Origin of the sequence: Iodobacter violaceini (assembly GCF_011601265.1) — a bacterium.
Taxonomy (GTDB): Bacteria; Pseudomonadota; Gammaproteobacteria; order Burkholderiales; family Chitinibacteraceae; genus Iodobacter; species Iodobacter violaceini.
In genome coordinates this window covers 1-57,406 of sequence record NZ_JAAOLX010000005.1, presented here as the reverse complement: position 1 = coordinate 57,406, position 57,406 = coordinate 1, and the positions used below count along the sequence as shown (strand labels likewise).

The window sequence follows — 57,406 nt, the reverse complement described above, 5'->3', positions numbered from 1 at the left end:
ATACCCGCGATGAAAAAACCAACGAACGTCTGGATAATCTGGAAGATCCATATCGTTTGTTCCGTTGCCACAGCATTATGAATTGCGTTGATGTTTGCCCTAAGGAACTCAACCCAACCAAAGCCATTGGCAAGATTAAAGATTTAATGATTAAGCGCATGAGCTAATCAACAGAGGGGCAGCTTTGCCCCTTTTGAAGTGTCAGAGGTAAGGAAGAGTTTGATGGATGCAATTGAATTAAAACGGATAATCTGGCGCTCACGCCGAGGTCTTTTAGAAGTAGATCTTCAGCTGGAGCGTTTTGTAAAAGAAGTGCTTCCCACTTTATCCGGGACAGATTTGATTCTTTTTCAGGATCTTCTTTTACTCGCTGATAACGATCTGCTTGATTACCTGAATTGCAAAGCAGAATGTCCGGACGAGCGGCTCAGACCGATGCTGGAACAAGTACGAAGCGCACAACGACAAGCGGTACAAACCGAAACCCCAGGAGCTATTTGATATGGAAAAGAAAGTCACACTGACTTACAACGACGGCAAAGATTCGCTTGAGTTGCCAGTTTTACCGAGCACGCTTGGGCCGGATGTGGTGGATATCCGCTCATTCTCCAAGACCGGTATGTTTACTTTCGATCCTGGCTTTTTGGCGACATCCAGCTGTGAATCCAAGATCACTTATATCGATGGTGATCTGGGCCAGCTGTACTACCGTGGATACCCGATTGAGCAGCTTGCTGAGCAAAGCGATTATCTGGAAGTGTGTTACCTGCTGATTAACGGCGAGTTGCCAACACCAGAGCAAAGCGCTGAATTTAATAAAACGGTCATGAGCCACACCATGGTGCATGAGCAACTGACCCGTTTCTTTAACGGCTTCCGCCGCGATGCGCATCCAATGGCGATGATGGTGGGTGTGGTGGGTGCATTATCCGCGTTCTATCAGGACAGCCTGGATATCAATAACGAAGAGCACCGTAAAGTGGCGATGTTCCGTCTGATCTCTAAGATCCCGACCATCGCTGCAATGTGCTACCGCTATAACCAGGGTCTGCCATTTGTTTATCCGCGCAATAACCTTGGTTATACCGCCAACTTTATGCACATGATGTTTTCTACGCCTTGCGAAGAATATGTGCCTAACCCGGTATTGGTGCGTGCGCTGGATGTGATCTTTACCCTGCACGCCGATCACGAACAAAATGCTTCAACATCAACAGTTCGTCTGGCTGGCTCGTCTGGTGCTAATCCGTTTGCATGTATCGCTGCCGGTATTGCCTGCCTGTGGGGCCCGTCGCACGGTGGTGCGAACGAAGCGGTTCTGTTGATGCTGGACGAAATTGGTTCAGTAGAAAACGTACCGGCCTTTATGGAAGGTGTAAAGGCTAAAACCCATAAACTGATGGGCTTTGGCCACCGTGTTTACAAAAACATGGACCCGCGTGCCAGCGTGATGCGCCGTATTTGCCATGAAGTACTGAATGAAATGGGTCTGCAGGATGATCCTAAATTTAAGCTGGCCATGGAGCTGGAAAGAATCGCGCTGGAAGACAGCTACTTTATTGAGCGGAAGCTGTATCCAAATGTCGATTTCTACTCAGGTATTGTTCAGTCTGCACTGGGTATCCCTGTACCAATGTTTACCGTGATTTTTGCCCTGGCGCGTACTGTGGGCTGGATCAGCCACTGGAATGAAATGATTGCCGATCCTGGCATGAAGATTGGCCGCCCTCGTCAGCAATACACTGGCGCGACCAAGCGCGATTACGTACCCGCAGATCAGCGCGGTTAACAAACAGCGGCGAACCCAATGGTGATGTTAAAAATCTTTCAAAATCATCATTTACAAAAGTAAATCCTGGTTTTTGAGATGGAGGTTAAAGGCCTCCGGTGCCTTACCCCAGGGGTTTCCGCTTAGTTTGTGAATTGTTTGAAAGGTGGGCAGAAAAAAGCCTCTTGCCCACCCTGAAGATGGATTGGTTTTGAGCCGCTTCGCTAAGGGGCGGCGGTCTTGCATGGTGTTAAGCCTGCTAAATTACTGGATTTGATTACGGCGATGATGAGAGAGTTGAGGTCTAATTCCCACCTTTTTGGCGGGAATGCTCCTTTCGTTGAGGAGCTTTACGAGCAGTACCTGAGTGACCCGCAACTGGTTGATCAGGAATGGCGCTCCTACTTCGATAAGATGCAGCAAAGCCCGGGTGTGGTTGATCGTGATATTCCACGAGCGCCGATTGAAGAATCCTTCCGCCAGCTGACTCGCAAACCCCGCTATGTACAGCAAGGTGGCGCAGTTGACGAAGAGGCTACGCGTAAGCAGGTCAATCTGCTTCGTTTAATCTCTGCTTACCGCATTATGGGTTCGCGTCAGGCAAGTCTTGATCCTTTGCAGCGTATGGACCAGGCGCGTTTGCCTGAGCTTGATGCAAAGCACCATGGTTTTACCGATGCCGATATGGCAACCACCTTTGGTACTAATATTGCGGGGATGGAGCGTGCCACTCTTGCTGAAGTTATTGCGTTTTTAAAGCAAACTTACAGCGGCAATATTGGTCTGGAATATATGCACATCACCAATGCAGAACAACGCAAGTGGGTGCAGCAATGGTTTGAATCCCGCCGCTCAACGCCATCCTATGGTGCAGAGCAAAAAAAACGCACTCTGCAAAAAGTAACAGCCGCAGAAACACTCGAACAATACCTTCATAAAAAATACGTCGGCCAGAAGCGCTTCTCGCTGGAAGGCGGCGATTCCATGATCCCGGCTCTGGATTATTTAGTTCAGGGCGCAGGCGCCGTGGGTGTGCAGGAATTGATTATTGGTATGGCGCACCGTGGCCGTCTGAATGTACTGGTGAACACGCTGGGTAAGCAGCCGCGTGATTTATTCAGTGAATTTGAAGGCCGCTCGGTCAGCGACTTGTCTTCTGGTGACGTGAAATACCATATGGGTTTCTCGGCCGATATCCCGACACCGGGCGGCCCGATTCACTTAAGCCTTGCGTTTAACCCGTCCCACCTTGAAATCGTCAACCCTGTGGTTGAAGGCTCGGTGCGTGCGCGTCAGCAACGTCGTGGCGATAAGCTGGGTGAGCAAGTCTTGCCGGTGCTGATCCACGGTGACTCGGCCTTTATTGGCCTTGGTACAAACCAGGGTACGTTTAACCTGGCCAATACCCGTGGCTACGGTACAGGCGGTACGGTGCATCTGGTGGTGAATAACCAAGTTGGTTTTACTACGTCTGACACCCGCGATACCCGCTCGACAATTTACTGTACTGATATCGCCAAGATGGTTGAAGCGCCGATTTTCCACGTGAATGGCGATGATCCTGAAAGCGTGATTCTGGTGATGCAGGCTGCACTGGAATTCCGTATGAAATTCCACCGCGATGTGGTGGTGGATTTGGTGTGCTTCCGTAAGTTTGGTCACAATGAAGCGGATGATCCGTTTGTGACTCAGCCTATGATGTACAAAAAAATTGGCCAGCACCCTGGCGCGCGTAAAAAATACGCCGATCGCCTGATTGCTGAAGGCGTAGTGACCAGCGATGAAGCGGATAGCCTGATCCAGGAATATCGTGCAGCGCTGGATCGCGGTGAGCACGTAGAGCAAACCACGCTGACTGATTACAAACGCTCGCACGCGATTGATTTCTCGCGTTATATGGGCGTGCACTGGCGTCATCCGGTAGCCACTGCGGTTCCGCAGGCAGATTTAATCCGCTTAACCGAGAAATTCACTAAAGTGCCTGATGATTTCAAACTGCGTTCGAACGTAGACAAAATCATTAAGGAACGTATCGCCATGGTTAACGGCGAGCAGCCGGTTGACTTCGGTATGGCTGAGCACCTGGCCTACGCCACACTCTTAACCGAAGGCTACGCGGTGCGTATCTCTGGTGAGGATTGTGGTCGTGGTACGTTTAATCACCGCCACGCGGTATTGCACGATCAGAACCGTGAGAAGTGGGATCAGGGTGTTCATATTCCGCTGCAGCACCTGGCTGAGAAACAAGCCAACTTTACCGTCATTGATTCGATTCTGAATGAAGAAGCGGTGCTGGCTTTTGAATACGGCTACGCATGTTCGGCGCCTGATGAGCTGACTATCTGGGAAGCGCAGTTCGGTGATTTTGCCAACGGCGCGCAAGTGGTGATTGATCAGTTTATTACCTCGGGCGAAACAAAATGGGGCCGTCTGTGTGGCCTGACCATGATGTTGCCGCACGGCTACGATGGCCAGGGCCCGGAGCACTCATCTGCCCGCGTTGAGCGCTATCTGCAACTTTGTGCAGAGCACAATGTGCAGGTGCTGATGATGTCTGAAGCCGCGCAAATGTTCCATGCGCTGCGCCGTCAGATGCTGCGCCCAAGCCGTAAGCCGCTGATTATCATCATGAGCAAAAAGCTCCTGAAAGCGAAAATGGCATCCAGCCCGGTTGAAGACTTCACTAAGGGTGAATTCCGCCCGGTGATTGGCGATCAGGGCAATCTGGACGCGAAGAAAGTGAAGCGTGTTGTGATGTGTGCCGGTCAGGTGTATTACGACCTGCTGGCAGGCCGCTCAGAGCGCGATATCAAAGACATCGCAATTGTGCGTATCGAGCAGCTTTATCCATTCCCGACGGAAGAGCTAAAAGCTGAGATCGAAAAATACCCGAACGCGCGTGAAGTGATGTGGGTACAGGAAGAACCACGCAACCAGGGCGCATGGCATCAGATCCGCCATCGCCTTGAAGCGTGCATGCATCCTAAGCAAACCCTGCTGTACGCAGGCCGTACCTCGTCGGCGTCTCCTGCTGTGGGTTATATGAGCAAGCACACTGCACAGCTTAAATCCTTCGTTGAAGAAGCAATGACACTGTAAACCAGAGGCGGCGCCCGGTGCGCCGCTTTGACCCGCCAGATTCGCTTGGAGTGAAAAATGATTATCGAAATTTTAGTACCACAATTGCCTGAATCCGTTTCTGAAGCTTCGCTTTTACAGTGGAAGAAAAAAGTAGGCGAAGCGGTTGCCCGTGATGAGCAGCTGATTGATATCGAAACCGATAAAGTTGTATTAGAAATCACCGCTCCGCAAGCCGGTGTTCTGGCTTCTGTTGTTCAGCAGGAAGGCGCTACCGTTGGTAGCCTGCAGCTGATTGCAACGATTGATACCGAAGCCACCGTTGCTGCACCGGCCAATGTTGTGCCTGAAACTGTAAAGACCGAGCAAGACGTTCGCGTTGCAGCTGCGGCTAAAGAAGCCGGTGTTTCAGCTGGCGCAATTGGTTTTGGCACAGCAGTGATGCCAGCCGCTAAAAAACTGGCTGCAGATGCGGGCATCAATGCCGCAGATGTAGGCGGCACTGGCCGTGGTGGCCGTGTGCTGAAAGAAGATGTACAGAATCATCTGGCAAAACCTGCTGCAGCTCCGGTATCTGCGCCTGTACCGCAAGGCGACCGCGCCGAGCAACGCGTGCCGATGAGCCGCTTGCGTGCGCGCGTGGCCGAGCGTCTGCTTGAATCGCAACAAACTAATGCGATCCTGACTACCTTCAATGAAATCAATATGAAGCCGGTAATGGATCTGCGTAATAAATACAAAGATAAATTCGAAAAAGACCACGGCGTGAAGCTGGGCTTTATGGGCTTCTTTGTTAAAGCTGCGGTTCACGCACTGAAGAAATACCCGATCCTGAATGCATCTGTTGATGGTAACGATATCGTTTACCACGGCTACTTTGATATCGGCGTGGCCGTAGGCAGCCCGCGTGGCCTCGTGGTGCCGGTGATTCGTAATGCAGACCAGCTGAGCCTGGCTGAAATCGAAAAAACCATCGCTGATTTTGGTAAACGTGCACAAGCCGGCAAGCTGGGTATTGAAGAGCTGACAGGCGGTACTTACACCATCTCTAATGGTGGTACTTTTGGCTCGATGATGTCTACTCCGATTATCAACCCGCCACAATCTGCGATTCTGGGTATGCACGCAACGAAAGAGCGTGTGGTGGTAGAAAACGGTGAAATGGTGATTCGCCCGATGATGTATCTGGCTCAGTCTTACGATCACCGCATCATTGATGGCCGCGAAGCCGTATTGTCGCTGGTTGCCATCAAAGAAGTGATCGAAGACCCGGCACGTTTGCTGCTTGATATCTAATTAATGTGAATTGTGCGGGGCGGGTTAGTGGCTTTATCGCTTAACCCGCCATGGCATATCGTTAAATATTGAATCACAGAGCCGGGGCGTTGATCACGCCCTTGCTCTTTCTCAAAGGTTTCCAAACCATGAGCAAAGAATTTGACGTTGTTGTAATCGGCGGTGGCCCCGGTGGCTATGTGGCTGCGATTCGCGCCTCGCAACTGGGCTTTAATACTGCATGTATCGATGCAACCTCAGACAAAGACGGCAAGGCGAGCCTGGGAGGTACGTGTCTGAATGTGGGGTGTATCCCTTCCAAAGCACTGCTGCAATCGTCAGAAAACTACTTTAATGCTGCGCATCATTTTGGCGATCACGGTATCTCTACCGGCACGCTGAAAATTGACGTGGCCAAGATGCTTGAGCGCAAGCAAGACATCATCACAAAAAACACCGGCGGCATTGCTTATCTCTTTAAAAAGAACAAAGTCACATCTTTCCATGGTGTTGGCGCGTTTAAAGCGAAAGCAGGCGATGCTTATTTGCTGGAAGCCAAGCTGGCTGACGGTACGGTTGAAGAAATCACCGCCAAGCATGTGATTATTGCGACGGGCTCCAGCGTTCGCCAATTGCCAGGCGTGACCATTGATAATCATCTGGTGCTGGATAACGAAGGCGCGCTGGCGATTCCAAGTGTTCCAAAACGCCTTGGTGTGATTGGCGCTGGCGTGATCGGCTTGGAAATGGGCTCGGTCTGGAAGCGTCTGGGAAGTGACGTGACGGTGCTGGAAGCGATGCCTACTTTCCTTGGTGCTGCGGATGAGCAAGTGGCCCGCGAAGCCAAGAAATTCCTGACTAAAGAAACCGGCCTCGTGATCAATACCGGCGTTAAAATCGGCGAGATTAAGGCCGGTAAAAAAGACGTCACCGTGCACTGGACCGATACAGCAGGCGCAGAGCAAGTCAGCGTATTTGATAAGCTGGTGGTGGCGATTGGACGTGTGCCAAATACATCAGGCCTGAATGCAGATGCCGTTGGCCTGAAGCTGACAGATCGCGGTCAGATTGATGTGAACGACGATTGCCAGAGCAATTTGCCAAATGTTTGGGCGATTGGTGATGTGGTTCGCGGGCCGATGCTGGCGCACAAAGCGTCTGATGAAGGCGTGGCCGTGGCTGAGCGTATCGCTGGCCAGCATCCGCATATCGACTTTAACAATATCCCTTGGGTCATTTATACCAGCCCGGAAATTGCGTGGGTGGGTAAAACCGAAGAGCAGCTTAAAGCCGCTGGCGTTGAATACAAGAAAGGCCAATTCTTGTTCTCCGCAAATGGCCGTGCTTTAGCGCTGGGCGAGGGTAAAGGTTTTGTTAAAATGCTGGCGGATAAGACTACCGATCGCATTTTAGGTGTTCATATCGTCGGCCCGTTTGCTTCAGAGCTGATTGCTGAAGCTGTTGTCGCGATGGAATTTAACGCATCGTCAGAAGATATTGCCCGTATTGTTCATGCTCATCCGTCTTTGTCTGAAGCACTGCACGAAGCGGCTTTAGCATGCGATAAGCGTGGTTTGCACAGCTAAGAAAGGCATAAAAAACGGCAGACACAGAGCAAAAGAGAGCACGGGATACACAGAGAAAACAGGATGATGTGAGTATTGTTTACCGCTTTCTCAGTGTGCTCCTGGTTGTGTCTGCAGAAGTTTTAAAAGTTTAGATTGTTTTCATCACTCAATATGTTTCACGGTATGCGGCCGATTTGCATATCCTCTTTCCTTAAAAGGGTCTCAGATGAATCTTCATGAATATCAAGCCAAGGCATTATTGGCTAAATACGGTCTTCCAGTACAACGCGGTATTCTGGCGCATACGCCTGAAGAAGCTGCTGCTGCATACGACACTTTAGGTGGCAAATTTGCGGTAGTTAAAGCGCAAGTTCACGCCGGTGGCCGTGGTAAAGCGGGTGGCGTTAAAGTGGTTAAATCCCGTGAAGAAGCCGCAGAAATTGCTAAAGGCCTGATTGGCACTAACTTAGTAACATACCAGACAGATGCAGCGGGTCAGCCTGTGCATTCAGTATTGGTTTGTGAAGATATGTACCCGGTTCAGCGCGAGCTGTACCTTGGCGCGGTTGTAGATCGCTCCAGCCAGCGCGTGGTATTTATGGTTTCCACCGAAGGCGGTGTTGAGATTGAGAAAGTCGCTGAAGAAACACCAGAAAAAATCATCAAAGTAACAGTTGATCCATTGGTAGGCATGCAGCCATTCCAGGCGCGTGATTGTGCGTTTGCTTTGGGTCTGGAAGGCAAGCAAGTTGCACACTTCACCAAGATGATGCTGGGCGCGGCTGAAGCGTTTATTGCTAACGACTTTGCATTGTTTGAAATTAACCCGCTGGCTCTGCGTGAAAACGGCGAGCTGTGCTGCGTGGATGCCAAGATTGGTCTGGATTCAAATGCGCTGTATCGCCTGCCAGAGCTGTTAGCTCAGCGCGATAAATCGCAAGAAAACGAGCGCGAAGTAAAAGCTTCCGAGTTTGAGCTGAACTACGTAGCGCTGGAAGGCAATATCGGTTGTATGGTAAACGGCGCTGGCCTTGCAATGGCCACAATGGACATCATCAAACTGAAGGGCGGCCAGCCAGCCAACTTCCTGGATGTAGGCGGTGGTGCAACTAAAGATCGCGTGATCGAAGCCTTCAAGCTGATCCTGGCTGATGATTCGGTGAAGGGCGTACTGATCAACATCTTCGGCGGTATTGTTCGTTGCGACATGATTGCTGAAGCGATTATTGCTGCAGTGAAAGAAGTGAATGTAACTGTGCCGGTTGTGGTACGTCTGGAAGGCAATAACGCAGAATTGGGCGCTAAGCTTCTGAACGAATCCGGTCTGAAGCTGACTTCGGCTCAAGGCCTGAACGACGCAGCCGAGAAAATTGTCGCTGCTGTTGCTGCGCTTTAATCCGACATCCGCTGAAAGGAAAAAATAATGAGCGTTTTAGTAAATAAAGACACCAAAGTATTGGTGCAAGGTTTCACCGGTAAAAACGGTACATTCCACGCAGAACAAGCACTGAAGTGTGGCACTAAGGTAGTTGGTGGTGTAACACCAGGTAAAGGCGGCTCCACCCACCTTGATCTGCCCGTGTTCAACACTATGAAAGATGCGATGCGCGAAACACAAGCAGACGCATCGGTGATCTATGTGCCGGCTCCGTTCGCTAAAGATTCGATTCTTGAAGCCATTGATGCAGGCGTTAAGCTGATCGTATGTATCACCGAAGGCGTGCCAACACTGGATATGCTGTATGTGAAAAAAGCGGTGGATGAAGCCGGCATCCGCCTGATCGGCCCTAACTGCCCAGGTATTATCACTCCGGGTGAATGCAAGATCGGTATTATGCCTTGGCATATCCATCAGCCAGGCCGTATTGGTATTGTAAGCCGTTCCGGTACTTTGACTTACGAAGCAGTTGCACAAACCACTGCACTGGGTCTGGGCCAGTCTACATGTATCGGTATCGGTGGCGATCCAATTCCGGGTACCAGCCATATCGACGCACTGCGCTTATTCCAGGACGATCCTGATACCGATGCCATCATCATGATTGGTGAGATCGGCGGCTCGGCTGAAGAAGAAGCGGCTGAATTTGCTCAGTCTTACGTGACTAAGCCTGTGGTTGGTTATATCGCGGGTGTCACTGCGCCTAAGGGCAAACGCATGGGTCATGCTGGTGCGATTATCTCTGGCGGTAAAGGCACTGCAGAAGAAAAATTCGCAGCGTTTGAGCGTGCGGGCATTGCCTACACACGCAGCCCGGCTGAGCTTGGCTCGACCATGCTTGAGCTGCTGAAATCTAAAGGCATGATTTAATTCTCTTTTTGAATTAAATGCCTGAAAAACCCCGGAAGAAATTCCGGGGTTTTTTTATTGGGCGTAAGACACGGCGAGCCGGTTTTTAATGATCTAGTCTGGTATTAGTTCGGTTTTGCTAAGGAGCACAGAGCATGCGATGCTGGCTTGGGGTTTGTCTATGTGTATGGATTTTTGGCTGCTCTGCGCTTTGGGCGGAAGAAGTGACTATTTTTGCCAGCGATGATTACCGGCCTGTCACTTTTCGCAATGATCAGGGGCAGGAAGATGGAATCGGCTATACCGTGATTAAGCATTACGAGCAATTAAGTGGTAATAAAGTTATCTTAGATATGGCCTCCTGGAAACGGTCCTATTTGCTGGCAGAAAAAGGCAAGGGAGGCATTATTGGCCTGTCTAAAACCAAAGCAAGGCTGGAGATATTTGATTATTCCGAGCCCTTTTATGAATCTATCGTGGGGCTGGTGGTAAAAAAGGGAAAAGAGTTTCCTTTTAACTCGGTGGCCGATCTGAAAGGAAAAATAATCAGCGTAACAAACACGGCCAGTTACGGTGAAGAATTTGATCATGCGCTGGCTGCGAAATTGTTTCAGGTTGATGTGAATTACACATCTGATGTGCGCTTAAAAAAACTGCTTTATGACCGGGTTGATTGTGCAGTCGTTAATAATGCAGAAAATAGCCTGGATTCCATGCTGAAAAAAGATCCTGATTTATTGACTAAGCGTGATCAGTTTGTTTATCTGAGTAAACCGCTGGTTCGTGATCCTATTCATTTGGCATTTCATAAATCAATGAAGATGCAGGCATTTTTAACTGAGTTTAATCGTGCGATTAAGGATGCAAAGCAAAAAGGAATGATTCCTTAATCACTGGCTTGCTATCAATTTGAAGCAGTATCCCGGATCGGGATGGTCTTTGCATGAGGTATGGGCATGAAATATTCAATTCCATTTTTATGCATGGCTCTGATTGCATCAGTATGTGCAGCGGTGGAGCTTACTATTTTTGCCAATGAAGAATACCGGCCAGTTAGCTACAAAGATCAGCATGGCATGGCTTCTGGTGTGGCATCTGAAATCATTAAACGGCATGAATTGCGTACGGGCGACAAAATTAAACTTGAAATGAGCTCATGGCGGCGTGCTTATGAGCTGGCATTAAAGGGGCAGGGTGGGATTATCGGGCTTTCAAAAACCAAAGAGCGCTTATCTTTGTTTGATTATTCAGAGCCTGTTTATGATGTGCTTGTGACTGTAGTCGTTAAGAAAGGAAAAGAATTTCCTTTTCGATCAGTTAATGATTTAAAAGGCAAGCTGGTTGGGATGACCAATGGTGCCAGCTATGGTGCAGAGTTTAACGCAGCACTTGAGGCGCACCTTTTTACTGCTGATTTTAATTACCTGTCTGCTGCAAGGTTTAAAAAATTACTACATGAGCGCGTGGATTGCGTGGTCTTTGGCGGAGGGCAGCAGGGGCTGCTGCAAGCGCTGAGTTCAGATCCTGAGCTGCAGGCTAATCAGGATCAGTTTGTTATATTAGAGCACCCCCTGATTTATGATCCCGTTTATCTGGGCTTTCATAAGTCAATGAATATGAAGCCTTTTTTAAATGCGTTTAATAAAACAATTAAAGAGGCTAAAAACACGGGTATCTTGCCTAAGACTAAAAATTAGACCGTTGTTTTTAAAGTGTATTCAGCCCCGTGCTCCGCTTATTCTTCGCCTGGTGCGTACTGAGCAAAGACTTCGGCTTCAGTCATATTATGGGTTGCATTAGCAAAATCATAAAAAGCAGGTTTTTTATCAATAAAAATCTGGTGATCAAAAATAAACTCGTCCTGTTGCTCAAATAAACCAGCAGACACAATATATTGCTGTGCTTCTTTTAAATAATAAAATAAATGGCTGCCACATTGTTTGCAAAAACCCCGCTCCGCCCATTCAGAAGAGGCATAGCGGCTGATCATATCCCCTGCCGAAAACGTGACATCTGTGCCACAGTCTGTGGCCAGAAAAGGGCCCCCGGTCCATTTTCTGCACATATTGCAATGACAAGCCCCAATTTTGGGGTTCCTTGCCTTTGCACTTAATTGCACTGCACCGCATAAACATGCACCTTTATATTCCTGAGTCATGATCATCTCTTAAGTGGGGGAATAACGCTGATCTTATCTGATTACGTTAATGTCATGTATGAATTTGGCATGATATAAATGAGATCTGTTTTTCTAAAGGGTATGACCGTGTAATTCGCAATAGCCAGCAGTGATCAATCGTTGTTAGTCTTGGTGCAATTGATAAGGAGGATTTGTTTTGACGCAACAGCAACGTGCTTATGCCTGTGGTTTATCTGCCGTATTGGCGTGGTCTACTGTGGCCACTGCATTTAAATTAAGCCTCGCTCATTTAAGCCCGGCGCAATTGCTCCTGTATGCCAGTGCAGCATCATTGCTGGCATTAATGTCTATTTTAATTTATCAGGGGCGCTTGCATGCAGTGTGGCCTGCTTTTCGTAAAAACTGGCGCGTTTCACTATTGTTTGGCGCAATTAATCCTTTTGCATATTATCTGGTTTTGTTTAAAGCCTATGATTTATTGCCAGCACAAGAAGCGCAGGCTATTAATTACACATGGGCATTAACGATGACTTTGCTGGCTGTGCCTCTTTTAAAACAGCCATTAAAACGAAATGATATGCTGGCAGCTTTGCTTTGCTATTTTGGTGTCTTACTTATTGCAACCAAGGGAGACTTGTTGCATTTAAATTTTTCAAATTTAAATGGTCTGGGGCTGGCACTAATTTCTACCCTGCTGTGGGCTGCTTATTGGATATTAAATACAAAAGATAAAAGAGAGCCAGTACTGGGATTAACCCTTAATTTTGCTGTTTCTTTGCCCCTTTCTTTTTTATGGTGCCTTTTTCATGGTGAGCTGGTCAGTGTCAGCTGGCAGGGTATTGCCGGAGCTGTTTATGTGGGCGCTTTTGAGATGGGGTTTACCTTTGTATTGTGGTTGTTTGCTATGAAGCTGAGCCAAAGCACCGCAAGGATTGCAAACCTTATCTTTTTATCGCCTATTATTTCTTTGTTTTTTATTTGGCTGTTCATTGGCGAGACAATTCAAGTATCCACTTTGCTGGGCCTGGGGTTTATTTTGCTGGGTTTGTTGGCGCAAAAGCTGCAGGGGGCCAGACTTTGCTGATATCTGTAATCCGGCACAGCCTTATCCTGAATCAAACGTCAGCAGCCTGAGGTGGGCTTGCTGGCGCAGAAATCTGCTTTAGTGATCTGTTACAGGGTGAGCAGGAGCAGGGTACTCATGGGCTGCCAGGTACTCCAGTGCTGCATTTACTGTAAAAAATATTTTTTAAGCACTAAATGTGTGTCTTTTGCATCTTGCTGCCGGGGCGATTAATATTTTTTTGATTGCCATGCCGCCAATAAGGGGCATTCGTTAGTGTTTTATAGATTTTTTAGCGATATAGCTCAGGCTATATCGCTATTTTTGTGTGCGTTGTTTATGTGGTGAAAAATTTAAATTGGTATTTGTTAATTAAATTCATTTTAATGACGTATGAATTTTTATTGTGTTTTTTGATTATTTTGTGTGATTAATATCACATTGATTTTGTGCGTGTTTAAAGTCAATTCATTTTTTTATTCTGGTTTTTCATTGTCCGGCTTGTTTTTAAATATCAGCAAATGATTATTTATGATTTTACTGGTATTGCTGATTAATTGTTCCTAAGTTTTTCAAGCAAGCACAGGTTTTTGTTTTTTGTTTTTTGCAGCGTGTACAGGGTAATTTTTAATTTTTTAGTTTATGGGCTTTTTGCTACATTAGCGGTCATATATTTAATTGCTTTAATTGGCTGTTTGAATATTAAATAATTGTTTGCTTTGGATTGATTTTATTTAAATGAATTGGTGCGGAGTAAAGGATAGCGTCATGTTTTTTTGTGTCTAATATGCGGGAATAAATGTCATGGTTCGTACCGCGCTTATTTTGCCTGTTCGTAATGCCGGGCCTTATTTGGATCAGTTATTACCTGCACTGGCTGAGCAAACACTAAAAGTGGATGAGTGGCTGGTTGTTGATAGTGAATCTTCTGATGATTCGGTGGCCAGGTTTGCTGCTGCGGGCGCTATGGTAAAAATAATTGATGCAAAATATTTTAATCACGGCGGCACACGTGAATGGGCGCGTCAGCAAATTAAAGCCGATATTGTTATTTACATGACCCAGGATGCTATACCGGCTAATCCGCAGGCATTGCAAAATTTGCGGGATGCCATTCTGGCCAATGACTCCATTGCCGCAGCATATGGCCGCCAATTGCCCCGCTCAGGCGCGGGTGTTTTGGAGGGGCATTCCCGCAGCTTTAATTATCCGGAGCAAAGCCGGACCAAGCGCTTTAGTGATGCGCCAGAATTAGGGATTAAAACGTGTTTTAGTTCAGATGCCTTTGCCGCATACCGCAATACGGCGCTGGATGCCGTTGGTGGCTTTCCTGCAGACATTATTGGCACCGAAGACGCTTATGTGGCGGGGAAAATGCTATTACAGAATTGGTGTATTCGTTATGAGGCCTCTGCCGAGGTCTTCCATTCCCACCACTACACCTTATTGCAGGAATTTCGGCGCTATTTTGATATTGGCGTTTTTTATGGCCGCGAATCATGGATAGGCGATCTGTTTGGCAAAGCGGGCAGTGAAGGGCGGCGTTTTCTTGCTTCAGAGCTGCAGGCTTTATCCCGTGCCGGTCAGCGCTGGCGCCATCCTGAAGTGATGCTCCGTGTGGTGTGCAAGCTGGCGGGGTATCGCTTAGGGCATCTGGAAAAATATCTGCCCCGTTTTGTAAAACGCCACATTGGCATGTTTGCGGCTTACTGGAAATAACGAGCGATGAAAAATAGCGCCGTACTCTGCCTGCTTATATTTTGCCTGAGCGCTTGTTCCACACCCGGCAGCTTGCTGTTGCCTGAGCAAAGTGTGCTGGACGAGCGCAGGATTGAGTTGCATAACATCAGCCAATTACCTGCGCCAATGACCCGAATTATGAATGGGGATACCCTCAGAATTGTGAGGGATGCACAAACGCCTGCTGAAAAAGATGAAATGGTTTTATTTTTTGTCCGGCCGGATGGCTCTTTTTCTTATCCTTTTGTGGGCTTAGTTCAAGCCGCACAGCGCAGCCCTGAAGAAGTGGCTACAGAGATCAGTGAAAAACTGGCTGCAATTTATCGCTACCCGAAAGTCACCGTGAATATCGCGATTGCTCCGGGAAATCGTGTCTTTGTTGGCGGAGCAGTGCGTAATCCTTCTGCTTTTGAATTAACTGCAGCCGCGAGTATTGAGCAGGCCATTATTGGCGCAGGCGGTGTATTACCCACCGCAGACAGTGAGCATATTGCTTTACTCAGGATGGATGCTGCGGGGCTTTACCAGGTTTATTTCACTGATTTCAGCCAGTTTTTACAGGCTAAGTCCCAGCACCGTGGCGTGATGCTGCAAAGAGGGGATATTGTCTTTGTGCCTAAATCTGCACTTGGCAATGCGATTGAGGGCGTGGATTTATATTTCAATCAGTTAATTCCTTTTTCCAAGGGGATTGGGATTGGGTTTAGTTACGATTTGAATAAAACCACGGGCTCATCCACCACAGTGACTTTGCCATGATAGAAATTCGCACATTCCGGGATATTCTCCGGCTTTTCTTTATTTTTAAAAGAGAGTTTCGCTGGGCGCTGATTGCAACGGTTATTTTAATTGTACTGGGGGCTTTTCTTTTACCTTCACGCTATGTTTCGGAATCCAGATTGCTTGTAAAGCCTGGCAGGGTAATGAGTACGGTGCCTATTGAGTACAGCGACAGGCAAACCATGCCCGCCCCAGGCACGCAGCGTGATCCTGTTCTTGATGAAGAAAAAATGCTCACCGGCCGGCCGGTTATCCGGCAGGTGGCTGAATATTATTTAAATGAAGTCAGTGATTATTCTGAAAAAAACGGCTGGAAGCTGATTAAGTTTTATATCAAAAAAGGTGTGACCGGCATTCTTGATGGTGTGCGCTCTGTTTTAGTTTTTATCGGGCTATCAGAGGCGCAAACGCCTTTGGATCGTTTAGCCAGTAAATTAGAAAAACAATTTGTGGTTACGCATGAAGCGGGCTCTTCGGTGATGGAAATCAGCATTACCTGGGATGATCCGCTGATTGCGCAGCGGGTAGTCAATAAATGGATAGAGGTTTATCAGACAGAGCGTGGAAAAAAACTGGCTAATGACAGCCTTTACGGTTTTTATGAGCGGGAAAGCCAGCGTATTGCCGGGCAAATTGCGGCGAATAAGGCAAAAATTGCAGAAAAATTAAAAGATATTGATGGCATGAGCAGCAAGGAAAAGCTGGAAAGCCTGAGTGATCGTATTAATAAGGTTGCTGCGCAGCGGGCAGAGGCCTATGCCCAGCAGCAGGGGCTGGCAAGCGGTATTCTGAGTGCGGGCCGTAATGCGGGTGATTTACCGCAGGAGGTGAGTAAAGAGCGTGAATTAAGTTTAAACCCCACTCAGCAGGATTTAAAACTTAAATTAAGTGGCCTGATGATAGAGCGCCTGGATAAATTAAAAAATTATCAGGATCAGGCTCCTCCGATTCTGGAGCTTAATCGCAGCATCAGCGCGCTTAAAGAGCGTATTGCCGAAGAAAAAGAAACGATTCAGCGATCCGAAAATCGGGTTCCTAATGAATTAGTCACCATGCTCAAGCGCTCCGCATTGGAGCGTGATACGCGGGTGAGCGAATTAAAAGCGCAAATGATTGCTTATGACGGCGAGTTGGCTAAGCTTAAAAATGAAAGACAGCGGATTTTATCTATAGACCCGGCCTTATCAGATTTAGAGCGTGATTTATCTGTGGCAGAGAAAAATTACCGGCTTTATATCGACAGCCTTGAAAAAGCACGTATTGACAGAGCATTAGATAATAGCCGGATTAGTAATATTGCCGTAATTGAACAAGCTACTTTTTCATCCGCCCGGGTTTTTCCTAAAAGCTTAATGATGCTTTTAATGGCGTTGCCAGCGGGTTGTGCGGTGGGTTTATTTGTTATTTATATCTGTTATTTATCAGATCAGCGTATTCATGATGGCGGCAGGGTAAAACATCATTTTGGCGTGCCATTATGGACTACGGTGATGGAGCAGAAAGCAGGCGCTTCCGCTGCTTTATCCGCCTCTTTTGAAGCAAGTATTTACCGGCTGTACAGCCAGCTGCCCTTAGCTGTACTGAAAGAAAAAGGACTGAATATTGGAATCACGTCTTCCCGGCACGGGGAAGGGGTGGGTTATCTGATCGGCCAGTTTCAGCGCATTCTGAGCGAGCGGGGTATTCCAAATCGCCTTGCAGATGATGAATGTGCCTGCCCTGGTGAGATTGTTTTGATTGATGCATCGGCTTTATTAAGTAATCAGGCGGCTTTTGTGCGGCTTAAACAGGCCGATATAATTTTACTGGTGGTTGAGGCAAGGCAATCTACCGTGCCTGTGGTTGAAAACACCCTGTCTATTTTGAATACGGCATTTAAAAAAGTAGACGGCATTATTATTAATCGCCGGCAGTTTGAGATTTCTTCCGGATTACTCAGCCGCATTTCTCGTTAAGAGGGCTTTATGCGAATAGCTCTGATTGCCCCCTTGCCGCCAGAGCAAAGTGGGATTGCAGATTATGCCGATGCATTCCAAAACGCTTTAAGCCAGGAAGGCTTAGAGATGAGTTTGCCATTTAAAAATAAACGCCTCGGGCACACGGCTCAGCTAGTTGATTTGCAAATGAAAAAAATAAACTGGCGGGATGTGGATTTAGTCCACGCCGAGCTGGGTGGCGGGCGAAATGGTGAGTTTTTAGCGCTGGAATGGCTGGCCCGGCATCACCCGCTATTGCCTTTAAGTGCAACGGTGCATGATCCGGAGCGCTTAATCTGGCGACCGCCTGGCTGGCCCAATGCCCTGAGTAAGCATCTGCCGCGTCGTGCTTATCAGATGCTGGTTCTTTTATGTGATCCGTGGACGCTGGCGCGCGAGCGCCGCCTTGCTGCAAAGTTAGCATCCTTAATTACACTCACTGATTTGGGTGCGCGTTGTTTAGCGCAAAGAATGCGTTTGCCTGAAGGCAAGGTGCTGAAAATTGCTCATGGTAATCAGATTGTGCCTGCATGGCCCTTGCCGCCTTTGCCTGCGAAAGGCGCTTTAAAACTGCTGTATTTCGGGTTTATTTATCGGGGGAAAGGCATTGAAGATTTAATCGCCGCGCTGGCCATACTTATTGCCAAGCGCCCTGAGGCCAGGCTGGAGCTGACTCTTGCCGGGGGCACTGCGCCTGAAATGACTTTTGCAAATGGGTCTTCTTATCTGGATGAATTAAAAACGCGGTTAAAAGCGGCCGGATTACCAGCGCATATGGTGCGCTGGCAGCCTGATGTGCCAACAGCAGAAATCGTTCCCTTAATTCAAGCGCACCATGTCTTGATTTTGCCTTACCAGGAATCAAAAAAGCTGACTTTTCTGGGGCAGATGCGTGGCACAAGCGGCGTGTTATCCTGGGCGGCGGCTTGTGGGCGCAGTGTTATCAGCTCTGATGCGCGCGCCTTTGCTGAAGAAGTCTCTTTTGGTAACGGGGCTGTTTATCCTCAGGGCAATCAGGCTGCTTTGGCGGCACAGCTCTTGCAACTATTGGATCAGCCTGCTTTGTTGCAGGAAAGAGGCAAGGGCGCTGAGGCGCTGGGCATGGCGCGCCGCTGGCCTAATATTGCAAAGCAATTCAGAAAACTATTTGCAAGCCTGATTCAGGGTAAACCCAATGCGCTTCATTAATTGCTGCTTGTTTGCGGCCTTACTTGCTGGCCCGGCTTTTGGGGCAGAGACAAAGCTGGTGGCCTCAAAACCCCTGGTCTGGCGTGACTTTTTAGGGGTTAATGCACATTTTTTATGGTTCAGCCCGCAGCAGGCGGCGCAGCAAATGGATCGCTTACGTGATTTGGGGCTGGAGTGGACCCGCGTCGATTTGCACTGGGACAGGCATGAAGCCAAAGAGAATGAATACTTATTCAAGCCTATCGATCATGTGGTTGATGCATTAAAAGAGAAGCAGCTTAAATCTGTTTTTTACTTAGTGGGCTCCGCGCCCTTTGCCAGCAGTGCGCCTGCTTCGGCCAGTAATAAAGACCAGTATCCGCCAAAAGACAATGAAGTCTTTGCCAAGCGTATGGGGATGCTGGCGCACCGCTATCCATCGGTAGATGCATGGCAGATTTGGAACGAGCCTAATTTACCAAGTTTTTGGCAGCCCGCAGAAAATGCGGCCGATTACGGCAGGCTGTTACAGTCTTCTGTGCGGGTATTAAAGCAGGTGGCACCTGGCAAACCCGTGGTGATGGCAGGGATGGCGTATTACAGCCAGATGCCGGTCAGGAAAGGGCTGATGCTGGAAGAGCTGGGCAAAATGGGGGCTTTAGGCTTAGGGGCCGTTGTCGCTTATCACCCCTATAGCCAGGCGCCGGAAGGCGATGAAGTTAAAGCGCGGGATTTTATTTTGCGCACAAAAGAAATAAACCAGCGTTTACGCACCATGAAAGTACCGGGAATCTGGGCAACGGAGTGGGGCTGGTCCAGCTATGCCGGGCCTGAGGAAGAGCAAAATATTATTGGCGAGGCGGGGCAGGCGGATTATCTCTTGCGCCGCCTGGTGCTGATGAGTGTGGCTGATTTTGATCGCATTTTTTTATTTGCTTTGTCTGATCTGGACAGCCGGGCCGGGGTTCGGGACCGAAGCTACGGGCTTTTAAATCTGCAGGGTAAACCCAAGCCTGCATATACGGCTCTGGCGCGTTTTTTAAATATCACCGGCCCCAGGCTTTTACCCGACGATTCCCCTGTTTACAAAGCGACGCTGGATGGCCTTTATAGCGTGGCCTGGAAAAAGCCTGATGGCACGCATCTCTGGATGTTCTGGGCAAATCAGCCCGGCAAGCTGGAGCTGGCTATATCGGGTGAGATCACGCTGCATCAGCCTTTAAGCGGGCTTAAAACCCCTCTGAAGTCTTCAACCCTTGCGGTGACGCGTCAACTGCAAATTCTGGAATGGCGCTGATGGCTTCTTCATCCGACAGTCTGACCGCTGCTTTGCTGGCTTCACCGCATTGCTCATTAAATATTCTCTGGACGCTGCCATATTTACCATGGCCCACCACCAGCGGCGGCAAGCTGCGCCAGTATCATTTATTGCGTGCGCTGGCTAATCGCGGGCACCGCATTACCCTGCTGGTGCAAAGTAAAGAGCAGCTTACGCCTGAGGTGAAGGCTCAGATTGAGCGCATTGTTGATCGCTTAATTGTTCTGCCCCGCAGGCCTTTAACGCATCCGCTTACCCTGGCTGCGGCAGCATTTGCCCCCTGTCCCTTACTTGCCAGTGTGAATGGCTTTTCCCCCAGGCTGGAGCGCGTGTTTGCTGCGCTGTCAGAGGGAAGCTGGGATGTGGTTCAGATAGAGCACAGCTATGGGATGCAGCCGTTTTTACGCCAGCTGCAAGCCAGAAAACAGCCGTTTTTACTGACTGAGCACAATGTGGAATCGTCGCTTGGGGCGGCGACTTATCAGCAAATGCCCGTCTGGATGCGGCCCTTTATCTGCTTTGATCAGTGGCGTTACCGGCTTTGGGAAAAACGGGTGCTGAGCGCAGCTTGCTGTGTTGCGGCGGTAACGGCAGAAGACGCACAGCGGCTCGCAGAAATCAGCCAGCGGGCGGTGGATGTGGTGATCAATGGCGTGGATACCGCGGCATTTGCCCATGTATGGCCTGATTTAAACAGCCAGCGAATATTATTTATTGGCAACTTTGAATATCCACCCAACCGGGATGCCGTGGCCTGGAGCCTGGATGAAATTATGCCCGAAGTATGGGCGGCACTACCCGATGCGCGTTTTGTTATTTGCGGCTACGCCATGCCGGATGCCTGGCGCACCCGCTGGCCGGATTCAAGAATCGAATGGTGTGGCTTTGTGCCTGATTTAACGCTGGAGCAGCAAAAATCAGCGCTTTTTTTAGCGCCACTGCGTGAAGGGGGCGGATCAAAACTGAAGGTGCTGGAAGCGCTGGCTGCCGGGCTGCCTCTGGTGAGTACGCCACAGGGTGTTTCTGGGCTGGCGCTGCAGCCAGGGCAACATTATTGGGCAGGGCAGACGGCGGCTGAGCTGGCTTTGGCTGTGATCCGGCTATTAAATCAGGGCGAGGCCGCCCGTGAAATGGCCGAGGCAGGCCGTCTTTATGCTTGTCAGAATAATGATTGGCAAATCAGTGCCAGCCAACTTGAAACCCTCTACCAAAAAGTAAAACATGCGGATCGGAATTGATTATCGCCCGGTAACGGCTGCGCCTTATTCGGGGATTGCCCGGCAGGTGCTGGCGCTGGAGCAGGCATTGCAAACTTTTGGCGAAGTGCAGCGCTTTACTGCCGCGCCTCTGGAGCATCCTCATCGCCAGATTGCGCATTGCCCTGCATCGGCAAGCCCCGTTAATGGCCTGCACCGCCCGCGTGAGCGCGTGAAGTTTGAGCTTGGCTTTTTGCCGCAGGCGATTAAAGACAATAAGCCGGATGTTTATATCGCAACGGCGAATACCGGCCTGCCTTTTTGGCAAACCCCGCCGGATACCCGTTATGTTTTGCTGCTGCATGATGTGTTTCAGCTGACAATGGATAACCATCATGGCAGCCGCTTAAAAGCGATGGTGTACCGGCAGATTGATCGCTTTGGAATAAGTCGCTCGGTGGCGCTGGCCGATGCAGTCTGGACACCCTCAGGGTTTACCGCATCAGAAGTGGCCAGATTGTTTCCGCAGGCGGCGGCCAGAATTGCGGTGCTGCCTAATGCGGTGCCTGCGGTACGCCCTGCCGCGCCATCATGCTTACCCGTGGGCATTCCGGCGCAATACTGGCTGGTGGTAGGCACGCGTGAGCCGCGAAAAAATATTCCCTGGTTTGTGGCCGCATGGCAGGCAGTTCGTCAGCAACACAGCAGGGTGCCAGCACTTGTTTTGGTCGGCAGCCAGGCAGATTTACCTTTGGCCCTGCGTGGTCTGGATGGGCTGATCTGCGTATCAGGGGTGAGCGAAGCTCAATTACTGGCGCTCTATGCCCATACGGCTTGTCTTTGGCAGCCATCACTTGCCGAAGGCTTTGGCCTGCCGGTGATTGAGGCGCTTGCGCAGGGCGCGCCGGTTGCTGTGGCTGAAGGCTCGGCGCTGGATGAAATCGCCCCGCCGGGCTCGCCGCGTTTTTCTCCTTATGATGGTGCTGCATTACAAGCGCTGATGCGGGGTCTGGCGCTCAGCCCGCAGGCAAAAGATTCATCAGGGCAGAAATGGGCCGCGCGCTATGCCATGCCTTCATATTGTGAGCGCTTGGGAGTATTGCTGGCGGCTTTGCGGGCGGGGCTGTAATGGCGGGGGTGTTACTTGCTTTGCTCTGTGCTGTGTTTTTTTCGGTGCTTCTGGCTTTCTCTTCGGCAGCCGTGATGCTTGCCGCCATTGTGGCACTGGTCCTGGCGCTGAATGTGCTCAGGTTTCCCTTTATGGGGCTGATTTTGTTTGGTTTTGTGGCGACGTTTATTCCCTATACCACGGTGAATATCGGCATACGTGTCACGATTTCAGAGGCGGTATTAGGCATGGTGTGGCTGGGCGTTTTCTGGCAAATGATGCAGGGACGGCTGGCCTGGCCGCTTGGCAAAACAGAGCAGCGCTTACGTTACCTCATGTTTTACAGTGCGCTGCCATTTTTAGCCGGCCAGTTCATGATGGGGGGCGCAGAAGGCAATGGCCCTGTGAATTGGGCGCGCTGGTTATTAAATTTATCGCTCCTACTGCTTTTTCCTGTTTTGGTTGATAACGGTTTGCGCCGTGATCAGCTGATTGTTTCCCTGCTGCTGGGCACTTTAGTGATGCTTTTGTTATCAGTGGGGATGTTTTTAAAAGATCACGATGCCAATACGTTTATTGTGATTTTAGAAAAGCTGAAATATGCCCACCCGGAAGCCGTGAAAGATATTTTCTCGGCTAATTTTTCCCGCATGGCCTCCCCGTGGGTGCACCCAAATTTAACTGGTGGCGTGCTGGTATTGTTTCTGCCGCTGGCCTTTTTTTATGCACTGATGCAGCAGGGCTGGCGCAGATTGCTGGGCTTTAGTGTGGTGCTGCTGGGGGCTGCAGGGCTGTTATTCAGCAGCTCGCGCGGGGCTATTGTCAGCCTTGCTCTGGTGTTGATGGGGCTGGCTTCTTACCGTGTTCCCTATGCCGGGCGCGTCATGGGGGTGGCGCTGGCTCTTGGTGTGGCTTTGGTTCTGTTTTATCCGCCATTGCAAGCGCGGCTGGCGACGACTTTTTCCAGTAGTAATGCCAGTACAGAAATCCGTATGGATGAATACCGGCGTTTTCCGGAGGCCATGGCGCGTTTTCCGCTTGGGATTGGTTTTAAGGTTGATCCCCCGCCGCCCGGGACCAATCTGCTCGGCATTTCTAATTTGTGGCTCAACTTTATTTACAAGCTGGGCATCCCCGGCATGCTGCTGTTTATTGCCGTGACCACGGCATGGTGGCGCGAATGCAGGCCACGTACTTCTTTTCGTGAGATGAGCCAGGAGCGGGGCATCTGGATTGGTTCGGGGGCAGGGCTGCTTGCGGCTTTGCTGACGGGTTTATTTGATCATTACTACAGTTTTACCATGGTCCTGATTGCGCTTTTTTGGCTGGTAATGGCAATTAATCTTCAATCTGCACGAAGCTTGCGCCAGGCGCATGATCCACTGCTCTGCGATGAGCCTTATAGGAAAACAGAAGTATGAAACATCGGATTTATCACTCCACCGCACTGCAGGCACGCCTTGAAGATTACGCGCAGAAGCTGGGTGTTACGCAGAGTGAGCTGGCAGACAGCTACCACTGGATGCTGGCCAATGATGTTGCTTTTGAAGAAGGTGATGAGGCTCATCCGCGCGTATCGATCTGCTCGGTAAATATTGAATCGCGGATTACTCACCCTTTGGCGCGGCGTTTTTATGCCCTGCTGCGGGATGAAATTCCTACCACGCTGGTTCCCTGCTACGGCATTAACTGGCCCACATTGAAAGATCGCTGGCTGCGCGCATGGGAGCAGTGCTACAACATTCTGATTAATAAAATTCCCAGCCACCATTTGCGTCTGGCCTGGCTGCGTCTGGGCGGTGCCAAAATTGGCAAAGGCTCGGCTGTATGGCGTACTACCGAGATTTTAGGCGTAGAAAACCTGGTGATTGGGGACGATAGCTGCATCGCATGGCATTGCCAGATTGATGCGCGGGCCGGGCTGATTATCGGGGATCATGTGGCGGTGGCCTCTCATGCCAAAATTATTGCGGGCAGCCATGATTTAAGCGCGCCCGAGTTCTGGTCGGTGTCCGCCCCTATTTATATCGAAGATTACGCATGGATCGCCACGGGTGCTTTGATTGGCCATGGCGCGCGCATTGGGCGGGGGGCGGTGGTCACGGCCAATACGCTGGTCAGTAAGGAAATTGCCCCGTACAAAATTGTGGGTGGCTCGGGGGCAAAGGTGATGGGCGAGCGCCCGCATGATTTAACTTATAAAGTGGGCGGCAAAGGCCTGTTTACGCTGTTCTACTAGATGTGTTGTGATGCTCAATAATACGGTTTTTCTGACCTTAGCCACGCTGGCTGGCCTTATTCTGGGCTTTGCCCGTGAATGGTTGCTGGTGGCCGATTGGGGCGCTGGGGCGCGGACAGATGCTTATCTGGTTGCGTTATTTTTGCCCGAGGCTCTGCGTACCATGCTGGCTGGCGGCTTATTGTCTGCCGCTGCTTTGCCGCTCTGGCAGGCTCAGCCTGCTTCTGCTCAGCCTTACTGGCTGGCAGGGCAGGTCAGGCATTTTTTATGGCTGGCTCTGGCGCTGGCGCTGGGGATCACGCTGGGCGCGCCTTATCTGGTGAAAATAATCGGGCTGGGTTTATCCGCTGCAGATGCCTTGCAGGCCACTCAGTCTTTGCGCTGTCTGGCATGGGTGATACCGGGCTTATTTTTGCAGGCGGTCTTTACGATCCCCATGCAGGCCAACAGCCGCTTTGTGCTGCCGGGGCTGGGCTCCTTCTTGTTTAATTTGCCGGTTGTCATTTATCTGGGCTTAGCAAAACAAGCGGCCGATCCGCTTACGCTGGCCCAGTGTTTTATTCTGGGCAGCCTCCTGATGCTGCTGCCACTTTTGCCTCCGGTCTGGCGTATGGGCTGGCGGCCCTGGTATGCTGCGCCGCGTGGCCAAACTATCTCCGTGTGGCGGCAGCTCTGGCCGCTGTTGAGCAGCAGTGTCGCCAGCCAGGGCCTGACCCTGCTCGAACGGCTGGTGGCGTCTTTTTTGGGCGATGGCTCGATTACGCTTCTTAATCTGGCACGTAAGCTGGTCAATATTCCGCTGATTGCCCTGATGAGCTTAAACCAGGTTTTGCTGGGGAAAATGAGTGGCGAAGGGCGTATGGGCAGGCGAAAAATGCTCGATACTGGCCTGCTGCTCTGCACCTTATTAACCCTGCCTGCCGCGGTGGGCTTAATTGCAACCGCGCCTGCATTAGTCGGTTTACTTCTGCCGCATGGTTTAGCACAGGGGCCACTGCCTGTCTTACTGGCTTTATTTGCGGTATCCATTGTATTTGGTGCATGGAATGCGCTGCTTGCCCGTTATTACTACGCCGCAGCAGATACCCGTACACCTTTAATTTGCGAGCTGAGCGGAAGTGCTGTGCAGTCTGCGCTTTTACTGGGGTTACCCTGTTTTTTGGGGATATGGGGGATGGCCTGTGCGGTGATGGGCGGGGTATTAAGTACGGCATGGATGCTGTGCCGAAATATTAACCCGGCCCTGCTGAGGGATATTCTGAAATGGGCTGCACTCGCGCTTTTATTGTGCGCACTAGCCGCATTTGCATGGGCTGTGCAGGGGCGAATGGCTCAGCTGGCGGTGGGGGCGTTCAGCGCATTGCTGCTGTTTGTTTCAGGTGCTTACCATTTAAAAAAGAAACTGGGCAAGACAGGGGTATAAAAATCAGGGCCAAACACTATGCTGATATTCTCAGCGCCCAAAGAGCAGGCAGAGGGGGCTATATATGTTTAGTGAAAGTTTGAGTGCGAGGCTATTGTGAAATTACTGCTACTAATGCTGTTATTGCCATTTTATGTATGTGCAGGCGAGCCGCTGATTTATGCGGATGATAGTTATTTTCCTGTGATTTATAAAGATAAGGAGGGGCAATCAGCCGGGATTTTGTATCAGCTCCTGCTGCATCATGCAAAAATAACGGGCACTAAACTAGAAATTGAGCATACTTCATGGCGAAGGGCTTATGAATTTGCCACTCAGGGGCGGGGCGGGGTGATTGGTTTATCTAAAACGTCAGCACGGCTGAGTTTGTTTGATTATTCTGATCCAATATTTGACGACAATATCAATATTGTAGTGAAAAAGGGGCGTGAATTCCCTTTTAGCAAAATTGAAGATTTAAAGGGTAAGGTGGTGGGGATTCATTTGGGCGCAAGCTATGGAGAGGCGTTTGATCAAGCTGCAGCAACAAAAATGCTAAGCGCAGATACGAGCGCAGTGCCCGCCGTCAGATTAAAAAAACTACTTTATGGCCGTATTGATTGCGCATTAGTTGGAAGCGGCCAGCTTGGTCTTGATAGTATAGTGGATGCAGATCCGGAGCTAAAAGCCAATAAAGCGCAATTTGTGATTTTAAAACATCCCCTGGTAAAAGATACTTTATATCTGGGGTTTGCAAAGAATATGAATATGCTTAAGTATTTACAATTGTTTAATCAATCGATTGCGGATGCTAAGCTTAAAAAAATAATTCCTGAAACGATTGATTAAATTGAGATAAATAAAAAAGGCAGGTTTTTACCTGCCTTTTTTATTGTGTGCATATTGGATTGAGTTTCTGCGAAAGCGCTTACAGACAGCGGCCAAATAAATCCAGAGCCAGCTGATAGCCCCGCATGGCTAATTGCGCATCGTAGCGTAAGCCTTCATCGCGCATAAAAGCGTGTTGTCCGTTGACTTCGTGCCAGCTGAAATTAAGCCCGGCCCCGCTCATTTTTTGATAAACCAAGGCGCGCCCCGCTGCAGGGATATGCGGGTCTTGTTTGCCCCAAAACATCATCAGCTCGCCAGAAATATCCGCCAGTCTGTCCATACTGTGCTGGCCTGGCTGGTTTGGAATCACGCTGGTATGCAGATCCGTTGCATAAAAGCAGGCCGTGGCTTTAACCTGGGGCTGCAAAGCGGCGCGAAACGCCAGATGGCCGCCAATGCAAAAGCCCATCGCACCAATTTGCCCGTTGCACCATGGCTGATTGGCCAGCCATGCAATCACGGCCTCGTTATCACTGTCATAGCCTTCTGCCGGTTTATTGGCTTTATCGCTATTGCCCTTATCGCTGCCCGCCTGATCGTAAGCCAGTACTGTGCCGGCAGGGTTCAGCTCATGAAAAATCTCCGGCACGACAACCGCATAGCCATGCCCGGCCATCAGCCGTGCCGAACGCTCGATCGGGCCGGTCTGCTGAAAAATTTCTGAATAAAGCAAAATCGTCGGGTAGGCTTTATCGCCTTCAGGACGATGCACATAGGTACGCATGATGCCGGTTGGTGTGGGCAGATCGACAATGTGTTTCTGAATAATCATGGTTTTTCCTGAGCGTAATAATAAAAACTAAAAAGGTCTGCAGACCAGCGTTTTCATAGGCTATTACATATTCGGATAATTTGGTCCGCCGCCGCCTTCTGGTGTAACCCATGTGATGTTTTGCATGGGGTCTTTGATATCGCAAGTTTTGCAGTGAATGCAGTTTTGCGCGTTAATTTGCAGGCGCGGGCCGCTGTCGCTTTTGATGATTTCATACACACCCGCCGGGCAGTAGCGGCTTTCGGGGGAGTTGTATTCTTTTAAGTTAACGCTGATTGCAAGGCTTGAATCGGCCAGGCGCAAATGGCAGGGCTGGTTTTCTTCGTGGTTCACGTTTGAGATATAAAGCGACGACAGCTTATCAAAGCTCACCTTGCCATCCGGTTTGGGATAGTTAATCGGTGTACATTCATTCGCAGGCTTCAGGCAGGCGTGGTCTGGTTTTTTATGACTGAATGTCCAGGGCAGGCGCACGCCAAAGCTGGCCAGCCACATCTCGAAACCACCGTACATTGAACCAAAAATATTGCCGAATTTTGACAAGGCTGGTTTGATATTTCTGACCTTGTCTAGATCCTGCCAAACCCATGAGGCTTTAATCGCTGCCGGATAGGCAAGCAGCTCATCGCTGCTGCGGCCTGCGGCCAGCGCTTCAACAACCGACTCGGCCGCCAGCATGCCGCTCTTCATGGCATTGTGCGTGCCCTTGATGCGCGGCACATTTAAAAAGCCCGCCGCACAGCCGATCAGCGCGCCGCCGGGGAATGTCAGCTCAGGAACCGATTGCAGGCCACCTTCAGAAATGGCCCTTGCGCCGTAGCTCAGGCGTTTGCCGCCTTCAAACAGGCCGCGAATACTTGGATGGGTTTTAAAGCGCTGAAATTCATCAAAGGGGCTGAGGTGCGGATTGCTATAGTTCAGATGCACCACAAAACCAACGGCTACCAGGTTGTCTTCTAAGTGATAAATATAAGAGCCGCCGCCAGTGCTGTTATCCAGCGGCCAGCCCTGTGAATGGCTGACAAGGCCAGGCTTGTGCTGGCCGGGCGCAACTTGCCACAGTTCTTTAAAGCCGATGCCGTATTTTTGTGTATCGGCGTGATCGCGCAAATTAAATTGTGCTTCCAGTGCCTTAGTCAGCGAGCCACGCACACCTTCGCCGATCAGCGTGTATTTAGCGTGCAGCTCCATGCCGGCGGCAAAATCAGCTTTTTGCTTACCCGCTTTATCCAGGCCCATATCGCCTGTGACCACACCTTTTACTGCGCCGTTTTCGTGGTAAAGCACATCGGCGGCGGTAAAGCCGGGATAGATTTCTACACCCAGACCTTCGGCTTGTTCCGCCAGCCAGCGGCAAACATTGCCCAGACTGACGATATACGCGCCATGGTTGTTCATCAGGGGGGGCAGCAGCGGGTTGGGAATGCGGAAAGCCTGATCTTCATCCAGCAACATAAAGCGATCGTCTGTGACCGGTGTTTTAAGCGGCGCACCCAGTGCTTTCCAATCCGGAATCAGCTCATCCAGTGCAATCGGATCAATCACCGCGCCGCTCAGAATATGCGCGCCAACCTCTGCGCCTTTTTCCAGAATACAGACGCTGATTTCCTGGTTTGCTTTGGCCGCTAATTGCTTAATGCGAATCGCCGCCGATAAGCCAGCCGGGCCAGCGCCCACAATCAAAACATCGTATTCCATCACATCGCGGGTGATTGCTTGCATGGGTGTTCCTTGTTGCATTGTATTGATCATATGGCAGGGCGTTTTCCCTGCAACAGGGCGCGCATTATCGCACAAGGCGAAGTCTTGTTGAGCGGCGGCGCTTTGCTTAGCGTCAAACTAAGTGGCAAACTCTTTGTCATTAATAAAGGAGATTGTATGCTGGAAATCATTCAGGCTGATTTATCTCATCCGCAGCATGCCGAGGCTGTGGTGTATTTATTAAATCAATATGCGCTTGATCCTATGGGGGGCCATCAGGCTTTGTTGCCTTTTGCTCAGACCAATTTAATTGCCGAATTAAAAAAACGCAGCACGGTACATATCGTGCTGGCGTTTAGCGATGGCGCACCTGCGGGCCTGGCGATTTGTATTGAAGGCTTTTCAACCTTTGCCTGCCAGCCGCTGCTTAATATTCATGATTTTGCGGTGCATCCTGATTATCGGGGGCAGGGGATTTCTAAGCGGATGATGGCTAAGGTGATCGAGATTGCGCGTGACCTGGCTTGTTGCAAAGTGACCTTAGAAGTACTGGAAGGCAATACGCCTGCTTATTCGCTTTATAAGACGGTGGGTTTTGTAAATTATGAGCTCAATCCCAAGCTGGGCCACGCGTTGATGATGCAGCTAAAGTTAGTGTAATGACTGAAGTTGCATCACTTCAGTGATCTGGGTTCAGGTGAGTGCTGTGTCATATCAGCTAATCGTTTACGCAACAGACTAAGGGCGCGTACCATGGCCGCCCTTAAGCCTTACAGGCAGGATAACAATATGAATGCTGGATTAACAGACGACGAATTTGAAGCGCTTAAAGAAGTAAGCCGTGGCATAAAAAGCAAAAGGCTTAGCCCTTTGGTGTTGAAACACGCCAAGCTTCTTTCGGGTCTGAAATATGTAGATTATGGCCGTAACGGCATTATGAAAATCACCGAAAGAGGCACGCAAACGCTGTTTATGAAGCATTGCATCGATGGTTTACGCAAAATTGCAGCCAATCCAATTGCGCTGCTGGATGCAAATGTTAAAGAGTTTTTGCTTAAGAAATCTCATATCAGCTCGATTGAAGGCGCAGTAGGCTATGAGATTACAGCTAAGGGCGCAGAGTCTTTGGCGGACATCGATGCACAGCAAAGAAAGTAGTTTTTTTATTCTGTGTTTTAAAGAGGGCTGGTCTTAGCCCTGATGAAATTTCATCCGCCGTGTCAGACAAATAAACGGTGCGCGACTAAAGTGCTTCTGATTCTTTTTAGGAGCATGGGTCATGCGCTATTTATGGGTTTTACTGTTTTGTTCTTATTGCTATGCAGAGCCGGCCCTGCCGGAGTTTACGCAGCGCAGCCCCGCGGCTTGGATTAACAGCCCGCCGCTCAAAGCAGCTGATTTTAAAGGCTCGGTGCTGCTGCTCGATATCTGGACGTTTGAGTGCTGGAATTGCTATCGCTCCTTTCCCTGGCTCAACGATTTATCTGCGCGTTTTGCCGGCAAGGGGCTGAAAGTAGTGGGCATTCATTCCCCGGAGTTTGATCGGGAGCGGGCGCCTGCTGCTGTGGCCGCAAAGGCGGCAGAGTTTGGTTTTAAGCATCCCGTTATGATCGATAATGATTTTGCTTATTGGAAAGCCCTGAATAATCAATATTGGCCAAGCTTTTATCTGGTTGATAAGCGCGGTGTGATTCGTCAGCGTTTTGTGGGGGAGACGCATCAGGGTGATGCTCAGGCACAAAAAATTGAAGCCGCGCTTAATGCTTTATTGCTGGAGCGGCCATGATGGTGCTGTGATTATGGGCTGGCGCAGCACAATCTGATCACTGCTTGTCACCCCCGCAGCCACTTCCTTGCAGCGCTCAATAAACAGCGCCATGCCCGGTGTGATGTATTTTTGCTTGTGCCAGATAAAGTGAAATTGCCGCTTAAAATCTAATCCCGCTACGGGAATTTCAACCAGGCTGCCGCGCCGGAAAGCTTCTTTTAAAGCCAGGCGTGAAATACAGGCAATGCCCATGCCGGATTCCACTGCGCGTTTAATTGCCTCGGTATGCTCCAGCGCCAGGCGGATATTAAGCTGGGATAAAACATGGCGCATGCCGTGCTCAAAGGTTTGCCGTGTGCCAGATCCGGTTTCACGGGCAATCCACGGCGTGGCCACCAGATCATCCAGTGTCACAACAGACTGATGGCTGAGCGGGTGATCTGGCGCGGCAAAAATCACCAGCTCGTCTGCCACCCAGGATTGCGCCGCTAAATCAGGATGCGAGCAATCGCCCTCAATCAGGCCAAAGTCCAGCTCGAATTCTGCAACTTTTTTAACAATATTGGCGGTGTTGTGTACGTCCAGATCGATACGGCAGCCGGGGTGGTTTTGCATAAATTCGCCGATCAAGAGTGTGGCAAGGTAATTGCCGATGGTCAGCGTTGCCCCGATACGCATCGGCCCCAGGCCTTCTTTGCCCTCAAACAAAGCTTCAATCTCACGGGCGCGATCAAGCAGCTCGATGGCGCGCGGTAAAATTTTGTGGCCCAGCTCGTTCAGTTGTAATTTTTTACCTATCCGGTCAAAGAGTTTGATCTGAAACTGCCGCTCAAATTCGGTGAGCGAGGTGCTGGTGGCCGACTGGCTCATGCCTAAATGCTCCGCCGCACGGGACACATTCTCTGCACGGGCCACGGCGGTAAATACTTCGAGCTGTCTGAGGGTGTAGTTCATGGGGTATCTGGCGATTTGCGGCGTTAAAATCTTAAAAGATCTGCAGGCACGTGAAACACAGGCAAATAGTGGGTTTAAAAGCTTAATGCCACTCGTTTTGCGGCCAGAGAAGTGTTTTTCCCGGCTTTTTTCGCAGTGTTGTCAGTGTCTTAAGATTTTTGCTTTGTTTATAATACATGCCTTTAAAGCATGTATATCTGGAAAATGGAATATCTTTATCAAAGATTGGTATTTACCAGATATTCTACCTTGCCCTACAATGTGCGGCAAATAGGAGGGGTTTATGAAGGTTCTCGTCGCGGTTAAGCGTGTAGTGGATTACAACATCAGGCCACGGATTAAGGCTGATGGCTCGGATGTGGATATTGCTGGCGTTAAGATGAGCATCAATCCCTTCGACGAAATTGCCGTAGAAGAAGCATTGCGCCTGAAAGAGCGCGGTGTGGTTACAGAAATTGTGGCCGTGACCATTGGCACTGCCGCATGTCAGGACGTTTTACGCCATGCCTTAGCGATGGGCGCAGACCGGGTGATCCTGCTTGAGAGCGATCTTGAGCTGCAGCCGCTGGGCGTGGCCAAATTATTAAAAGCAATTGTTGATAAAGAACAGCCAGGCCTCGTGATTTTAGGCAAGCAGGCGATTGATGACGATGCAGGTCAAACTGGCCAGATGCTGGCAGCCTTGATGAATGCAGGCCAGGGCGCGTTTGCTTCCAGTATTACCGTAGCGGATGGCGAAGCAGTTGTAGTGCGTGAAATCGATGGCGGTACAGAGACTGTGGCGCTTAAATTGCCAGCGGTGATTACTGCAGATTTACGCCTGAACGAGCCGCGCTTTGTGAAGCTGCCTAATTTGATGATGGCGAAGAAAAAACCAATTGAAACCATTGCTGCCAGTGATCTGGGCATCAATGCTGAGCCGCGCTTAAAGCTGCTTAAAGCTGCTGAGCCAGCAGAGCGTAAAGCCGGTATTAAAGTTGCAAATGTGGCTGAATTAGTCAGCAAGTTGCGTGAAGCAGGGGCGATCTGAAATGACTGTATTGATTCTGGCCGAACACGACGGCAAGCAAATTAAAAAAGCCACCCGCCAGGCCGTGACGGCTGCGGCGGCATGGAATGCGCCTGTGCATCTGGTGGTGCTGGGGCATAGTATTGATGCGGTAACGGCCGAAGCCGCAGCCATTGCTGGTGTCAGCGAAGTGATTCGTGTGGATGCACCTGCACTGGCGCATGTGCTGGCCGAAGATGTGGCTGCGCTGCTGCTTGATTTGGCACCAAAGTATCAGGTGATTTTAGCGCCGCATTCAGCCGCTGCAAAAAATGCCCTGCCACGCGTGGCCGCGCTGCTTGATGTCGCCATGATTTCTGATGTGATCAGTATCAGTGCACCAGCGACTTATATCCGCCCGACTTATGCCGGTAGTGTGCTCACTACGGTAGAAAGCAGCGATGCGGTGCAAGTTTTAACCGTGCGGGCAAGCAGCTTTGATGCCGCAGGCAATGGCCCCGCTGCAAATATTGTGGATCACGCTGCACCTGCTGCTCAGACACAAGCACGCTTTGTGTCTGCCACGCATACCGTGAGTGATCGCCCTGAGCTGGCTTCCGCTTCGGTTGTGGTAACAGGTGGCCGGCCGCTGGAAACACGTTTTGATGCGATTTTAAATCCGCTGGCGGCTAAGCTGGGCGCTGCCATTGGTGCAACGCGCGCTGCTGTGGATGCAGGCTACGCACCTAATGATATTCAGGTTGGCCAAACCGGTACGGTGGTTGCGCCTGAGCTCTATATTGCCGCAGGTGTATCGGGTGCAGCCCAGCATTTAGCCGGTATGAAAGACAGCAAAGTGATTGTGGCGATTAACCTGGACCCTGATGCAGCGATTTTCCAGGTTGCAGATTTTGGTTTAGTTGCCGATCTGTTCGAAGCCGTGCCTGAGCTGACTGCAGCGCTGGCTTAAACGTGTAGGGCGGGAGCAAGCCGCCAGCGTATTACATATTTAAAACGGCGGGTTCAAATCCGCCCTACGTTATTGAAAAGAGAAAAACATGAGCGCTTTTGCTACCGAACACGTGTTATCGGTTCGTCACTGGAACGATACGCTGTTCAGCTTTACGACTACCCGCGATGATTCGCTGCGTTTTGAAAACGGCCAGTTTGTGATGATTGGTCTTGAAGTGAACGGCAAGCCGCTGATGCGTGCTTACTCGATTGCCAGCCCGAATTACTCCGAAACGCTGGAGTTTTTCAGCATTAAAGTGCAAGACGGCCCGCTGACTTCCCGTCTGCAGCACTTGAAAGAAGGTGATCCACTGCTGGTTAGCCGTAAGCCAACAGGTACTTTGGTATTGAGCGATTTAAAGCCTGCCAAAAACCTTTATTACCTTTCAACAGGTACCGGTCTTGCGCCATTTATGAGCCTGATTCAGGATCCTGAAGCTTACGAGCAATACGAAAAAATTATTCTGGTTCACGGTGTGCGTACCGTGAGCGAGCTGGCGTATGCCGACTTCATCCAGAAAGAGCTGCCACACAATGAGTTCTTTGGTGAAGAAGTACAAAAGAAGCTGATTTACTACCCAACAGTGACGCGTGAGCCATTCCGTAACCAGGGGCGTTTAACTGATTTGTTTGAATCGGGTAAGCTGGAGCGCGATATTGGCCTGCCTCCGCTTAACCCGGAAACAGACCGTGCCATGCTTTGCGGCAGTCCGGCCATGCTGAAAGACACTTGCGCGCTACTCGATGCGCGTGGTTTCCAGGTGTCCAAGCGTATCGGCCAGCCTGGCGATTATGTGATTGAGCGCGCATTTGTAGAGAAGTAAGCGAGTTTTTATCCAATAGAAAATGGCCACATTGTGGCCATTTTTTTTTGCAGCTTGCTGAGCGCATTTTATGATTAGTCCAATATTGTCAGCATCCTGTTGATTAATTCACCATGAGTAGTCCGTATGTATATTGGAGAGCTAGCTAAGTTGACAGGCGCATCGCCCAAGGCCATCCGGCACTATGAGGTGCTGGGTTTGCTGGGGGCGGTACAGCGCTCAGGGGCATATCGTGTTTATGCTGATCGCGATGTGTTGTTGCTTCGTTTAATCAGGCAGGCTCAGGTGCTGGGTTTTAAGTTGTCTGAGCTGCATTTTTTAAAAAATAGCCAAAACCAGCCAGATTGGCAGCAATTGAAGCGCTTACTGGCCAGTAAGCGCTTAAGCATTGCCGCTGAAATTAAACATCTTGAGCAACTGGATGGCCAACTAGAGGCGCTTAGCCTGGAAATCAGCGCCTGCCCAGAAATACAGGCTAGCCTGGCAGATTGTTTTGCTTGACTCTGCCCCTGAGGGCAAGCTTTAGCATGTCCTTTTTTAGATAAAGGCCGTGCAATGAAAATCTTAGTGATTCTTGGTCATCCCTCCGCGGATAGTTTGTGCGGTGCTTTGGCCGGGGCCTATACACAGGCTGCGCTTCAGGCGGGCAAAGAGGTGAGGCAGATCAGTCTTGGTGATTTGCAATTTGATCCCGTGTTGCATCACGGCTATGCGCAGATTCAGCCACTGGAGCCTGATTTGCTGGCGGCGCAGCAAGCGCTGCTTTGGGCTGAGCATTTGGTGTTCGTTTACCCGATTTGGTGGGGAGCCATGCCAGCCTTGATGAAAGGGTTTATCGATCGAATTTTTTTGCCGGGATTCGCTTTTAAGTATCGTGCCAATTCATCGCTATGGGATAAATTGCTGGCAGGGCGTAGTGCGCATTTATTGGTGACTATGGATTCGCCACCTTGGTATTTTCGTTGGATTTACCGCATGCCCGGCCATCATCAGATGAAAAAAACCATTCTGGAGTTTAGCGGTGTCATGCCAGTGCGCATTTCTAGCTTTGGGCCTGTGCTGGGGTCTACCCTTAAACGGCGAGAGCAATGGCTGGCTGAGGTGCGTCGTGCTGCTGCGGCTTAGCTTAGGCCATTTTTCTTGCAAATATGGATTGCCTGGCCGCTTCACTTACAGCCAGTACCGCCGGATGAGTGAGCCGCCTTTCTACTGAAATAGCGTAGTAGTTCACCACTACGGATTTGATATGGCCGATCAGCACGGCTCCCTGTTGCTTTTGGATTTCTTCTTCCATGATGGCCGGGGCAGGAAACAGACCTGCTCCTGCTCTGCCAAATGCCTTCATCAGGGCGCTATCATCAAATTGTCCGATAATTCGTGGCTGAATATCTTGCTCCTGAAACCAGCGCAACAGCGGCGCTTGCACTGCTACTTTATCGCCCGGTAGCAGCAGTGGCGCGCCGTTGAGCGAGAGGGGAAACCCTTCGTGAAAGCGCGCGGCGAGTTTGGGCACAGCGTAGAGGGCAATGCCGCATTGCCCAAGTGAGTGGTTATAGCCTTTTACACCCAGCTCGGAGGGGAGCGGCTGGTCGGCGATGACTAAATCTAATTTATGAATGGCAAGCTCTGCGAACAAGCGCTCCAGTTTGTCTTCATAACAAATCAGCCGTACCGGATCGGCAAGGGCAATTGCGGGGGCGAGGAGCTGGTAAGCAATTGATTTGGGTACTGCATCTGCTACCCCTACCCGGAAGGTTTGTTCGGTATTGCCTCTTTTTAGTGTTTGCTCCAGCTCATTGCCAATCTGAAAAATCTCCCGCGCATGCTCGTTGGCCATTTCCCCGGCGGGGGTAAGCTCCAGGCGCCTGCCAGTGCGGCGGAATAAATCTGCGCCTAAAGAGCGTTCTAACTCGGCCAGCTGGCCGCTGATGGTTTGTGGGGTGAGGTGCAATTGTTCAGCTGCCCGGGTAATGCTGCCTGCTTTGGCGACGTTCCAGAAGTAATAAAGCTGCTTGTAATTGAGCATGCCGGGTTTTTTCCATCAAGTTTTAACGATCAATTCATCAAGAATAATCTGTTTTTATTTGTGTAAAAGCAAGGCTAGAATAAACAAACAAATTGTCCAGGCAGATTTATTGGCCAGCCGGATTCGTTTTCAATGACGTGTAAACAATCTTAAACCCGGAACGCTTAAGCATAAGTAAGGGTGAGCCCGCTAAAAATGACCGTTCGCAGATCTGAACTCAGGGCTTCTTAAAGTGCAGGGCTTAAACGCGGTAAGCTTACAACTAAACCTTTGCAGAGGTCGTTTTTTACAGAGTGCCTCTCTGTGCAATGGTTTGTGGGGAAGACTTGTTTCGTCAGGGTCGGTTATCGGTTAGTGGTTGAAAGCCGCGTTGTGTTGCATCAGAAAAAGGTGCCCGCGGCTTGTTTGCAGGACAAAAAAAATGAAAAGGATGGGGTGGTTTTTCTTAAGCAATCTGGCACTGATATTGTTGCTTGTATTTGCTTATCACTTTACCGGAGCAGATATCCATCAGTCTGCTTTGGGGTTTTTTGAAGTTTTAGTTGTGGTGTTGTTTGTCTCACTATTGAGCGCTTATTTTGCTTTTTTGTTTTCCAGATATAAAGCGAAGCAATCTTTGGAAAGCAAAATGCTGAATACACCAGGAAATGATGTAGAGGGCTGGTTGCTGGCTACGGTTGCAAAACAAGCAAGGCTGGCAGGCATTCCCCTCCCGGAAGTGGGAATTTATGATTCTGCAGATATGAATGCATATGCTTCTGGCGTGAGCCACAGCATGATTTCAGTGTCGAATGGCCTCTTGTTTTTTATGCCAAGGGCTGAGGCGGAGGCTGTGCTGGGGCATGAAATCTGCCACCTGGCTTACAGGGATATGCCAAAGCTGATTGCTTATCAAGGCGTGCTGAATCTGGGGGTTTTTTATTTATCTGTATTCAGCAGCTATGCTGTGTTTGCTCTCTTTCTGATTCAGCCGGACGAAATACTAAGGTTTATTGCCATGCTGTTTGCGGTTTTAGTGTTTAGTGTTTTATCCGCAGCATTACTGATGCGATTTTCCCGCCAGCTTGAATTTCGTGCTGATGAAGGCGGGGCAGGCTTATCGCAAAGGCCGGCAATGATTGCCGCATTAGAGCGTTTAAATGGCGAGCGCTACACGCCTTTGCCGGAAAAAATGGCTGTTTTTGGAATTAAAGGCAGCCTTGCCAGTGGGGTAAAACGAATATTTATGTCTCACCCCAGTTTGGATGAACGAATTAGCTTACTAAAGCGCCATGCTTAAATTTTAGATTTGATGTAAGTATTTGTGGGTTTTTTTCTGTGTTTTATCAATGGGAGTCTTAGCGTGAATGCAGCAGTTTCAATTGGCGAGCCGTGGATGTGGGGGGCGTTTATTGCCTTTGTACTGGCGATGCTGGCCCTCGACTTATTTGTGTTTGGTGGCAGCAAAGTCCACAAGGTCAGCGTTAAAGAGGCTGCAAGCTGGTCTTTGGTATGGATTAGCTTAGCACTGCTGTTTAATGCCGGTATGTGGTGGTATTTAACGGGCACAGCAGGCGCAGAAATTGCCGACCGTAAAGCCTTAGAGTTTTTTACCGGCTATCTGATAGAAAAATCGCTTTCTGTTGATAATGTTTTTGTCTTTTTGTTGATCTTTACAGCATTTAATGTTCCGGCCGAATTTCAGCGCCGCGTGCTGGTTTATGGTGTATTAGGTGCGCTGGTGATGCGGGCGGTGATGATTCTGGCTGGCGCATGGGTCGTTCAGGAATTTAGCTGGGTGCTGTATTTGTTTGGTGCATTCTTAGTCATTACAGGGGTTCGTATGCTGTTTGTGGCAGAAGAAGAGCCTGACATGACCCAAAACCCGGTGCTTAAAATTGCACGAAAATACTTGCGTGTGACCGATGATCACCATGGCGAAAAGTTTGTTGTTAAGAAAAATGGTATCCGTTATTTCACGCCTTTGTTCTTAGTGCTGGTTTTGGTTGAAATCTCAGATGTGGTTTTTGCGGTTGATTCTATTCCGGCTATTTTTGCGATCACAACCGATCCGTTTATTGTCTTTACCTCAAATATTTTTGCCATTCTTGGCCTGCGTGCTTTGTATTTCCTGTTGGCCGATATGGCTGACCGCTTTCACTTGCTGCAGTATGGCCTGGCGCTGGTGCTGACTTTTATTGGTACAAAGATGCTCATCATGCCTTGGTTTCATATGCCGATTGCGATCTCTTTAACTGTAGTTACGGTGCTCATTGCAGGGAGTGTGGTTGCCAGTCTTTATGTATCGCGTAAGCCTGATTGAGTTGTATCGATGATGGATGTGGTTGTTTCATTCTTTTTATTTGGCCTGGCGGCGGGCTTGCTGCGTTCGGAATTGAAGCTGCCCGTCGCCCTGTATGAATCCCTCTCTGTTTTTCTTCTTGTGGCCATCGGTTTAAAAGGTGGGCAAGGTCTTGCTTCTCAACCTCTGGCACCCTTACTGCCACAGCTTTTAGCAGTGGTGGTGCTGGGGGTTTTGCTCACCTTTATTGCCTTTTTTATCCTGAAGTTTATTGGCCGTTTTTCACGTGCCGATGCGTCTTCAATGGCTGCACACTATGGCTCGGTCAGCGTTGCGACTTTTGCCGTGGGTGTGAACTGGCTGATGACGCGGGATATTCCGTTTGAATCACAGATGACCATTTTTTTGGCGGTGATGGAGATCCCTGCCATTTTAGTGGGCATTGTGCTGGCGCGCGGGATAGGCAGGCAAACGCGCTGGGGCGAGCTGGCGCATGAAGCATTGCTTGGTAAAGGTGTGACTTTATTACTGGGAGGGATGCTGATTGGCTGGGCTGCTGGCCCGGAAGGCCTTGCGCCGGTTAAACCATTGTTTTTTGATTTGTTTAAGGGTGTGCTGGCTCTGTTCTTGTTGGAAATGGGGCTGATAGTGAGCCATCAGGTGGATGAGCTTAAAAAGCGGGGACTCTTTATCCTGGTATTTGCAATACTGATGCCGCTTACAGGGGCTGTCCTTGGGGCTGGTACCGGCATTTTGCTGGGTTTATCTGCGGGTGGCATCACCTTGCTGGCTACGCTGGCTGCGAGTGCTTCATATATTGCCGTGCCCGCTACGATGCGCCTTGCCATTCCTGAGGCCAGCCCGGTTGTTTCTTTGGCCGCTGTACTGGGCGTCACTTTCCCATTCAATATTGTGATTGGGATTCCTCTTTATCATCAGCTTGCCCTTTTTCTGACCGGAGCCACAGGATGAGTTTGAATACACAGGCACGCACACTATTAACTGTGATTACAGAGGCCGCTATAGAGCAGGTGCTGGTGCGTGATTTAGACCGGCTTGGCGTGCGTGGCTATACCATTTCGGATGCGCGTGGCCGGGGCAGCCATGGGGTCAGGGAAGGTGCATGGACAAAGTCTGCCAATATCCGCATTGAAATGATTTCACCACGGGACATTGCAGAATCCACATTATTGCACCTGCAAACGCACTACTTTGCCAATTACGCCATGGTGGCCTTTTTGCAGGATGTTGAAGTTTTACGATCGGAAAAATTTGAATGATGCGGGAGCTCACCACCAATCCCCTGGCAAAGCGTGTGCTGCTTGTGATGTTCCTCGGGGCACTGGTGCTGGCGGTGTCTGTAGTATTAACGCCTTTTATTATTCCCATGTTGTGGGCGGGCATTTTAGGTTTTTCAACATGGCCTTTGTATCTTTGGCTGTTAAAGAAAATGGGCAAAAGACAGACGGCATCCGCTTTGCTGCTGACGTTACTGATGTCGGCTTTGGTCGTGTTTCCTGTGCTCTGGCTGTTGTTTTTACTCAGAGCAGAAAGCAGCCCCTTGCTTGATTTACTCACCGCAGAGCTTGGATCGGGTCGGATCAGGCCGCCTGCATTTATAAGCAAGTTGCCCATTTTTGGGGCTGAGCTGAGTGCGTCGCTCGGCGCTTTACTGGCAGAGCCGGCACAAATCAGCTTCGAACTTAAAAATCATTTACGTCAGCTGGATGCCTATGCGTTTGCGCTATTGGGCGGCATCGGCAAAAACATCATAAAAATGGTTTTTGCCTTGTTTACGCTCTTTTTTGTGTATTTACATGGCGATAGTGTGGCGCGGCAAATCCGTACCATCTGTATTTCTTTATTGGGCGAGCGGGCTGGCGGCTATTTAAAAACGGTTGCTTTAACTACGCGGGCGGTGGTGTATGGCATTGTGCTGACGGCGCTGATTCAGGGTGCTGTGGCAGGTTTAGGCTATTGGGCAGCTGGCCTGTCTGCCCCGGTTACCCTGGCGGCGGTGACGGTATTGCTGGCCATGGTGCCTTTTGGTACGCCGCTGGTGTGGGGCGCTGCGGGTTTGTGGTTGCTCTTTACCGGGCAAACTGCGGCGGGAATAGGGCTGCTGCTTTGGGGCGTCCTGGTTGTTTCTTGGGTGGATAATATTGTCCGGCCTTTGGTTTTGTCAGAGGTTGTGAATATCCCGTTTATTCTGGCGCTGTTTGGTGTGCTGGGCGGCTTAGCTGCTTTTGGTCTGGTTGGCTTGTTTTTAGGGCCAGTGATTCTGGCGGTTGCACTGGCAGTGTGGCGGGAATGGCTGGATGACGAAAATGCTTTGTCCAATCCGCCTCCTTAATCTGTCTTCATCGGCATTGAAGGGGCTACTGTATACTTCTGACTAAGGCGTTCAGCCATTTTTGACCTCGAATACAGTAGACCTTATGACCGACTCTCTCAGTGATGCTCCAGAAATTTCCTTAATTCATGATTACCTGCACACGTATCACGCCACACTGGTGACCACCGATGGTTGCTATGCGGTTTCTGTGCAGGGCGAAATCATCGTTAATGGTCTGCATATTCCCTATCACCTGGTGCCGGATGAGGGTTTTTTAGGTAAGAGTGCTAAGTGGCGCAAGCTCGATAGTGCCGCGCGTTTCGCCATGCTTAAAGCCCGCTGGAATGATGAGGCCCGCGCCAAATTAGAAGCGCAGCTTATGCTCTGTGCTGAGCAGGTGCTGGTGATTGCCAGGGATTTTGACCTCGACCCCACTGCAACGCTGTCGGCATTTCAGGCCAAATACGAGCTGGCTCGTTTCCGTTGCCAGCTGGCGTTAGATCGGATCGATGCGCTTAAAGGCGGCAAAGCGGCCACCCGCCAGGCGGATAAAACCCATAACGCGGTGAATTTATCGCTGTACCCCGAATCATTTACCGTGGCGCAAGCCATGCCACGGCACTTTATTGCCATTCTTGGGCCGACTAATTCGGGTAAAACCCACTCGGCCATGCAGCATCTGATGAAAGCCAAATCCGGCGTGTATTTAGCGCCGCTGCGTTTGCTGGCTTTGGAAAATTACCGCCGTTTAACGGATGCCGGTGTAGCGGTCAGCCTGATTACCGGCGAGCAAAGAAAGCTGCACCCCGAAGCCACCCATGTGGCCAGCACGGTAGAAATGCTCAACCCCAATCGGGTGGTTGAAGTGGCGGTGATCGATGAAATTCAACTTTTAGAAGATCAGGACCGCGGTGCAGCCTGGACGGCTGCGGTCTGTGGCGTGCCCGCCAGCACCGTGTATTTGCTCGGTGCGCTGGAGGCACAGCCTGCAATTGAATCCCTGGTCAAGCGGGTGGGCGGCACATTAGAAGTACGCAAACTACAACGTATGTCACCGCTGGAAATGGAGAAAAAACCGCTCGGCTCTTTGTCTAATTTGCAGGCAGGCGATGTGCTGATTGCGTTTTCCCGCCGTGAAGTATTGAACTGGCGCGATCAGGCGATTGAGCAGGGTTTTAAAGTGTCGGCAATTTACGGCAATTTATCCCCGGAAGTACGCCAGGCACAGGCCGAGCGATTTATCGACGGTGAGACTAAAATTGTTGTGGGCACCGACGCCATCGGCATGGGCCTGAATACGCCTGCCAGGCGAATTATTTTTACCACCGCCAATAAATGGGATGGCTACGCTGACGGCACGATTGCCGCCTCGCTGGCCAAACAGATTGCCGGGCGGGCCGGGCGTTTTGGCGAGCATGAAACCGGCTATGTGGCTGGGCTGGATGCTAAAACACATCAGATGATTGCCGCTTTACTGAAGGAAGCGCCCGAGCCATTGCCCGGTACCGGTTTCTTTGTGTCGCCAAATCTGGATTATCTGCAGCAGATTTCTGCCGCAACGGGCGAAACCAAGTTGCAACCCCTGCTTGAGCTGTTTGCCAAGCATATTAATGTGCACGATGAATTCTTTCTGCCTGCCAATTTAAGCGAGCAAATCGAAAAAGCCCGCTGGCTGGATACGCTGGTTTTATCTTTGAATGATCGCTTTGTGTTCAGCCTTTGCCCGATCTCCACCAAGTTTGCCATGCTGGAATCGGCATTTAAAGACTGGACGCAAGCCCGCGCCAAACGCCGTGCTGCGCCTTTATTGCGCATGGATGGCATGGGCGGGCGCAATGAATTGCAATATCTGGAAGACACTTGCAAGCTGTATTCTGCCTATGCCTGGCTGGGGTTCAGAATGCCGGATACTTTTCCGAGCGGAGAAATGGCCGAATCTTTAATGCAATCGACTTCCGAGCAAATCGATAAGCTCTTACAAAAGCAAAACACCAGCCGCAAACCAGCTAAGGTGGGCAAAGCCCGGCGTGGCGCCTGGGCCAAATAAAGCCTGCCGCGGGCAAAGCAGGGGAGGTCGCAGTGTCTCCTGCTGCCTTCATGAGTATTTGCCAGTATGGCCTCTGGCGGCCCTGAATATCACCACCGCTGCTGGCTGGATTGCCGCCGCTGAAGCATTTTTATTTCTCATTTCTGTATCCGGGCTTTCTATGGCTTTTTCAGTGCCAGAACGCCTGCACTCCCTTGCCGCAATCTTTACCATTAATCAGCGCCATGGCTGCTCGTAAAATATCAGGTTACTTTAGCCGCACATATTTGTGAGCCTATTTAGGATGGTTTTTATCGATAATCGAAAGACTTTTGTCAGTTTATTCCTGAATATAAGCGGTTGAATTTTTAGATTAATATGATTTTTATGTTCTACAGAGTAAGAACAAAGACAGATAAGTGTATGGGTTTTTGCTATATTCATATAATCTGTCGCAGGACTGGAGTTCAGGCATGCTTTTTATAAAAATCAGACAATAAAAATGCTCAGGGTATTCTTTTTTTGTATTGTTTTTTTTCTTTCCCCAGCCTGGGCGGATGATGCTTTCCCGGCGTTTCTTGTGCAGCCAGACAGCAGCGGCGCCTATATCAACTCAAAGCTTGAATATTTTGTTGATACCTCAGAAATCATGACGTTTGATGAGGTACGCAGCAAGGCTGATTTTGTATCGGCAGGCGGGCGTAATGTGCTGGCGAGAATTCGTTACCCTATCTGGTTTCGCTTAAAGCTTGAGCGTGGCGCTGATGCGCCTGCCCGCTGGTGGCTGGATTATCAGATTTTTAGTCCGGTTGAATTGCAGTTTTATTCTCCTGATCAAAATGGCCAATATATTAAGCAAGTTTCAAAAAAATATGAGCCCTTTTCTGCCCATCCATCTTATGGCAGGCCTTTTTTTTACCCGGTCACATTTAATGATCAGCAAAGTATGGTGATTTACTGGCGCTCGGTATCGCACAGCGCATTTATTTTTCCTGTCAGAATATGGCAGCAGGAAAAATGGATTGATTTAACTTTAACTGAATATCTTTTATATGGATTACTGCTTGGCATTATGTTCGGGTTGTCTGTATATAATTTATTTATTTATCTAAGAATAAGAGACAGCATGTTTTTGCTGTATTTCTTTGCCATTGTCAGTTATATGTTTTACTCAGTGAATATTAATGGTCTTGATTTAAATATATTGTGGTCCACTTCATTTCACAGGTTTAAAGGCTTGTCTTCCTGCATTACTGCAACGACTGGTATTTTTTCTGTGCTTTTTGCTATTTCCCTGCTTGGGAATATAAAAAGAAGAAAATGGTTCAGCTACACTCTATATGGTGTGGTTGCCATTTATTTATCCGCTATTGGGCTGGTTTTTGCGGGGCAATATTCCTGGGCGGAGTTGCTTACACAATGGGCGGGAGGAGTATGGCTGCCGCTGGTATTGGGTATGTCTGCTTATCTTAGTTATTTAGGATCGGTCTGGGCAAGATGCTATTTAATAGGGGAAGGGCCAACATTAGTGGGCAGTACTTTATTGGTATTATTAACTCAGGGTGTAATCGAAGCGGATCGGTTTAATACGACTTTTTACTTTGTTGCGGGTGCGTGGAGCGCCATTATGTTTTCACAGGCTTTGGCTGAAAAAGTAAACAGCCTTAAAAAAGCGGCTACAGCTGCGTTAAATATGGCCGTTACAGAGAAAACCGCACGCTTGAAAGAGGCTGAGCAATATCAGGTTTCTTTAGAAGAAAAAGTAAAACAAAGAACAAAAGAATTATCGCTTGAAATATTGCTTCATCAGCAAACCTTAGAGCAATTACGTGAAAGCCAGAGTAAATTAGAAGAAATGGCCTACAGCGATTCATTAACCGGCCTGGCTAACCGGCGGATGTTTCAGGATCGTTTATTACAGGCCTATACCCGGGCACAGCGCCAGGGGGGCCAGTTTGCGCTGGCGCTGATTGATTTAGATCATTTTAAGCGGATCAACGATAGCCTGGGCCATGGTGTGGGTGATCAGCTTTTACAAATTGTGGCGCAGCGCTTAAATGCGGCATTACGTCATAGTGATACGGTTGCACGCTTGGGCGGCGATGAATTTGCCATGATTCTGACAGCTCCAATTAGCCAGGAAGATGCAATCAGTATTTGTCAGCGGCTTTTATCCAGTTTTGATGAGCCTTTGCTGATTGAAAACCATCAGGTTCAGACAGGCATGAGCATAGGCCTTGCCTGGTTCCCTGATGATGGCCGTGATATGGATGAGCTGATTGGCTCGGCCGACGTGGCGCTCTATCAGGCAAAAGCGGCGGGCCGGCATCGCCTGAGTTATATCGGTCATGTTACCGGATCAAATTTGCATCAATAGCTTGTAGTATATGGTTTTTGTGTTTTAGGGAAGGGTATGCGCTCAACGTTTTCAATTGTTGTGGTGTGGTTAATGGTTGCGGTGGGGATTTACTGGGGATTTAATGTTTTTCTGGCGCATCAATATAATCCTAATACACGTACGTTTTTAGCCGGGCAGGGGCAGGAATTAACATTGCAGCGCTCCAGAGACGGGCATTTTCGTTTAAATGGCAATATCAATGGTCAGCCTGTGGTTTTGCTGATTGATACCGGGGCTACAACCTTAACGATGAGTGCCGCTCTGGCTGAGCGCTTAAAATTAAAGCCGGGCCAGCCCTATATTTCACAAACAGCCAATGGCGAGGTGAAAGGCTATTTATCCAGTATTGATCAGCTTTCATTTGGTCCTTTTGAATTTAATCATCTGACTGTGGGGGTAGTGCCGCAGCTGGGTGATGAAATTTTATTAGGGATGAATGTCATTAAACGCTTTGATATGACATTAAAAGGCGAGCAGATGATTCTGAAAATGAATCGCTGATTGCGGTGAATTATTTATATAGTGTGTACTGGTTATTTTCAGCGCTTCAATATCAGTGCTATGTTTGCTTACCCACTTTTGAATAAGTATATTAAAGTTTATGAAAAAAATATTATTACTGAGCGTTTCGGCTGGAGCCGGGCATGTGCGTGCGGCTGAAGCCATTCGTGCTTATGCCCATCTGGGTGATACACCGCTGGAAGTGGTTCATTTAGATGTGATGCAATATGTAACGGCGGGGTTCAGAAAGTTATATACCGATTTTTATATCAAGCTGGTTAATAATGCGCCTGCATTATGGGGCTATTTATATAATTTCACCAATGATGCTCAGGCTGACAGCTCTATAGAAAAACTGCGTAAAAAACTGGAGCGGATGAATGCGCGGGCATTATTAAAAGAAATTGCAGAGTTTAATCCGGATGCCATTATTTGCACACATTTTTTGCCTGCAGAAATCTTATCCAGACTACTGAATAAAGGCGTTGTGAATTACCCGGTCTGGGTGCAGGTGACGGATTTTGATTTGCACAGAATGTGGGTGCATGAAGGTATGGCAGGTTATTTTGCTGCAAATGAGGAAGTGGCTTTTCGCATGCGGGCGCAAGGGATTGCTGCAGAGAAAATCAGCGTAAGCGGTATTCCGATTATGCCGGGCTTTGCAGCGGTAGCCAGCCGTGAGGAGTGCGCTGCAGAGTTTGGCCTCGATGCCAGACGCACAACTATTTTACTTATGGGCGGCGGCGCAGGCCTCGGGAGTTTGGATACCATTGCTGCGCGATTGCTGAAGCTGGAGGGCGATTTTCAGCTGATTGTGATGGCGGGTAAAAATGAGGCGGCTTTAGCGGCATTGCAGGCATTGTCTCTGCGCTATCCCGGGCGTGTATTGCCACAGGGTTTTACTCATAAAGTAGAGCGGCTGATGGCATGCGCTGATTTGGTAGTGACCAAACCCGGTGGCCTGACTACATCCGAATGCCTAGCGATGGGGCTGCCTATGATTGTGAATGCACCGATTCCGGGGCAGGAAGAACGCAATGCGGATTTTTTATTAGAACAAGGCGTGGCGCTGAAAGCGTTTGATGCGGTGACTTTAGAATATCGGATCAGGTATTTATTAGACAATCCCGCCAGGCTGGCCGAAATGAGCACAAAAGCACGTGCTCTGGGGCGGGCAGCCGCAGGCCGGCAGGTACTTGATGCGGTGCTGGCCAAATGCCCATAAACAAGCAATGGCTGGCCAATGGCTTAACTGTGTTTTGGGTTGCTCTGCTGGGGCTCTTTTTTGCGCAGGTAGAAATTCAGATTGAAGGTGCGGCAGGCTGGGCCGCAGCCTTGCCGACCTGGCGTATAGAAAAACACTGGTTGCTGGATATTTTTTGGGGCGGCAGGCCCATGACGGGTTATCACGCATGGGTGTTTCCATTTGTGGCCTTGTTTTTTCATTTCCCGTTTTTCTTTATGCAGCAATGCTCGCTCAGGCTGGAATTACGTGCGCTGGCCTCAATTATGTTTTTTTGGATTGTGGAAGATTATCTCTGGTTTGTTTTAAATCCGGCTTATGGGATTCATCATTTCAGCCCTGCGTATATTCCATGGCATAAAAATTGGTTCTGGTTTGCACCTGTTGATTATTGGACTTTCCTGTTCGGCGCCGGGCTGCTGTTTTATTTTTCTTTCAAAAAAGGCTGAATGATGTTGAATGCAGTATTTAAATTATTAGTCTTGATGTGTTTAGCCTTGCCAGTCTGTGCAGCACAGCCAGCACGTAAAGCAGAATGGGCCGAGCCTGTTGAGCAATCGGCCAATTTATTCAGAATAACCCCACAGTTTTATCGCAGCGCGCAGCTGGGTGCTAAAGATGTGGCGCTGATTCAGTCTTTAGGTGTGAAGACGGTGGTGAGTTTGCGTGCCTTTCATTCGGATCAGAAAATATTAAAAGACACGGGGCTGAAATCGATTCGTGTGCCGATGAATACTTGGGATATTGAAGATAAAGATGTGATTGCCGCTTTACGTGCAATAAAGCAGGCAGATGGGCCGGTTTTATTGCATTGCCTGCATGGCGCGGATCGTACGGGCTTGATTTCGGCAATGTACCGCATTCTTTATCAGGGCTGGAGCAAAGAGCAGGCGCTGGATGAATTAATGAATGGTGCTTATGGCTATCACTCAATGTGGACCAATATTCCAAAATATTTAAATGCTGTAGATATCGAAAAAATTCGTCTTGCTGTTGAAAAATAAAAGAGCTGTTTATGCCTGATAAATTATTACTGAGCGTGTTATTTGCCCTCGCTGTACCTGCAGTCGCTGCGCAGGGGATTGATGTCAATGCGCTGACAGAGCAGCAGGTGACGATGGTTGATCAGAGTAAGGCAGATCAGGCGGGTAAAACCTTTCTGGCTGCTACGCTGATGAATGCGCCCGTGCAAAAAGTGTGTGCGGTGATCCAGAATTATGCGGATTACCCAAGCTTTATGCCTAATGTAGCTAAGGTAAAGGTGGCCACAACTGGGGACGATAGCCCGGTGCTGGATATGACCTTACATTTACCATTGGGCAAGGTTAAAAAGTATCGTTTAAAGATGACGCCCAGGCAGGGCGCTCAACAATGTCAGCTTTCATGGAAAATGTTGCAGTGGGAAGGCTTAAAAGCCGATGAAACCATTGCCGATACTTCCGGTTATTGGCTGATCACGCCGTCTGCTGCTAACCCGGCCAAAACGGTGGTTAAATATTTTGTATTTACTGATCCCGGCCCCGTGCCGATGGGCCTTGGCTGGATTGTGGACAGCTTAAGCAAAGACAGCATTCCCAAAATGCTGGATGCCCTCAGAAATAAACTGAAGTAAGTGGATCTGGTGGTTTGCAAATTTGAAAAAAACTGTAGCTGGGCTGAAGGCTATGCCCAATCCGCAGCCATTGCTCTGACCGTATCAATCACCAGCTGCTTACTCACATCGCTACGCTTGCCGCTGCGCCAGGCCATCATCACTTCCCATTCCCAAAGTGGTAAATCGCTGATGGCTAGCTTAATCAGCCGCCCTTCACGTAAATCCCGTTTTACGGCAACTTCTGGCATAAACGTTAAAAAGCCATGCTCCATGGCCATTTCACGTGCGGCACTCGCGGGCTGGATGGCGTGAATCGGGCCGCTGGCGCTGCGTAAGCTGCGCAGCTGATTGATCAGCTGATCACAGCCATCACCCCAAAACTGTGGTGCCAGCTGCTCGTTGGCAATATCGGCAAGTGTCAAAGCGCCGGATTTTGCGAGCGGGTGGCGTTTATGCACCACGGCAATAATGGGTGACCGCCAGATGCGCTCCATTTGAATACCAGCTACGGCGGGGCATTTAAGAATAAAGCCGAACTGCGCCTTGCTGCTCAGCAGGTTTTCCATAATGGTTTGCGAGTGATCGGTGCTGCAGCGGATCTCCATCGGCGCTTTGGCAAGGGCCACCAGAATGGGGCCAAATACCACGGAAGCTAAAGAGGGCATACAGGCCAGCGTCATTCTGGGCAGGGCGGGTGCGCCCTGGATGGCTGTTCTGCCTGCTTCCAGCGTCGCGAGCGCTTCTTGTACGGAGGGCAAAAAAGACATGCAGGCCGCCGTTGGAATCGCGCCCCGGCGGTGGCGCTGAAATAGTTGTGCGCCAAGACCGGCCTCCAGCAAGCCAACACGCTGGCTGACCTGAGGCTGTGACCAGCCACGCCTTGCCGCTGCCTGACTAAAGCTGCCACATGCCACAATATCGATTAGCAATTGCAAGTCATCAATATTCAGAGCCATAAGTAAAATCCATATTAAATATTAGCAGTTCACGGCTTCTATAATAACTGGCCGCAGCCGAGAATATGCATTAATCATCAGGGAGATGCAAAATGGCTGGGGCAGAGCGGGCAAGGCGGCTGGGGCGGCGTTTTATTATGCTGGACAATATGCTGGGTGTTTGTGGGTTTTTTCTGGTTTTCCCTTTAATCAGCCTGCACTTTGTGGATCAGCTGGGCTGGGCCGCAGCGGCTGTGGGACTGGCTTTGGGCATCAGGCAATTATCACAGCAGGGCCTGGGCCTGCTTGGCGGCTCTTTAGCGGATCGCTTTGGGGCCAGGCCATTGATTGTGTCGGGTATGTTGCTGCGTGCCGCGGGTTTTGCCGTCATGGCCGTGGCGACTCATCCTGGTATTCTGATTTTTTCCTGTGTTTTATCGGGTCTTGGCGGCACCTTGTTTGATCCGCCAAGAAGCGCGCTGATTATCAAATTAACCCGCCCGCATGAGCGCAATCGTTTTTACTCCTTACTGATGATGCAGGAAAGTGCAGGTGCCATGCTCGGGGCTTTATTGGGCTCGTGGCTGCTGGCGTTTGATTTTTTCTGGGTAGGTATGGGCGGTTCAGCCGTCTTTGTGCTGGTGGCGCTGTTGAATGCGGTGTTTTTGCCCGCTTACAGGGTGGCTGCTAAAAGAACATCGGCAATAACAGCGATTCGTGTCGTTTTGGCCGATAAGCCTTTTCTCTTTTTTGTGTTTACCTTAAGCGGCTATTACGTGCTCTGTGTGCAAATTATGCTGCTCTTGCCGGTGGTGATTAAGCAACTGGCGGGGACAGCACAAGCGGTAGGCTGGATGTATAGCCTTGATGCTGTACTTGCACTTTGCTTACTATACCCTTTGGCTCGTTTAGGAGAGCGTTTCTTTAGTTTGCAGGTACGGGTACTGGCTGGCATCACGCTGATGACGGCCAGTATGGGCGCTATGGCCTTAGTGAGCGGTATCGTCGGAGCATTTGCGGTGCTGACGTTTTTTTATCTGGGTACATTAATTACCGAGCCGGCCAGAGAAGCGCTATTGGCAAGCTTTGCACAATCAGAAGCGCGTGCCAGCTATATGGGCATGGGCCGTATGGGGCTCGCTGTTGGCGGGCTGTTTGGTTATACCGGCGGTGGCTTTTTGCTGGATCACGCCCGCAGCTTAAATATGCCGGCTTTGCCCTGGCTGGTGCTGGCCCTGATTGGAAGCGCAACCCTTCTGGGTTTGTTTAAGCAGTTTTTTCCCTCCCGCAAAATACTGAGTCACTGGCTGAAAGCCCAGTCTGCATAAGTGTTTTGGCGGCATGTTTCAGCACGATTGAGTCGCTTGAAAGTGCCGCTTATCTTCTTTTTGTGTAAATAATGCACATGCTAATTAGTAAGACTTGCGGTGTAATGGCGTGAAATTTAAGGCGCATGGTGAGAATGAGAACGTTTCACCAATTAAAAATAGAAAACTAAGTAAGCTTCAGATCTGAATGGAATCCGCTCCCTGCGGTCTCTTTTTAAAAGAGACCGTGTTATGCCGCCCGCTGAATAAGCAGGGTGGCCAGCCGTTTTGTACTGATTTGCTTGCTAAGAATACAGAGAGCTTTGATGCAGTCTAAAAATTTAACCCTGTTTATCGTCCTGGCCATGGTGCTGGGGATTATCTGTGGCTATGCAGTGAACCAATACGCGGATAACTCCGCATCACTTGCATCTTTTGCCTCTTATATATCGCTGCTTAGCGATATTTTCCTGCGCCTGATCAAAATGATTATTGCCCCGCTGGTGTTTTCAACACTGGTGGTAGGTATTGCCAGAATGGGCGATAGCGGTGCCATTGGCCGGATTGGTTTAAAGACCATGGGCTGGTTTATGTTTATGTCGCTGACCTCGCTGGTTTTGGGTTTGGTGATGGTGACGCTGCTGGAGCCGGGAGTAGGGCTGAATCTGGCCTTGCCTGCAGTGGGCACCGAGAGTGGCATCGTGAAAGGTGCGATGAATTTAAAAGACTTTTTGCACCATGCCTTCCCGACCAGCATTTTTGATGCAATGGCTAAGAATGAAATTCTGCAAATTGTTGTGTTCTCTATTTTCTTTGGTGTAGCGGGCGCAGCTTTGGGTGAACGTGCCACACCTTTGATTGATGTAATCGATGTGGTTGCCCATGTCATGCTGAAGATCACCACCTACATCATGAATTTTGCACCTGTGGCTGTTTTTGCCGCGATGGCTGCCGTGATTGCCAAGGAAGGGATTGAAGTATTGGCAGTGTATGGCAAATTTGTGGCCGGTTTTTACGCAAGCATTTTTGTGCTGTGGTGCGTGATTACGCTGCTGGGTTTCTTATTCCTTAAAACGCGCGTGTTTGGCTTATTACGCCGCATCCGTGGTGCCATCCTGCTGGCCTTTACCACCGCAAGCAGTGAAGCGGCTTATCCGCAAACGCTGGAGCAGCTGGAGAAATTTGGCTGTAATAAGAAAATTTCCAGCTTTGTTTTGCCGATTGGTTACTCGTTTAATCTTGATGGCTCGATGATGTATTGCACTTTTGCCACGCTGTTTATTGCTCAGGCCTATGGTATTGAGCTGACGATGATGCAAAAAATTATGATGCTGCTGATTCTGATGCTTACCTCAAAAGGCATGGCTGGCGTGCCGCGTGCATCTTTAGTGGTGATTGCTGCAACCCTGTCACAGTTTAATATCCCTGAAGCGGGTCTCTTGCTGATTTTGGGCGTGGATCATTTCTTAGATATGGGCCGCTCAGCCACTAATGTACTTGGCAATGCCGTGGCAACCGGTGTGGTTTGCAAATGGGAAAACGAGCTGGGCGCAGAGCAGGATGTCCTGCCGGAAGAGACAGAGCAAGAAGTTGCAGCTCAGCCCGCTCCTGTTTTGGATAAACCTGCAACGGTTTGATGGTTTGAGTATTACAAAAAACGGCCCGGATGATTTCCGAGCCGTTTTTGTTTGCGGGGCAAAAGTGTGCCCGCCCTGCAAAGCTTAATGCACCGCCTGCAGCATCTGTTCAACAACCTTTTTAGCGTCGCCAAACACCATCATGGTTCTGTCCATATAGAACAGATCATTATCCAGCCCGGCGTAGCCTGCGTTCATTGAGCGTTTGACCACCATCACGGTTTTTGCTTTATATGCCTCTAAAATGGGCATACCGTAAATCGGGCTGGCCGGATCGTTTTTGGCCGCAGGGTTAACCACATCATTTGCGCCAATAATCAGTACCACATCGGCGGTTGAAAACTCGCTGTTGATTTCTTCCATTTCCACCACTTTGTCGTAGGGCACTTCGGCTTCGGCCAGCAGCACATTCATGTGCCCTGGCATTCGGCCAGCAACAGGGTGAATGGCGTAACGAACGTCCACGCCGCGCGCAGTCAGTAAATCACTCAGCTCTTGCAAGGCATGCTGGGCGCGGGAAACGGCTAAGCCGTAGCCAGGAACGATGATGACCTTTTCTGCGTTTTCCATCAGAAAGGCTGCATCGTCGGCACTGCCGGAACGGTAGTTTTTCTGTGCTGATCCGGCAGGGCCAGCCTCGGCCACGGCGGCACCAAAGCCACCTAAAAGCACCGAGACGATCGAGCGATTCATGGCTTTACACATAATGTACGACAAGATTGCACCCGATGCGCCAACGCAGGCCCCGGCAATAATCAGTACCGGGTTATTCAGCGTAAAACCAATTCCTGCAGCCGCCCAGCCTGAATAAGAATTCAGCATCGACACCACCACCGGCATATCTGCACCGCCAATGGGAATAATCAGCAGCACACCAAGAGCGAGTGCAATGCCAACCATGATCAGAAAAGCTGACTGGCTGTCTGCAAGCACATACATTGCGCCAAAACCCAGCATGGTGAGGGCAAGTACCAGATTTAAACCGTGCTGGCCCTTAAAGTTAATTGCCCTTGCACCAAATTTGCCTGAAAGCTTGCCATAGGCAATCACTGAGGCGCTAAAGGTAATTGCACCAATAAATGCGCCAATGAAAAGCTCGATTTTCTGCATGCTGCCGTGGCTGACACCCAAATGAAAAATCGCAGCAATGGCAATCAGCACGGCAGAAAGACCAACCAGAGAATGCATGGCTGCCACCAGCTCCGGCATGGCGGTCATCGCGACGGTTCTTGCTTTGTAAGCTCCCGCCACGGCACCGGCCGACATGGCGGCTAAAATCAGCCAGACAACAGGTTTATCCGCTACAAAAAATGAGGTGATCACGGCAATGGCCATGCCGAGCATGCCAAATAAATTGCCACGCCGGGCCGAAACAGGCGACGACAGGCCTTTAAGCGACAAAATAAACAGCACAGCCGAAACCAAATAAAGAATGGCAGTTAAGTTTTGCATTATTTGCCCTTCCTTTTAAACATCGCCAGCATGCGCTGTGTGACTAAAAATCCGCCAAAGATATTTATGCTGGCCAGAAAAATGGCTACAGCGCCCAGTACACTGGTCACGCTGATTTCCTGAGCATTGATATCCACGACTTGCAGCATGGCACCCACCACAATAATGCCGCTGATGGCGTTGGTAACGGCCATCAGAGGGGTATGCAGGGCCGGGGTGACATTCCAGACCACGTGATAACCCACAAAAATCGCCAGAATAAAAATAGTCAGGCTGCCAATAAAAGGATCGGCAGCCAGCGCGTGGCTGCTGGCCTCTGCAACGGCAGAGGCGGCTAAAGATTCAATCGACATGGCTTACTCCTTATGCGTTGGCAGTGGGTTGGCTTGTATGTGAGGCAACCGTGCCTTCTGCGTGAGCAGGGGCACGGCCAAATAATTGCTCGCCATGATGGCTGAGCAGCGTGGCTTTGATGATTTCATCGTCGTTATGCGGAGCATATGCGCCCTCTGCATCTTGCAGCAGGCTTAAGAATGTCAGCATATTGCGGGCATAGAGTGCGGAAGCATCGGCCGCCAGCAAGCTGGCCAGATTGCTGTGCCCCACAATAATGACGCCATTTTCGCTATGGACGACTTCATCACTTCTGGATAGCGGGCAATTACCGCCGCTGTCTGCGGCCAGATCGATAATCACCGAGCCCGCTTTCATTCCTGCTACGGTTTCTGCCGGGATGAGTATCGGCGCTGCTTTGCCGGGAATTTGTGCCGTGCTGATGATGATGTCGGCAAGGCGTGCCTGGCTGTCTATAAGCAGGCTCTGGCGTAATTTGTAACTGTCAGACATCTCGCGGGCGTAGCCGCCGGATGTTTCTGCTGCGGCTTTTTCATCATCGTTCAGCGGCACTTCAATAAACTTGCCGCCTAAAGATTCCACTTGCTCACGCGTAGCGGGGCGCACATCGAAAACCTCAACAATCGCCCCCAGCCTTTTTGCTGTGGCAATCGCTTGCAGCCCGGCCACCCCGGCCCCAAGAATCAGTACGCGCGCGGGCTTAACCGTGCCTGCCGCAGTCATCAGCATGGGCATAAAGCGCGGATAGTATTGTGTGGCCAGTAATACGGCACGATAGCCCGCAATATTGGCTTGCGAGGATAAAACATCCATGGATTGGGCACGGGTGATACGGGGAATCAGCTCCAGGGCATAGGCGCTGATTTGTTTGGCATTGAGTGCGTCTAAATGAGCGTAGCGATGAATATCAAACAAGGCGACAAGGGCAGCACGTTCAGGGAGCAGCGGAAGTTCATTCGCCAGAGGGGCACGAACTTTAAGAATAAGTTGAGCGCCTTGGTAAAGCGCTGCTGGGTTTGGCGCAATTTCTGCGCCGGCCTCGGTATAGGCGGTATCGGTAATGGCGGCGTGCTGGCCTGCCTTGCTTTCAACTCTGACGGTATGCCCGGCTTTAATCAGCTTTTTTATTGTCTCCGGCGTTGCAGCAACCCGGAATTCCCCGGGCAGCACTTCGGCGGGAATGGCAATTAACATATCTGTTTCCTCATGGTGATTAGGGCAATGGGCAAACAATGGAGGCTTATGTCAGTTTGAATATTGGTCTGTGTCAATAAGACCGCTTTTGATCTTATCGCAGTGCAACATTAATTTATTGAGAGACGTGTTGAAATTGTTTCAAGGTGTTGTATTTCATGTGAATGTGTCCTATTTCTGCTTTGTTTTACTAGGTAATTCACCTTATTCGTTACAAAAGGGCAGGGAAGGCTTAGGGGGAAAGACAGCTTGAAGGAGATCACTTTCAAATGCATGTATGAAAAAAATGACGTCTATATAAATGATTTATTTTGATTTTTTTATCGAAAGGACAAATGCGTAGCTGTTTACCTTACAGTTTGCATGCGCTTACGATTGTTTTGTAATAAAAATGCTATTGATAATCATTATCGTTTATAGGAGAATCAATTTAACTTCTCTTAATCAAGGTCATGTGATGAATGCATATTTAGTAGGCGCAGATGTGCTGGGTAATATTCCCGAACTTTTGTCGAGCTATGGCATAAAAGTGCACAAACACGTTTCAGGGCGTAATGCAGCGCATCAGCGCAAGCCAGCCAGCTTAAAAGGCGCAGATCTCCTGATCTTGTTTACTGATTTTTTAAGCCACAATGTGATGCGTGCTTACCGTGAATTAGCCCATGAAGAAAATATCCGTTTTGTAGCCTGCCGCCGCTCTGTCTGTGCCTTGAGTCAGTCACTGGATAAAATCGAATGCACAAAAAGCTGTGATACCTGCCCAAACAGAAAGACGCATTAAGCTTATTGATTAGCCGTATATGCAGCTTGCATCCCTGGCTGGGCTGATGCCTGACTCTGCGTTGTCCTCAGTCTGTACCTTTGTAAGCGTTTATTCTTTCGGGCGCTTAGGGCATAAATAATGATGATGTAGTGCGTAACTTTAAAGCTTGATGTAATGTTGTACATTGAGTTTTAAAGTGGTTATCCCGATGAGCGCTACTGATTTGCTCGCCTCCTTCGCCGCTGCTTTCTCACAAAACCAGCGGCTTATTTCTCTGCAACTTGGCGATGGCGCAGCATGGGGTGAGCAGCTTTTACCTCAGCGGGTGGATGGCAGCGAAGGGATT

The 57,406-nt window shown here is 49.6% G+C and carries 55 protein-coding genes (1 of these 55 cut by a window edge); 46 read left to right on the top strand and 9 right to left on the bottom strand.

What is annotated here, in order from left to right; genetic code table 11:
- The 10 genes from HA050_RS10620 to HA050_RS10575 all read left to right on the top strand — a co-directional run.
- Positions 1–167: the 3' portion of a succinate dehydrogenase iron-sulfur subunit gene (locus tag HA050_RS10620; RefSeq protein ID WP_276527792.1), read on the top strand. Its footprint begins 529 nt before the window's first position; only the last 167 of its 696 coding nucleotides appear in the window; its start codon lies beyond the left edge, outside the window; it ends in the stop codon at positions 165–167.
- Between the two features lie 55 nt (positions 168–222).
- Positions 223–501 (top strand): FAD assembly factor SdhE, encoded by a 279-nt coding sequence (locus HA050_RS10615; RefSeq protein WP_166825642.1) that lies wholly within the window; start codon positions 223–225, stop codon positions 499–501.
- Position 502: 1 nt separating this feature from the next.
- Positions 503–1,789 (top strand): citrate synthase, encoded by a 1,287-nt coding sequence (gltA, locus tag HA050_RS10610; RefSeq protein WP_166825639.1) that lies wholly within the window; start codon positions 503–505, stop codon positions 1,787–1,789.
- Positions 1,790–2,053: 264 nt separating this feature from the next.
- Complete coding sequence (locus tag HA050_RS10605) at positions 2,054–4,867, top strand: 2-oxoglutarate dehydrogenase E1 component (protein ID WP_166826400.1); 2,814 nt, start codon at positions 2,054–2,056, stop codon at positions 4,865–4,867.
- 57 nt (positions 4,868–4,924) lie between these two features.
- Positions 4,925–6,142 (top strand): 2-oxoglutarate dehydrogenase complex dihydrolipoyllysine-residue succinyltransferase, encoded by a 1,218-nt coding sequence (odhB, locus tag HA050_RS10600; RefSeq protein WP_166825636.1) that lies wholly within the window; start codon positions 4,925–4,927, stop codon positions 6,140–6,142.
- Positions 6,143–6,270: 128 nt separating this feature from the next.
- The gene (gene lpdA / locus HA050_RS10595; RefSeq protein WP_166825634.1) at positions 6,271–7,707 is read left to right on the top strand and encodes a dihydrolipoyl dehydrogenase; all 1,437 of its coding nucleotides are present in this window, start codon (positions 6,271–6,273) and stop codon (positions 7,705–7,707) included.
- A gap of 208 nt (positions 7,708–7,915) precedes the next feature.
- Entirely contained in the window at positions 7,916–9,085 is a 1,170-nt protein-coding gene (gene sucC, locus HA050_RS10590; RefSeq protein WP_166825632.1) for an ADP-forming succinate--CoA ligase subunit beta, read from the top strand.
- Positions 9,086–9,112: 27 nt separating this feature from the next.
- Positions 9,113–9,997, top strand: coding sequence for a succinate--CoA ligase subunit alpha (gene sucD / locus HA050_RS10585; RefSeq protein ID WP_166825629.1), 885 nt, complete (start codon positions 9,113–9,115; stop codon positions 9,995–9,997).
- 134 nt (positions 9,998–10,131) lie between these two features.
- The gene (locus tag HA050_RS10580; RefSeq protein ID WP_166825627.1) at positions 10,132–10,866 is read left to right on the top strand and encodes a substrate-binding periplasmic protein; all 735 of its coding nucleotides are present in this window, start codon (positions 10,132–10,134) and stop codon (positions 10,864–10,866) included.
- Positions 10,867–10,932: 66 nt separating this feature from the next.
- On the top strand, positions 10,933–11,673 hold the full coding sequence (locus HA050_RS10575) for a substrate-binding periplasmic protein (protein ID WP_166825624.1): 741 nt from the start codon (positions 10,933–10,935) through the stop codon (positions 11,671–11,673).
- Positions 11,674–11,711: 38 nt separating this feature from the next.
- Here HA050_RS10575 and HA050_RS10570 read toward each other — a convergent pair whose 3' ends face one another.
- Positions 11,712–12,134, bottom strand: coding sequence for a GFA family protein (locus HA050_RS10570; RefSeq protein WP_166825622.1), 423 nt, complete (start codon positions 12,132–12,134; stop codon positions 11,712–11,714).
- A gap of 178 nt (positions 12,135–12,312) precedes the next feature.
- Here HA050_RS10570 and HA050_RS10565 point away from each other — a divergent pair, with 178 nt between their 5' ends.
- The 12 genes from HA050_RS10565 (at position 12,313) to HA050_RS10510 (ending at position 26,954) form a co-directional block, all read left to right on the top strand.
- Positions 12,313–13,200 carry a DMT family transporter gene (locus HA050_RS10565; RefSeq protein WP_166825619.1) on the top strand — a complete coding sequence of 296 codons (888 nt, stop codon included), beginning with the start codon at positions 12,313–12,315 and terminating at the stop codon, positions 13,198–13,200.
- 783 nt (positions 13,201–13,983) lie between these two features.
- Complete coding sequence (locus tag HA050_RS10560) at positions 13,984–14,898, top strand: glycosyltransferase family 2 protein (RefSeq protein WP_166825617.1); 915 nt, start codon at positions 13,984–13,986, stop codon at positions 14,896–14,898.
- A 6-nt stretch (positions 14,899–14,904) separates the two neighbouring features.
- Positions 14,905–15,678, top strand: coding sequence for a polysaccharide biosynthesis/export family protein (locus HA050_RS10555; protein WP_166825615.1), 774 nt, complete (start codon positions 14,905–14,907; stop codon positions 15,676–15,678).
- Positions 15,675–17,654, top strand: a complete 1,980-nt coding sequence (locus HA050_RS10550; protein WP_166825612.1) for an exopolysaccharide transport family protein — start codon at positions 15,675–15,677, stop codon at positions 17,652–17,654. The genes HA050_RS10555 and HA050_RS10550 overlap by 4 nt, the downstream gene beginning before the upstream one ends.
- Before the next feature lie 9 nt (positions 17,655–17,663).
- Positions 17,664–18,863, top strand: a complete 1,200-nt coding sequence (locus HA050_RS10545) for a glycosyltransferase (protein ID WP_166825609.1) — start codon at positions 17,664–17,666, stop codon at positions 18,861–18,863.
- Positions 18,850–20,139 (top strand): cellulase family glycosylhydrolase, encoded by a 1,290-nt coding sequence (locus HA050_RS10540; protein ID WP_166825606.1) that lies wholly within the window; start codon positions 18,850–18,852, stop codon positions 20,137–20,139. The genes HA050_RS10545 and HA050_RS10540 overlap by 14 nt, the downstream gene beginning before the upstream one ends.
- Positions 20,139–21,398 (top strand): glycosyltransferase family 4 protein, encoded by a 1,260-nt coding sequence (locus tag HA050_RS10535; RefSeq protein WP_166825604.1) that lies wholly within the window; start codon positions 20,139–20,141, stop codon positions 21,396–21,398. The genes HA050_RS10540 and HA050_RS10535 overlap by 1 nt, the downstream gene beginning before the upstream one ends.
- Positions 21,382–22,485: a glycosyltransferase family 4 protein gene (locus tag HA050_RS10530; protein ID WP_166825601.1), complete on the top strand. Its 1,104-nt coding sequence runs from the start codon at positions 21,382–21,384 to the stop codon at positions 22,483–22,485. The genes HA050_RS10535 and HA050_RS10530 overlap by 17 nt, the downstream gene beginning before the upstream one ends.
- Positions 22,485–23,885 (top strand): O-antigen ligase family protein, encoded by a 1,401-nt coding sequence (locus HA050_RS10525; RefSeq protein ID WP_205836404.1) that lies wholly within the window; start codon positions 22,485–22,487, stop codon positions 23,883–23,885. The genes HA050_RS10530 and HA050_RS10525 overlap by 1 nt, the downstream gene beginning before the upstream one ends.
- On the top strand, positions 23,882–24,703 hold the full coding sequence (locus HA050_RS10520) for an acyltransferase (protein ID WP_166825598.1): 822 nt from the start codon (positions 23,882–23,884) through the stop codon (positions 24,701–24,703). Before HA050_RS10525 ends, HA050_RS10520 begins: the two co-directional genes overlap by 4 nt.
- A gap of 10 nt (positions 24,704–24,713) precedes the next feature.
- Positions 24,714–26,126, top strand: coding sequence for a lipid II flippase MurJ (locus HA050_RS10515; protein ID WP_166825595.1), 1,413 nt, complete (start codon positions 24,714–24,716; stop codon positions 26,124–26,126).
- A gap of 114 nt (positions 26,127–26,240) precedes the next feature.
- Entirely contained in the window at positions 26,241–26,954 is a 714-nt protein-coding gene (locus HA050_RS10510; protein WP_240929048.1) for a substrate-binding periplasmic protein, read from the top strand.
- Positions 26,955–27,033: 79 nt separating this feature from the next.
- Here the strand turns inward: HA050_RS10510 and HA050_RS10505 are convergent, their stop codons facing one another.
- Entirely contained in the window at positions 27,034–27,768 is a 735-nt protein-coding gene (locus HA050_RS10505) for a dienelactone hydrolase family protein (RefSeq protein WP_166825589.1), read from the bottom strand.
- A 63-nt stretch (positions 27,769–27,831) separates the two neighbouring features.
- Positions 27,832–29,490, bottom strand: coding sequence for an electron transfer flavoprotein-ubiquinone oxidoreductase (locus tag HA050_RS10500; RefSeq protein WP_240929039.1), 1,659 nt, complete (start codon positions 29,488–29,490; stop codon positions 27,832–27,834).
- Between the two features lie 156 nt (positions 29,491–29,646).
- Here HA050_RS10500 and HA050_RS10495 point away from each other — a divergent pair, with 156 nt between their 5' ends.
- The 3 genes from HA050_RS10495 to HA050_RS10485 all read left to right on the top strand — a co-directional run bounded on the left by HA050_RS10495 (position 29,647) and on the right by HA050_RS10485 (position 31,255).
- Positions 29,647–30,129, top strand: coding sequence for a GNAT family N-acetyltransferase (locus HA050_RS10495; protein ID WP_166825587.1), 483 nt, complete (start codon positions 29,647–29,649; stop codon positions 30,127–30,129).
- A 129-nt stretch (positions 30,130–30,258) separates the two neighbouring features.
- Positions 30,259–30,627: a hypothetical protein gene (locus HA050_RS10490; protein ID WP_166825584.1), complete on the top strand. Its 369-nt coding sequence runs from the start codon at positions 30,259–30,261 to the stop codon at positions 30,625–30,627.
- 121 nt (positions 30,628–30,748) lie between these two features.
- Complete coding sequence (locus HA050_RS10485; RefSeq protein WP_166825582.1) at positions 30,749–31,255, top strand: redoxin family protein; 507 nt, start codon at positions 30,749–30,751, stop codon at positions 31,253–31,255.
- Here HA050_RS10485 and HA050_RS10480 read toward each other — a convergent pair.
- A complete protein-coding gene (locus HA050_RS10480; RefSeq protein ID WP_166825579.1) occupies positions 31,235–32,191 on the bottom strand; it encodes a LysR family transcriptional regulator in 957 nt (318 codons plus the stop codon). The two genes, HA050_RS10485 and HA050_RS10480, sit on opposite strands and share 21 nt — an antisense overlap.
- 283 nt (positions 32,192–32,474) lie before the next feature.
- Between HA050_RS10480 and HA050_RS10475 the strand changes: the two genes are divergently transcribed.
- The 5 genes from HA050_RS10475 to HA050_RS10455 all read left to right on the top strand — a co-directional run bounded on the left by HA050_RS10475 (position 32,475) and on the right by HA050_RS10455 (position 36,139).
- Positions 32,475–33,221, top strand: coding sequence for an electron transfer flavoprotein subunit beta/FixA family protein (locus HA050_RS10475; RefSeq protein ID WP_166825578.1), 747 nt, complete (start codon positions 32,475–32,477; stop codon positions 33,219–33,221).
- A gap of 1 nt (position 33,222) precedes the next feature.
- Entirely contained in the window at positions 33,223–34,149 is a 927-nt protein-coding gene (locus HA050_RS10470; protein WP_166825576.1) for an electron transfer flavoprotein subunit alpha/FixB family protein, read from the top strand.
- Positions 34,150–34,237: 88 nt separating this feature from the next.
- Positions 34,238–35,014, top strand: coding sequence for a ferredoxin--NADP reductase (locus HA050_RS10465; protein WP_099399176.1), 777 nt, complete (start codon positions 34,238–34,240; stop codon positions 35,012–35,014).
- A 126-nt stretch (positions 35,015–35,140) separates the two neighbouring features.
- Positions 35,141–35,515, top strand: a complete 375-nt coding sequence (locus tag HA050_RS10460) for a MerR family transcriptional regulator (RefSeq protein ID WP_166825573.1) — start codon at positions 35,141–35,143, stop codon at positions 35,513–35,515.
- Between the two features lie 54 nt (positions 35,516–35,569).
- Entirely contained in the window at positions 35,570–36,139 is a 570-nt protein-coding gene (locus HA050_RS10455; RefSeq protein ID WP_166825571.1) for an NAD(P)H-dependent oxidoreductase, read from the top strand.
- Between the two features lies 1 nt (position 36,140).
- On the opposite strand, the gene nhaR is transcribed toward HA050_RS10455, so the two are convergent.
- A complete protein-coding gene (gene nhaR, locus HA050_RS10450; RefSeq protein ID WP_166825568.1) occupies positions 36,141–37,040 on the bottom strand; it encodes a transcriptional activator NhaR in 900 nt (299 codons plus the stop codon).
- 421 nt (positions 37,041–37,461) lie between these two features.
- Between nhaR and HA050_RS10445 the strand changes: the two genes are divergently transcribed.
- The 13 genes from HA050_RS10445 to HA050_RS10385 all read left to right on the top strand — a co-directional run bounded on the left by HA050_RS10445 (position 37,462) and on the right by HA050_RS10385 (position 49,436).
- Positions 37,462–38,319 (top strand): zinc metalloprotease HtpX, encoded by an 858-nt coding sequence (locus HA050_RS10445; protein WP_166825565.1) that lies wholly within the window; start codon positions 37,462–37,464, stop codon positions 38,317–38,319.
- Between the two features lie 96 nt (positions 38,320–38,415).
- Positions 38,416–39,342 (top strand): TerC family protein, encoded by a 927-nt coding sequence (locus HA050_RS10440; RefSeq protein WP_166826394.1) that lies wholly within the window; start codon positions 38,416–38,418, stop codon positions 39,340–39,342.
- 9 nt (positions 39,343–39,351) lie between these two features.
- Positions 39,352–40,293: a sodium-dependent bicarbonate transport family permease gene (locus tag HA050_RS10435; RefSeq protein WP_166825562.1), complete on the top strand. Its 942-nt coding sequence runs from the start codon at positions 39,352–39,354 to the stop codon at positions 40,291–40,293.
- Complete coding sequence (locus HA050_RS10430) at positions 40,290–40,601, top strand: P-II family nitrogen regulator (RefSeq protein WP_205836403.1); 312 nt, start codon at positions 40,290–40,292, stop codon at positions 40,599–40,601. The genes HA050_RS10435 and HA050_RS10430 overlap by 4 nt, the downstream gene beginning before the upstream one ends.
- A complete protein-coding gene (locus HA050_RS10425) occupies positions 40,598–41,674 on the top strand; it encodes an AI-2E family transporter (RefSeq protein WP_205836402.1) in 1,077 nt (358 codons plus the stop codon). The genes HA050_RS10430 and HA050_RS10425 overlap by 4 nt, the downstream gene beginning before the upstream one ends.
- Positions 41,675–41,759: 85 nt before the next feature.
- Positions 41,760–43,703 carry a helicase-related protein gene (locus HA050_RS10420; protein ID WP_166825559.1) on the top strand — a complete coding sequence of 648 codons (1,944 nt, stop codon included), beginning with the start codon at positions 41,760–41,762 and terminating at the stop codon, positions 43,701–43,703.
- A 58-nt stretch (positions 43,704–43,761) separates the two neighbouring features.
- On the top strand, positions 43,762–43,941 hold the full coding sequence (locus tag HA050_RS10415) for a hypothetical protein (RefSeq protein ID WP_166825556.1): 180 nt from the start codon (positions 43,762–43,764) through the stop codon (positions 43,939–43,941).
- A gap of 321 nt (positions 43,942–44,262) precedes the next feature.
- Positions 44,263–46,059, top strand: a complete 1,797-nt coding sequence (locus HA050_RS10410) for a diguanylate cyclase (RefSeq protein ID WP_166825553.1) — start codon at positions 44,263–44,265, stop codon at positions 46,057–46,059.
- A 36-nt stretch (positions 46,060–46,095) separates the two neighbouring features.
- Positions 46,096–46,581 (top strand): retropepsin-like aspartic protease family protein, encoded by a 486-nt coding sequence (locus HA050_RS10405; RefSeq protein ID WP_099399184.1) that lies wholly within the window; start codon positions 46,096–46,098, stop codon positions 46,579–46,581.
- Positions 46,582–46,681: 100 nt separating this feature from the next.
- Positions 46,682–47,806, top strand: a complete 1,125-nt coding sequence (locus HA050_RS10400) for an MGDG synthase family glycosyltransferase (RefSeq protein ID WP_166825550.1) — start codon at positions 46,682–46,684, stop codon at positions 47,804–47,806.
- Entirely contained in the window at positions 47,797–48,273 is a 477-nt protein-coding gene (locus HA050_RS10395; protein ID WP_166825547.1) for a hypothetical protein, read from the top strand. Before HA050_RS10400 ends, HA050_RS10395 begins: the two co-directional genes overlap by 10 nt.
- The gene (locus HA050_RS10390) at positions 48,274–48,828 is read left to right on the top strand and encodes a dual specificity protein phosphatase family protein (RefSeq protein ID WP_166825544.1); all 555 of its coding nucleotides are present in this window, start codon (positions 48,274–48,276) and stop codon (positions 48,826–48,828) included.
- Between the two features lie 11 nt (positions 48,829–48,839).
- Positions 48,840–49,436: an SRPBCC family protein gene (locus tag HA050_RS10385; RefSeq protein ID WP_166825541.1), complete on the top strand. Its 597-nt coding sequence runs from the start codon at positions 48,840–48,842 to the stop codon at positions 49,434–49,436.
- Positions 49,437–49,486: 50 nt separating this feature from the next.
- Here the strand turns inward: HA050_RS10385 and HA050_RS10380 are convergent, their stop codons facing one another.
- The gene (locus HA050_RS10380; protein ID WP_166825539.1) at positions 49,487–50,374 is read right to left on the bottom strand and encodes a LysR family transcriptional regulator; all 888 of its coding nucleotides are present in this window, start codon (positions 50,372–50,374) and stop codon (positions 49,487–49,489) included.
- Positions 50,375–50,466: 92 nt separating this feature from the next.
- Here HA050_RS10380 and mdtH point away from each other — a divergent pair, with 92 nt between their 5' ends.
- On the top strand, positions 50,467–51,681 hold the full coding sequence (gene mdtH, locus HA050_RS10375; RefSeq protein WP_166825536.1) for a multidrug efflux MFS transporter MdtH: 1,215 nt from the start codon (positions 50,467–50,469) through the stop codon (positions 51,679–51,681).
- A 305-nt stretch (positions 51,682–51,986) separates the two neighbouring features.
- Positions 51,987–53,297, top strand: coding sequence for a dicarboxylate/amino acid:cation symporter (locus HA050_RS10370; protein WP_166825533.1), 1,311 nt, complete (start codon positions 51,987–51,989; stop codon positions 53,295–53,297).
- Positions 53,298–53,381: 84 nt separating this feature from the next.
- Here HA050_RS10370 and HA050_RS10365 read toward each other — a convergent pair whose 3' ends face one another.
- The 3 genes from HA050_RS10365 to HA050_RS10355 are packed head-to-tail and all read right to left on the bottom strand — an operon-like array spanning position 53,382 to position 56,297.
- Positions 53,382–54,749, bottom strand: coding sequence for an NAD(P)(+) transhydrogenase (Re/Si-specific) subunit beta (locus HA050_RS10365; RefSeq protein WP_166825530.1), 1,368 nt, complete (start codon positions 54,747–54,749; stop codon positions 53,382–53,384).
- A complete protein-coding gene (locus tag HA050_RS10360; protein WP_099399193.1) occupies positions 54,749–55,102 on the bottom strand; it encodes a proton-translocating transhydrogenase family protein in 354 nt (117 codons plus the stop codon). The genes HA050_RS10365 and HA050_RS10360 overlap by 1 nt, the downstream gene beginning before the upstream one ends.
- A 10-nt stretch (positions 55,103–55,112) precedes the next feature.
- Positions 55,113–56,297: a Re/Si-specific NAD(P)(+) transhydrogenase subunit alpha gene (locus tag HA050_RS10355; RefSeq protein WP_166825527.1), complete on the bottom strand. Its 1,185-nt coding sequence runs from the start codon at positions 56,295–56,297 to the stop codon at positions 55,113–55,115.
- A gap of 457 nt (positions 56,298–56,754) precedes the next feature.
- Here HA050_RS10355 and HA050_RS10350 point away from each other — a divergent pair, with 457 nt between their 5' ends.
- On the top strand, positions 56,755–57,078 hold the full coding sequence (locus HA050_RS10350) for a DUF2325 domain-containing protein (RefSeq protein WP_166825524.1): 324 nt from the start codon (positions 56,755–56,757) through the stop codon (positions 57,076–57,078).
- Positions 57,079–57,406: the final 328 nt, after the last annotated feature.

Bases quoted from the DNA above. Each gene is read 5' to 3' on its own strand.
- HA050_RS10615 (WP_166825642.1), top strand. From the start codon at position 223: ATGGATGCAATTGAATTAAAACGGATAATCTGGCGCTCACGCCGAGGT.
- gltA (WP_166825639.1), top strand. From the start codon at position 503: ATGGAAAAGAAAGTCACACTGACTTACAACGACGGCAAAGATTCGCTT.
- HA050_RS10605 (WP_166826400.1), top strand. From the start codon at position 2,054: ATGATGAGAGAGTTGAGGTCTAATTCCCACCTTTTTGGCGGGAATGCT.
- odhB (WP_166825636.1), top strand. From the start codon at position 4,925: ATGATTATCGAAATTTTAGTACCACAATTGCCTGAATCCGTTTCTGAA.
- lpdA (WP_166825634.1), top strand. From the start codon at position 6,271: ATGAGCAAAGAATTTGACGTTGTTGTAATCGGCGGTGGCCCCGGTGGC.
- sucC (WP_166825632.1), top strand. From the start codon at position 7,916: ATGAATCTTCATGAATATCAAGCCAAGGCATTATTGGCTAAATACGGT.
- sucD (WP_166825629.1), top strand. From the start codon at position 9,113: ATGAGCGTTTTAGTAAATAAAGACACCAAAGTATTGGTGCAAGGTTTC.
- HA050_RS10580 (WP_166825627.1), top strand. From the start codon at position 10,132: ATGCGATGCTGGCTTGGGGTTTGTCTATGTGTATGGATTTTTGGCTGC.
- HA050_RS10575 (WP_166825624.1), top strand. From the start codon at position 10,933: ATGAAATATTCAATTCCATTTTTATGCATGGCTCTGATTGCATCAGTA.
- HA050_RS10570 (WP_166825622.1), bottom strand. From the start codon at position 12,134: ATGACTCAGGAATATAAAGGTGCATGTTTATGCGGTGCAGTGCAATTA.
- HA050_RS10560 (WP_166825617.1), top strand. From the start codon at position 13,984: ATGGTTCGTACCGCGCTTATTTTGCCTGTTCGTAATGCCGGGCCTTAT.
- HA050_RS10555 (WP_166825615.1), top strand. From the start codon at position 14,905: ATGAAAAATAGCGCCGTACTCTGCCTGCTTATATTTTGCCTGAGCGCT.
- HA050_RS10550 (WP_166825612.1), top strand. From the start codon at position 15,675: ATGATAGAAATTCGCACATTCCGGGATATTCTCCGGCTTTTCTTTATT.
- HA050_RS10545 (WP_166825609.1), top strand. From the start codon at position 17,664: ATGCGAATAGCTCTGATTGCCCCCTTGCCGCCAGAGCAAAGTGGGATT.
- HA050_RS10540 (WP_166825606.1), top strand. From the start codon at position 18,850: ATGCGCTTCATTAATTGCTGCTTGTTTGCGGCCTTACTTGCTGGCCCG.
- HA050_RS10535 (WP_166825604.1), top strand. From the start codon at position 20,139: ATGGCTTCTTCATCCGACAGTCTGACCGCTGCTTTGCTGGCTTCACCG.
- HA050_RS10530 (WP_166825601.1), top strand. From the start codon at position 21,382: ATGCGGATCGGAATTGATTATCGCCCGGTAACGGCTGCGCCTTATTCG.
- HA050_RS10525 (WP_205836404.1), top strand. From the start codon at position 22,485: ATGGCGGGGGTGTTACTTGCTTTGCTCTGTGCTGTGTTTTTTTCGGTG.
- HA050_RS10520 (WP_166825598.1), top strand. From the start codon at position 23,882: ATGAAACATCGGATTTATCACTCCACCGCACTGCAGGCACGCCTTGAA.
- HA050_RS10515 (WP_166825595.1), top strand. From the start codon at position 24,714: ATGCTCAATAATACGGTTTTTCTGACCTTAGCCACGCTGGCTGGCCTT.
- HA050_RS10510 (WP_240929048.1), top strand. From the start codon at position 26,241: ATGCTGTTATTGCCATTTTATGTATGTGCAGGCGAGCCGCTGATTTAT.
- HA050_RS10505 (WP_166825589.1), bottom strand. From the start codon at position 27,768: ATGATTATTCAGAAACACATTGTCGATCTGCCCACACCAACCGGCATC.
- HA050_RS10500 (WP_240929039.1), bottom strand. From the start codon at position 29,490: ATGCAAGCAATCACCCGCGATGTGATGGAATACGATGTTTTGATTGTG.
- HA050_RS10495 (WP_166825587.1), top strand. From the start codon at position 29,647: ATGCTGGAAATCATTCAGGCTGATTTATCTCATCCGCAGCATGCCGAG.
- HA050_RS10490 (WP_166825584.1), top strand. From the start codon at position 30,259: ATGAATGCTGGATTAACAGACGACGAATTTGAAGCGCTTAAAGAAGTA.
- HA050_RS10485 (WP_166825582.1), top strand. From the start codon at position 30,749: ATGCGCTATTTATGGGTTTTACTGTTTTGTTCTTATTGCTATGCAGAG.
- HA050_RS10480 (WP_166825579.1), bottom strand. From the start codon at position 32,191: ATGAACTACACCCTCAGACAGCTCGAAGTATTTACCGCCGTGGCCCGT.
- HA050_RS10475 (WP_166825578.1), top strand. From the start codon at position 32,475: ATGAAGGTTCTCGTCGCGGTTAAGCGTGTAGTGGATTACAACATCAGG.
- HA050_RS10470 (WP_166825576.1), top strand. From the start codon at position 33,223: ATGACTGTATTGATTCTGGCCGAACACGACGGCAAGCAAATTAAAAAA.
- HA050_RS10465 (WP_099399176.1), top strand. From the start codon at position 34,238: ATGAGCGCTTTTGCTACCGAACACGTGTTATCGGTTCGTCACTGGAAC.
- HA050_RS10460 (WP_166825573.1), top strand. From the start codon at position 35,141: ATGTATATTGGAGAGCTAGCTAAGTTGACAGGCGCATCGCCCAAGGCC.
- HA050_RS10455 (WP_166825571.1), top strand. From the start codon at position 35,570: ATGAAAATCTTAGTGATTCTTGGTCATCCCTCCGCGGATAGTTTGTGC.
- nhaR (WP_166825568.1), bottom strand. From the start codon at position 37,040: ATGCTCAATTACAAGCAGCTTTATTACTTCTGGAACGTCGCCAAAGCA.
- HA050_RS10445 (WP_166825565.1), top strand. From the start codon at position 37,462: ATGAAAAGGATGGGGTGGTTTTTCTTAAGCAATCTGGCACTGATATTG.
- HA050_RS10440 (WP_166826394.1), top strand. From the start codon at position 38,416: ATGTGGGGGGCGTTTATTGCCTTTGTACTGGCGATGCTGGCCCTCGAC.
- HA050_RS10435 (WP_166825562.1), top strand. From the start codon at position 39,352: ATGATGGATGTGGTTGTTTCATTCTTTTTATTTGGCCTGGCGGCGGGC.
- HA050_RS10430 (WP_205836403.1), top strand. From the start codon at position 40,290: ATGAGTTTGAATACACAGGCACGCACACTATTAACTGTGATTACAGAG.
- HA050_RS10425 (WP_205836402.1), top strand. From the start codon at position 40,598: ATGATGCGGGAGCTCACCACCAATCCCCTGGCAAAGCGTGTGCTGCTT.
- HA050_RS10420 (WP_166825559.1), top strand. From the start codon at position 41,760: ATGACCGACTCTCTCAGTGATGCTCCAGAAATTTCCTTAATTCATGAT.
- HA050_RS10405 (WP_099399184.1), top strand. From the start codon at position 46,096: ATGCGCTCAACGTTTTCAATTGTTGTGGTGTGGTTAATGGTTGCGGTG.
- HA050_RS10400 (WP_166825550.1), top strand. From the start codon at position 46,682: ATGAAAAAAATATTATTACTGAGCGTTTCGGCTGGAGCCGGGCATGTG.
- HA050_RS10395 (WP_166825547.1), top strand. From the start codon at position 47,797: ATGCCCATAAACAAGCAATGGCTGGCCAATGGCTTAACTGTGTTTTGG.
- HA050_RS10390 (WP_166825544.1), top strand. From the start codon at position 48,274: ATGATGTTGAATGCAGTATTTAAATTATTAGTCTTGATGTGTTTAGCC.
- HA050_RS10385 (WP_166825541.1), top strand. From the start codon at position 48,840: ATGCCTGATAAATTATTACTGAGCGTGTTATTTGCCCTCGCTGTACCT.
- HA050_RS10380 (WP_166825539.1), bottom strand. From the start codon at position 50,374: ATGGCTCTGAATATTGATGACTTGCAATTGCTAATCGATATTGTGGCA.
- mdtH (WP_166825536.1), top strand. From the start codon at position 50,467: ATGGCTGGGGCAGAGCGGGCAAGGCGGCTGGGGCGGCGTTTTATTATG.
- HA050_RS10370 (WP_166825533.1), top strand. From the start codon at position 51,987: ATGCAGTCTAAAAATTTAACCCTGTTTATCGTCCTGGCCATGGTGCTG.
- HA050_RS10365 (WP_166825530.1), bottom strand. From the start codon at position 54,749: ATGCAAAACTTAACTGCCATTCTTTATTTGGTTTCGGCTGTGCTGTTT.
- HA050_RS10360 (WP_099399193.1), bottom strand. From the start codon at position 55,102: ATGTCGATTGAATCTTTAGCCGCCTCTGCCGTTGCAGAGGCCAGCAGC.
- HA050_RS10355 (WP_166825527.1), bottom strand. From the start codon at position 56,297: ATGTTAATTGCCATTCCCGCCGAAGTGCTGCCCGGGGAATTCCGGGTT.
- HA050_RS10350 (WP_166825524.1), top strand. From the start codon at position 56,755: ATGAATGCATATTTAGTAGGCGCAGATGTGCTGGGTAATATTCCCGAA.